Here is a 56,903-nt window from a genome sequence, read left to right as displayed (position 1 = left end):
TCAGGGACTTCATCGTGTTCCTTTCTTCGGCAACGCGGGTCGCCGGAGGGGGCTTTGTGTCGTCGTGCTCAACGATCCTCGGCCGGTGCGGAAACCGGGGGACCACGGATTGACGAGTCGTCATATGAGATCCAACGGGCGCCGGCGCCACCGGTGCCGGCGGAACGATGACCGCGGGCGTCGAGGTTTCCGATCCGCACGAGCGGCGCGGCAAGCCTCCGACGTCCCCTTTTCACCTGTACGGCTCTGACCCGTCCGACGAGGCGGCGGAGCGGTACCGCCCGGGTGCCGCCCACCGAGGACCGGTTTCACGATTCCAACACAGTTGTCGGTGTTGATTGAGTTTCGGCAAATTTGTCCGGCCGGTGGCTAGAGTTGCGCCGACGCACCCCCAGAAGCGGATGCATCGCACTCGTCGTGCTGCCTGCTCCATCCCGGCGGTCCTGCTCGTCGTCGCCGTCCTCGGGCGAGGCTCCGACATCGACGGCACTGCCGGCCGAGGACGTCGTCTTCACCCATCCGGTCACCGCCACCCGTTCCGAAAGGCTCCGACGGTCATGCGCCAATCCCTGGGCCATTTGCTTCGCCCTGCCACGGTGGGCGTCCTCGCTCTTGTCGCGCTGTGGGCACCCTGCGGCTCCCCTGCCGCCGCTCCGGCCGCGCCGCCCGCGCCGGAAGCGAGCAGTCTCGCGTTCGATCAGCGGTATCACGCGCTCCAGCACGGCGGCATCGTGCGCGCGGCCAACTCCTCCGCCACCTGCCGCACGGCCCGGGGGTCCTCGTGCGCCGACGTGCAGGCGGGCGCGCAAGCGGTGAACGGCGACTTCGACATGTTCTACGTCGACGTCGACCGCGACCCGAACACCTACAACTCCTCCCGCGCGGAGGTCCGCCTGCCCACCGGCTCGCAGGTGACGTACGCACGCCTGTACTGGGGCGGCAACCTGCGCGTGGGCGAACAGAAGCCCGCGCAGGACAACGGGCGGGTCCTGATCGCCGAACCCGGCGGGGACTACAAGGAGCTCCTCGCGGACACCGTCGTCGGACACGACGTGGCGGACGGCGCGGACGCCTTCCAGGCCTCGGCGGACGTCACCGGGCTGGTGCGGGACAGCGGGCCGGGTCTCTACACCGTGGCCGATGTCAACGTGGCCGCCGGCCGGTCGGCGGCCGGCGCGTGGGGCGGCTGGACCCTGGTGGTGGCGTACGAGAACCCGGCGGAGCCGCTGCGACATCTCTCGCTCTGGGACGGCTTCGCGCCGCTGAAGTCCCGCACGGGGCCCGAGGTCCGGCTCAGCGGCCTGGACCTCGCCGCGGGCGCGGAGGGCCAGGTGGGGCTGGTGGCGTACAACGGCGACCGCGGCACCACGGGCGACTCGCTCACCGTGACCACCGGCACGCCCGCTTCCACCGCGACGCTCTCCGACTCCGCCAACCCCGCCGGCGACGTCCTGAACTCCACCATCAGCGGGCCCGCCGGGGCGGCCCCGACGCGGGTGCCGGCACATTCCAACACCCTCGGCTACGACTCCGACGTGTTCACCCTCGGACGCGGTCTGCTGCACGCCGGCGACCGGGTGGGCCTCCTTCTCTCGTCCCAGCGGGACGCGGCCTGGGCCGGCGTGCTCTTCACCGCCGTCGACGCCCGGCGATGAGCACGCCGCCCACCGTCCCGGGTGCCGTCACGAACGAGGAATCCGGACGCACGGACCTGTTCCCCTCCGGCCGCCGGCTGCGGGTACTGCACCTCACCCAGCCGGTGGAAGGCGGGGTCGCGCGCGTGGTGACGGATCTGGTCCGTACACAGGTGGCGGACGGCCTGGACGTCACCGCGGTCTGCCCCGACAGCGCGCTCGCCCTCCACCTGCGGGCGCTCGGCGCGCAGGTACGGGACTGGCGGTCGACGCGGTCGCCCGGCCCGTCGCTCGTGCGGGAGGTACGGCACCTCGCACGGGTGATCGACGAGGTGCGCCCCGATCTGGTGCACGCGCACAGCGCGAAGGCCGGGCTCGCCGGGCGGCTCGCGGTGCGCGGGCGGATTCCGACGGTCTTCCAGCCGCACGCCTGGTCGTTCGAGGCGGTGGGCGGGGTCACCGCGGCGCTCGCGCTCGGGTGGGAGCGATGGGGGGCACGCTGGGCCACGCGGGTGGTGTGCGTGAGTGAGGCGGAACGGGCGACCGGCGTGCACGCCGGGATTTCCGGACGGTGGACCGTCGTCCCCAACGGCATCGATCCCGAACGCTTCTGCCCGGCCGGCACCGGCACCGCGCGGGCCGGGCTCGCCCCGCTCGCAGCCCTCCACCCCGCGGCGCCGATCGTGGTCTGTGTGGGGCGGCTCTGCCGGCAGAAGGGACAGGACGTCCTGCTGCGGGCGTGGGACGCCGTCGTGCGGCGGGTGCCCGCCGCACGCCTCGTCCTGGTGGGCGACGGGCCGGACCACGACCGGCTGCGCGCCCGGGCCCCGGAGTCCGTGTTGTTCGCGGGAGCCGTCACCGACGCCTCTCCCTGGTACCAGGCCGCCGACCTCGTCGTCCTGCCGTCCCGCTGGGAGGGCATGGCCCTCGCCCCGCTGGAGGCGATGGCCTGCGGGCGTCCCGTGGTGGTCACGGACGTCGACGGCGCTCGCGAGAGCCTGCCGTCGTCCTTCGCCTCCCGTTGTCTGGTACCGCCGGAGAGCCCGGAGGCTCTGGCCGGGGCCCTGTCCGGGCTGCTGCTCGACCCGCCGCTGCGTGAGTCGCTCGGCGACCTGGGCCGTCAGCACGTGCTGTCCGTCCACGACGTACGGCACACCGCCGAGCAGGTCGCCGACGTCTACCGCGACCTGCTCGGCACCTGGCCCTCCAGGGGGAGGGCACGTCCGTTCCGGACCGTCGAGCGTGGCGAGACCCGCGGCGCCGAGCAGGGGCAGCCGCTCGACGCGGGCTGCTGTGCCGAAGCGGCGAACCGGACCGCGCAGCGCGTCGAGCTCACCAAGCACAGGGAGATCATCCGCTCGTGAACGCCGAACGCACCATGACCTCCCCCGGCGTACCGCCGGGGAACCACGGCTCCTCGTCCCTCTCCGTCATGCCGCCGCGCGACACCGCCGACGGTCCGCGGCTGTCCGGCCCGCGTCCTTCGGCGCGGCCGCCTTCGCCCGTACCGCTGCTTCTCGCGGATGCCGCCGCGGCCCTGCTGGGCGTGCTGACGCTGTCCGGCGCCCAGCGGCACTTCCCGCTCGTCGCCCTGCTGATCGCCGCGTCGCTGCTGCTGCGCCCCCGCGGCGACCGGCCGCCGGGGCAGGGGCAGGGGCAGGGACTGCTGGAGGAACTGCCCGCCGTGTGCGGCCGGGTCGCGGTGGCCTGGCTGGCGTCCGCGGCACTCTGGGCGGCGTACCGGCCGGAGCACGCGTTGTCCGCCGGCACCGTGCTGACGGGCCTCGTCCTGCAGTCGGCGGCCGGCTGTGCGCTGCGCGCGGCCGTGCACGGGCGGCGGCGCGCCGCGCTGCGGCGCCATCCGCACGCGGCGCTCGTCGTCGGCCCGGCGGCGACCGCGCAACGCGTGGCCGCCGCCCTGCTGCGCCACCCGCGGTGCGGTGTGCGGCCGGTGGGGGTCGTCGCCGAGCAGCCGGACGGCATCGAGGGCCTGCCGGTGCTGCGCACCGGTGAGGAGGTCGAGCGGGCGGTCATCCAGAACGGGGTGCGGTCCGTGCTGGCCGTTCACCCCTCCGTACACGCCGGACAGGGCCCGCTGCTGCGCGCGCTGGCCGAGGCCGGCTGCGTGGTCCGGGAGGTCGACGCCGACTCCCCGCCGTACCCGGCGAAGGAACGGCTGGCCGGTTTCCCGTGCCGTCTCCTGGACCTGTCGCCGGCGCGCCGCGGCAGTGCGGGCAAGCGCATGCTCGACATCCTCGTGTCGGGGACGCTGCTGCTGCTGGCCGGTCCGCTGCTGCTGGTGTGCGCGCTGACGCTGCGGATCAGTGACGGGCCGGGCGTGGTGTTCCGGCAGGAGCGCATCGGCAGGGGCGGAGAGCCGTTCACGCTGCTGAAGTTCCGTACGCACCGGCCGGTCGACGAGCACGAGTCGGCGACCCGGTGGAGCGTGGCCAACGAGAACGAGATGCGCCGGTTCTGCCGCATGCTGCGGCGCACCTCGCTCGACGAGCTGCTCCAGTTGTGGAACGTGCTCCGCGGCGACATGAGCCTGGTCGGGCCGCGCCCCGAACGCCCTTACTTCGTCTCCCAGTTCAGCCGGACCTACCCGGGTTACGCGGCCCGCCACCGGATGCGGGCCGGCGTCACCGGCCTCGCCCAGGTCCACGGCCTGCGCGGCGACACCTCGATCGAGGACCGCTGCCGGTTCGACAACGCCTACATCGACGACTGGTCGCTGTGGCAGGACATCTGCATCCTGCTGCGCACCGCGGTCACGCTGGTCCGTCCGACGGGGAGCTGACCGACGTGAGTCTCGCCCCCGCACCGCTCCCGTTCCCGCTCCCCCGCCGGGCCGCCGGGCTGGTGCCGGTGCTGCCCCTGGTGGCGCTGCCCGCCCTGCTGGCCCTGCCGGTGACGCACGGCGGAGCGGGGCCCGCGGATGTGGTCTCCGGGCTGGTGGTGGTGTACTGCGTGATCCGCCTGCTGCGTGAGCGGCGGCGGCCGCTGTCGCCCGCCGCGGCCGTGGTGCTGGGCCTGCCGGTCGTGGGGCTCGCGCTCGCCGCGATGGGGGCGTCCTCGCCGGAGGCCGGGTTCACCGGCCTGGGCCGCTATCTGCAGATCTTCGTGCTTGTCCCGGCGGCCGTACTGATCCTGGTCCGCGACCGCACCGACTTCCGGGTGCTGGCCTGGTCGTTCGTGGGACTCGCGCTGTGGCAGGGAGCCGTCGGCGTGCATCAGTACGTCACCGGGACCGGCGCCTCCTACCAGGGCGAGGGCGTCCGGGCGGTCGGCACCTTCGGCGCCCATGACGTGATGGGCATGGCGACGGCGGTCTCCCTCGGCCTGGTGTGCGCGGTCGGGATCGCGCTGGGCCGGACAGTCGGGTGGCAGCGGATGACGGCCACCGGCTGCGCCGTGGCCCTGCTGCTGCCGCTCGCCCTCTCCTTCAGCCGGGGTGCCTGGATCGCGACCGCCCTGACGTGCGCCGTGCAGTTGGTGCTGACCGGGCTGCGGCGCACGCTGAAGGTGGCCCTGGCCGTGGCAGCCGCGGGCGTGGTTCTGATCGGCGGGTTCGGCATCGGCACGGCCCAGTTGCAGGAGCGGATCGACAGCATCGCGCAGGTCGGCGACGCCCCCGATCAGTCGGTCGTGGACCGGTACGCCCTGTGGGCGTCCGCGGGCGGCATGTGGCGCGAGCAGCCGCTGACGGGTGTGGGCCTGAAGGGCTTCCCCGAGTACCGCGACGGGCACGCCACCCTGGCGCTGTCCTCGGGCAGTGACATCGAGGGCGCGGGGACGGAGTACCGGAAGCAGCAGCTGCTCTCGCCGCACAACATGTACCTGCTGGTGCTGAGCGAGCAGGGCCTGATCGGGCTGCTCGCCCTCGCCGGCGGCTGGCTGGCGCTGCTGGTGGGCGGGGGCCGGAGGCTGCTGCGCGTGCGCGGCCGCGGACGCGCACGCGGCGACGGGCCGGGACTCGACCATGGGCCGGAACCCGACCATGGGCCGGAACCCGGCCGTGGGCCGGGACTCGACTGTGGGCTCGTCGCCTGCGGGCTGCTGCTCTGGCTGCTGACCGACTTCGTGTACGGCGACATCGGCGGCCCCTCGACGATGCTGATCGCCCTGAGCCTGGGGCTCGCGACGTGGTGGGCACTGGCCGGCGGCGAGCGTCGGGACGTCGTGTCGCGGGGCACGGCAGCGGAACGTGTCGAGGGGGTCGCCGCGCGATGACGGTGGTGCCCTCGCAGACCCCCGCCCCCGACACCGACGGGGACACCGACGGGGCGGCGTCCGTGCCCGCGGCGCGTGCCGTCACGCCCGCCGGGGCCGGGCCCGGCCCGGCCCCGGCCCCGGCCTCGACTTCCCGGAAGTTCCTCGCCCGTGCCGCGCTCGTCACGGCGGCGCTGTCCATCGCCGGCTCCCTGCTCGGCCTGGTACGCGACCAGTCGCTGGCGCGGCTGTTCGGTGCCGGCAGCGACACGGACGCCTTCCTGGTCGCGTGGACCGTGCCGGAGATCGCCGCCACGCTGCTGATCGAGGACGGGCTGGCGATCGCGCTGATCCCGGCGTTCAGCATGGCGCTGGCCCGGCGTGCCCGGGGCGAACCGGGCGACCCGGTCCGTGCCCTGGTCGCCGCCACGCTGCCCCGGTTGTGCCTCGCCTTCGCCGCGACGGCCGCCCTGGTCGCCGCCGCGGCCCCTTTCCTGGTCCAGGTCCTGGCACCGGGCCTGCCCGACCCCGGGCTGGCCGTCGACTGCACCCGGCTCACGGCGATCAGCCTGCTGGCCTTCGGGATCGCCGGTTACTGCAGCGCCGCCCTGCGGGCCCACCGCCGCTTCGCCGCGCCCGGGGCGATCTACGTCGCGTACAACACCGGCATCATCGCCGCGATGTTCCTGCTCGGCCGCACATGGGGCGTGCGTGCCGCGGCGGTCGGGGTCGCGGTGGGCGGCTGTCTGATGGTGCTGGTGCAACTGCCGTCGCTGTGGCGGCAGCTGGCGTCCCGCACGCCGGCTGTCGAAAGGACGGCGGGCGACGCGCAGGAGCGGCCGGTACGGCTCGCCCTGATCGCCGCTGTGCTCCTCTTCGCGCTGTGCCGCCAGTCGCAGGTCCTCGTCGAACGCTTCCTCGCCTCCTCCCTGCCCTCCGGGGCCATCTCGCACCTGAACTACGCGCAGAAGGTCGCCCAGATCCCGATGACACTGTCGCTGATGGTGTGCACCGTCACCTTCCCCGTGGTGGCGCGGGCGCTGGCGGACGGGGACACCGAACGCGCGCGCGACCGCGTGGAGCGGGATCTGGTGCTGTCCTCCTGTGTGGTGCTGACCGGCATGGGCGCGGTGATCGCCTGCGCCCCGCAGATGATCGAACTTCTCTTCCAGCGCGGCGCGTTCACCGCGGGCGACACCGGGGCGACCTCGGCCGTCATGCGCGTGTACGCCCTCGGGCTGCTGGGGCAGACCCTGGTGGGGACGCTGGTCCGCTCGTACTTCTCGGCGGGCCGGCCCAGCTGGTATCCCCTCGCGGTGATGGGCGCCGGCATCACCGCCACGTCGGTGCTCGGCGCCGTCGCCGTGCGTCCCTGGGGGGTGGCGGGGATCGCCGCCGCCAACGCGTTCGGCATCACCGTCACGGCCGTCCTGCTGCTGACCGGTCTGCGAGCGTCCCGGCGCGGCAGCCCCTACGGGGTCTCCCTCCGGGTTCGGCCGGTCCTGGCCGAGTTGAGCAGGCCGGTGCTCGCCGCGGTCGTCGCCACCGCCGTCGGGTCGTTCGCCGCGAGCCGGTTCGCGTCCCCGGTGGCGGGTCTCGCGGCCGGCGCCCTGAGCGTGACCGGCGTCTTCGCCGCGCTCTGTCTGGCCCTGGGTGTCCAGGGCTCCGCATCCGCAGTGCGCTCCGTGCGCACCGTCACACGAAGGCTCACCCATGGCCGCTCCCATTGATTCCGCCGGCTCCGTCGATTCCGTCGACTCCGCCGGTTCCTTCGACACCGGCAGACTCCCCGCCGCGCCCCCGGGCCCTGTCCCGTGGGTGGCGATGTACCACTCGGTGGGCGACTGCTCGGACGATCCGTACCGCATCACGGTCACACCCGAGCGGCTCGAGGGGCAGCTGGCCTGGCTGCGCCGGCGGGGGCTGCGGGGCGTGTCCGTGGCCGACCTGCTCGCCGCCCGCGCCCGGGGGGAGGGGCGGCGCCTGGTCGGGCTGACGTTCGACGACGGGTACGCCGACTTCGTCACCGAGGCCCTGCCGCTGTTGCGCCGCTGGGACTGCGGCGCCACGCTCTTCGTCCTGCCCGGGCGGCTCGGCGGCGACAACGCCTGGGACCCGCTCGGCCCGCGCAAGCCGCTGCTGACCGCGGCCGGCATCCGGCACGCGGCGGCCGAGGGCGTGGAGATCGGCTCGCACGGGCTGACCCACGTCGATCTCACCCGGGCGGACGACCTCGTCCTCGAGGCCGAGGTGGCCGAGAGCCGCGATCGGCTCGCGGAGTTGACCGGCACCCGGGTCGACGGCTTCTGCTATCCGTACGGCACGGTCGACGTCCGCGCCGTACGGGCCGTGCGGGAGGCGGGCTACGCCTACGCCTGTGCCATCGACCCCGGCCCGCTGACCGGCCCGCACGCCCTGCCGCGCGTGCACATCGGTCAGAACGACACGGCGTGGCGCCTGGGTCTCAAGTACCGGCTGCACCGGCTGCGCCGGCGCCCGGTGGGGGGCCGGTGAGATGAGGGCTCTGCACATCATCACCGGCCTCGGTGTGGGCGGGGCCGAGCAGCAGTTGCGGCTGCTGCTGCGTCATCTGCCCGTCGACTGCGACGTCGTGACGCTCACCAACCCCGGTGCGGTCGCCGAGGGCCTCACCGCCGACGGTGTCCGCGTCACGCATCTGGGCATGGGCGGCAACCGTGACGTGACCGCGCTCCCGCGGCTGGTCCGGCTGATCCGCTCGGGCGGCTACGACCTGGTGCACACGCACCTGTACCGGGCCTGCGTCTACGGCCGGCTCGCCGCGCGCGTCGCCGGGGTCCGCGCGGTCGTCGCCACCGAACACTCCCTGGGCGACTCGCAGATGGAGGGCCGCAGGCTGACGGCGGGGGTGCGCGCGCTGTACGTCTCCAGCGAGCGGCTCGGTTCGGCGACGGTCGCCGTGTCCCCGGCGGTGGCCGACCGGCTGGAGCGCTGGGGCGTGCCCGCTCCCCGTATCGAGGTCGTCCCGAACGGCATCGACCTGGAACGCTTCCGTTTCGAGGCGGAGCGGCGCGCGCGTACCCGCCGCCGTCTCGGCCTGCCCCAGGGCGCTTTCGTCGTGGGCGGCGTCGGCCGGCTCACCCCCGGGAAGCGGTTCGACGTCCTGGTCCGGGCGCTCGCCCGGCTCCCGGACGACCACTGGCTGCTGCTGGTGGGCGGCGGCCCCGAGGAGCACGCCCTGCGCCGTACGGCCCGGGAGGCCAAGGTGGCCGACCGGGTCCTGTTCACCGGCGAGTGTCCCTATGTCGCGGACGGCTCCCCGGGCCCCGACCTGCCGTCGCTCACCTCGGCGATGGACGTGCTGGCGTCCCCGTCCCTGGAGGAGGCCTTCGGCCTGGCGGTCGTGGAGGCGCTGGCGTCGGGCCTGCCCGTGGTCTACGCCTCCTGTCCGGCGATCGAGGACCTGCCGCCACAGGCCTCGGCCGGCGCCCGGCGGGTGCGGGGCGGCCCCGAGGCGTACGCGCGGGCGATCGCCGAGGCCCGGGCGGCGGGCCCGCTGCCACGCACCGCCCCCAAGGCCGCGCACCGCTACAGCATCACCCGCAGCGCCGACCGTCTCATGGACGTGTACGCAACAGCCGTTTCCCGTTCTTCGTCGTCCCTCTCCTCTTCTCCGGGAGCAAGCTCCTCATGACCGACACTCCGACCCCCCGGCTCCGTCTGTTCCTGGCCCGTGCCAGGAGGTTGCCGGCCTGGTCCGTGATCGCGGCCGGCACCCTCGCCGGCTGCCTGTCCGGCGGCGCGTACGGCCTTCTCACCCCCACCACATACACGGCCACCAGCTACGTCGTCGCCGTACCGACCGTGAACTCCACCCCGGAGTCCGCCCGCGGTTTCGCGCAGGCGTACGGACGGGTGGCCACGCAGCTCGCGCTGCTCGGGGACGCGCAGGTGTGGGCGGGCGTGCCGGTGCGGACCCTGCAGGACAGCGTGCGCACGGCGACCTCGCCGGACGCGCCGATGGTCGCCGTCTCGGCCACCTCCTCACGCCCCGACCTCGCCGTCGACATGGCCAACGCGGTCTCCCGCGCGCTGACGCAGCACGCGGAGAAGGCCGGAAACAGCACCCAGGTCCGGCTCGTGCAGTTCTCGCGCGCGGTGAAGCCGAGCAGCCCGACGTCCGCCTCCCCGGCGTTGACCGCTCTGGTGGGGGCGAGTGCGGGCGGGCTGCTGGGCGGTCTGGCGCTGCTGGCCCGGCCGCGACGGACCGGTGGGGACGGGGACGACGCCCCCGTCCCCACCGCCTCGGTGCCCGCCCCCGCCGCCGCTGTGCGCGGACAGCGGTGACGGCGGCGAATCCCGCCGGGCCGGTGACGGCCGCGACGGGCGCGCGCTCACCAGTCGGAGCGGAGGCAGAACTTCCCGCCGAGCCAGAACTCCACCCTGCTGCCCAGATCCAGCGGCGAGCACTTCTTCGGGGGCGACGGCGCGGTGGGGACGGGTGGCACGGGCGTGAGCACCGGGGGGGCCGGGGGCACCACGACCTCGCGGCCGGAGAGGACGGACCGGTAGTGGCGGGAGGAGGCCTGGTTCTGGTCGCACCGCCACACACCGTGCGGGCAGTAGTCGGTCAGCGTGTTGTACAGCGGCTTGTGCTTGTCCATCCAGGCGAGCATGCGCCGCATGTACTCGGGATTGTCGCCGTTGCGGAAAAGCCCCCATTCGGGATAGGAGACGGGTTTGCCGTGGGCTTTCGCGAAATCCACGTGCGCCTGGAGTCCGTAGGGCTCCCGGACCTGTTCGTCGAAAGGCATTCCGGCCGGCTGGTCGTAGGAGTCCATGCCGATGATGTCGACCGTGTCGTCCCCCGGGTAGCACTGCGTCCAGGGAACGGCGTCCCGGCCGCGGCTCGGCGTGAAGTCGAACCGGAACTTCTGGCCCGGCACCGCGCGCATGGTGGTGACGATCCTGTTCCAGTACGTCTTCCAGGACTCCGGGTCCGGTCCGCACCGATGGGTGTAGGTGACGCCGTTCATCTCCCAGCCGAGCACGAGGATCGTGTCCGGCACCTTCAGCCGGACCAGCCGTTCGGCCAGCGCGCGGAAGTGGTGGTCGAACTCCCCGGCCGCGCCCCGCCGCAGCAGTTCCCGGACCTCGTGGTCCGGGACACCCTCCTCGTTGCGCTCCTGCAGGGGCACGTTGAGGACGAACATCCGGTCGTCCTTCTCGTTGCGCCAGCGCGCCCACGACTCGAGGAAGCGGATGTCGCCCTCGATGTCGCTCCAGTCGTTGCCGGGCAGATAGGTGTGGCCGACACGGAGTTCGGCGCCGCCCAGCCAGCGGCTGAACTGCTCCATGTGGGCCACGCCCCGCTCGTCGGAGCCGAGGAAGACACCGAAGGGCGGGCCCTGCGTACCCGGCACCGGAACGGCCGGCGGCCTGACGGCCGGCACCGGGACCGACGGGGCGGCGACCGACAGGACGGTGACCGACGGCGCCAGGACCGGCGGCACGGGGACGGGCCGTTGTGCGAGGGCCGGGAAAGTGACCGCGGACGCCGTCGGATCCGGCGCCGGAACGCGAGGGGCGCCGGTGCCCGCCGCCGCCGCCGGACCGGACACCAGGGCTGCCGACACGGCCATCGCCACCGCGCCCACGACCAGTCCGCGGGCCCGGACACGTTCGTGCTGTGGGGCCATTCCTGCTCCTGTCTTCGCTCTCGTTCCCGGCCTTTTGAGGTTCTGACCTTCCGAGCTTCCGACCTTCCGTCTCCGGAATCGTTATTGACGAACAGTCATCCGAAAGTCAGTCACAGGAATTCCCATGGTGCCACTGGCACTGCGACTTTCGAGTGCCGAGCTCGCCTGTGCGGGTGAGTGAATTCAAAAAGAAAGAGACAATTCGTGCCACTGCTCGACACCCGTGTCCCCGCCGTGATTCTGCGGGTCGACCGGAATCCCTTCCATCACGGAACGCTGGGGGCCGTGCGTTCGCTGGGCAGGGCGGGAGTGGAGGTGCATGTCGTCGCCGACGAGTCCCGAAGCCCCGTGCGCAGCTCCCGCTATGTGCACCGGCTGCATACGCCGCCGCCGACCGGAGCGTCCGCGGACGACATCCTCGCCGTGCTGCGCCGTGTCGCCGACCGGATCGCGCGTCCTGCCGTCCTGGTTCCGATGGACGACGCGAGCGCGATCGCCGCGGGACGCCTGCGGGACGCTCTCGCCCCCTCCTACCTGCTGCCGGCGATGCCGGGCACGCTGCCCGAACGCGTCGCCGACAAGGCGGAACTGGCTGCCGTGTGCGCGTCGGCGGACCTTCCGCACCCGGAGACGCTCGTCCCCGACAGCCCGGAGCGGGCCGCCGCCGACGCGACGCGGCTCGGGCTCCCGGTGGTGGCGAAGTGGAGCCGGCCCTGGCTGCTGCCGGCCGGCAGCGGGCTGCGCAGCACCCTGCTGGTGCGCTCCGCGCGGCAGGCCCGGGAGCTGCACCTGCGCAGCGAGGAGGCGGGCAGCCCGCTCCTGCTGCAGGCGTATCTGCCGCCGGGCCCGGACCGGGACTGGTTCTTCCACGGCTACGCCGACCACTCGGGTGCCGTGCGCGCCGGCGGACCGGGCGTCAAGCGGCTGGCCTGGCCGCGGGGCGCGGGACTGACCGCGGTGGGCAACTGGGCGCCCAACCCGCGGGTGCGGGCCCTGGCCGAGCGGCTCACCGGTGAACTGGACTACCGCGGCGTCTTCGACCTCGACTTCCGCCGCTGCCACGCGACGGGCCGTTACCACCTGCTCGACTTCAACCCGCGCCCCGGCGCCCAGTTCCGGCTCTTCGAGGACACGGCCGGACTGGACGTCGTACGCGCCCTGCACCTGGACCTGACGGGCCGTCCGCTGCCGGACGGGGACCCGGTGGCCGGACGGGCTTTCGTGGTGGAGAACTACGCACCGCTCGCCGTGCTGCGTGCGGCGCCGGGCGGACGCGAACTGGCCTGGTACGCCCCGGACGACCGGGGTCCCGGACGGGCGATGTGGTCCCTGTGGGCCCGTCATGTGTCCGGCCGGCTGCGGGAGCGGCTGGGCGGCGGCCCGGTCGCGCCGGCGTCCCCCGTGGTCCACCGGGCGGCCTCCCCCTCCCTGACCGACAATGAGAAAGCGAGCAGTTGATGATGTATGACCTCCTGGTGGTCGGCGCCGGCCCGTACGGCCTGTCGATCGCCTCTCACGCCGCGGCCGCCGGGCTGCGTCTGCGCGTGTTCGGCCGGCCCATGGCGTCCTGGCGGGACCACATGCCCGGCGGCATGTTCCTGAAGTCGGAGCCCTGGGCGTCCAACCTTTCGGATCCGGGCGGGCGGTGGACCCTGGCCGCGTACTGCGAGGAACAGGGGCTGACGGCACGTCACGCCGAGCCGATTCCGGTGGAGGAGTTCGCGTCGTACGGCCTGTGGTTCGCGCGCCACGCCGTGCCGGACGTGGACGAGCGCATGGTGACCCGGGTGTCGTCGGGTCCCCACGGCTTCACGGTGGTGACCGCGGACGGTCAGGCGCTGCAGACGCGGACGGTGGCGCTGGCGGTCGGAGTGATGCCGTTCATCGAGGTCCCGGCGGCCCTGCGCGGACTGCACCCGTCCCTGGTGACGCACAGCAGCCACCACAACAGCCTCGACCAGTTCCTCGGCAAGGACGTCACGGTGATCGGCGGCGGCCAGGCGGCCCTGGAGACCGCGGCGCTGCTCGCCGAACAGGGCACGCGCGTACGGGTGCTGGCGCGGTCCGAGCGGCTGGTGTGGAACGACGTGCCGCCGCCCTGGGAGCGCCCCTGGTGGCAGTCGGTCCGCTCCCCGCACAGCGGTCTGGGCCCCGGCTGGCGGAACTGGTTCTACTCGGAGCGTCCCGGCCTCTTCCGGCGGCTGCCGCAGCAGACCCGGACCCGTATCACGGGGACGGCGCTGGGTCCGGCGGGGGCCTGGTGGGTGCGGGACCGGGTGGAGCGCACGGTGGATCTGATGCCGGGCCACGAGGTCACCGCGGCCTGTGCGGTGCCGGGCGGGGTGCGGCTGGACACGATGAACCGCGAGGGCACCACGGGCGCTCTGGAGACCGAGCACGTCATCGCGGCCACGGGGTTCCGGGCGCAGCGCGACCGGCTCGGCCTGCTCTGTGCCGAACTGCGCGGGGCGCTGGCGGTCCTGCCCGACGGCTCCCCGGCGGCCGGGCGCGGCTTCGAGTCGTCCCACCCCGGCCTGTTCCTCGCGGGCCTGGTGACCTCCTCCGGTTTCGGTCCGGCCATGCGCTTCGTCCACGGCGCGACGTTCACGGCGCCCACCCTCGTCCGGGGGGTGCGCCGACGGCTCGGCGGGACTCCGCTGCGCGGGGCGACGGTCCCCGTCCCCTCGGGCGGCAGCCGAACCGAGTCCCCGGCGTCGGTGAGCGGCTGACACGCCGTCCCGCGGGACCCTTACGGGCCGCTGACGGCGAACCGGCCGTCAGCGGCCCGTCCCATTCCCGTCCCATTCCCGTCCCGTACAGCACGGTGCCCCCGGACCGGTCCGGGCCCCTCGAAGGGTGGCCCGGACCGGTCCGGGGGCGTGCGCGGCCGGCAGGGTCGCGGGCACCGGCCGGACGGGGTCCGGCACCCGGGAACCGCTATCGGCGGGCGGCTGCCCGCCCGCGGCGGTACAGCAGCGCCCCGCCCACGAGGAGGGCCGCGCCGGCGCCCGAGGCCAGCAGCGCGTTGTCGCTGCCGGTCTCGGCCAGGTGGGGCGGCTCTTCGCCGGTGGCCGGGGGCGGCGTGTACGTCACGGGCGTGGAAGGCGGGGTGTACGTACGGACGGGCGGGGACGACGGGGTCTCGTCCTCGGGCTCGTAACCGGGCTTCTGCGGCTCGTCCGGCGTGTATCCGTTGCCGCAGTCGTTGTCGTAGGCGGAATTGAGCAGCCCGAGCACACCGATGGAGTTGCCGCACACGTTCACCGGCGCGTGGACCGGGACCTGGACGAGGTTCCCGGACAGCACGCCGGGAGAACCCTCGGCGACTCCCTCCGCGTACGCGCCACCGCCGTCGGAGCGGCCCTGCGAGGTGCTGGACGCGCGGTTCTCGGACCTGTCGTCGTGGTGCGAGCCGTTGACGCATGTGTTGCCGGACGCCTCGTTGAGCGCCCCGACCACGTCGACGGTGTTGCCGCACACGTTCACCGGCGCGTGGACCGGTGCCTGGACGTTGTTCCCGGACAGCACGCCGGGGGAGTTCTTGGCGACTCCCTCCGCGTGCGCGCCACCGCCGCCGGAGTCGCCGTACGAAGGGGTGGCCGCGCGCTGATCGGACCTGTCGCCGTGGTGCGAACCGTTGACGCACGTGTTGCCGGACGCCTCGTTGAGTGCGGAGACCGCACCGATGGTGTTGCCGCACGCGTTCACCGGCACCTCGATGGGTGCCTGGACGTTGTTGCCGGACAGCACGCCGGGGGAGTTCGTGGCTGCCCCCTCCGCGTACGTGTCGGCGAGGGCGGGGGCGCCGTACAGGGAGAGGAGGCCCGTGGCGGCGGCCGCCGCGAACGCTCCCCTGCTCAGGGTCTGTCGCAATGTCGTGGTCTTCCTGCTTGAAGAGGTGGAAAGCCGGCCCGGGCACGGAGATCGACGTCCGAAGTCGGCCATGGCGGAGCCGAGAGGCCGGTGCGTCGGACGCCACAGCGTGCTACGCGTCGAGAAGAACACCCGGAGGTCCGACGGCGGCAGACTCGACGCCGGCAGCGGCTCCCGTGTTCGCCCTCGACTCACAGGCGGGAAGGCCTGCGGGACAAACCCGTGTACCGCGGACGGAGCAGCACAGCGCGTTCCTTTCTCGTGGCGTCGCGTGCCCTACTGCTTCAGTAACCCGGCATACGGGAAACGGTTGCGCAGGTTCACCCGGTTGGCCCCTTCGCGGGCCGTCCGCCCCGTCAGGAGTACAGCTTCTCGATCTCCCGTGCGTACGCCGCCTGTGCCGCCCGGCGTTTGACCTTCAGGGACGGGGTCAGCAGTCCGTTCTCCTCGGTGAACTCGCCGTCGACGAGGGTGAAGGCGCGGATCGACTCGGCGCGGGAGACGGCCTCGTTGGCGTAGTCGACGGCCTTCTGGACGTCGGCGCGCATCCGGGGGTCGTCGGTCACCTCGGACAGGGGCGTGTCGGCGGGCAGCTTGCGCACCGCGAGCCAGTGCCCGACCGTCTCCGGGTCGAGGGTGACGAGCGCGGCGACGTAGGGGCGGTTGTCGCCGACGACCAGGCACTGGCCGACGGGCGGGCGGCTGCGCAGACGGTCCTCCAGGACGGCCGGGGAGACGTTCTTGCCGCCGGAGGTGACGAGGATGTCCTTCTTGCGTCCGGTGATGGTGAGACAGCCGTCGTCGTCGAGGGAGCCGAGGTCGTCGAGGGAGCCGAGGTCGCCGGTGGCGAACCAGCCGTCGGTGAGCACCTCGTCGGTGGCGGCCGGGTCGTTGCGGTAGGCCCCGAAGGCGATGCCGCCCTTGACGAGGACCTCGCCGTCGTCGGCGATACGGACGGTGGTGCCGGGGATCGGCAGGCCGACCGTGCCGGGGCGGGGGTCGAGCGGCGGGACGAGGGTGGCGGCGGCGGTCGTCTCGGTCAGGCCGTAGCCCTCGTAGACGAGGATTCCGGCCGCGTAGAAGAAGAGGTTGAGGTCGCGCTCGAGCGGGGAGCCGCCGCTGATGGCGTAGCGCACCCGGCCGCCGAGTTCCTTGCGGACCCGCCGGTAGACCAGCAGGTCGTACAGCGCCCAGGCGGCGTACAGACGCGGGCCCGGTCCCTTGCCGCGGCCCAGGAACCGGTCGAGGTGGGCGGCGCCGAAGCGGACGGCGACGCGGTGGGCGCGTTCGAAGGAAGCGCCGCGCCCGAGCTTCTCGGCGGTGGCGCGGCCGGTGTCGTGGATCTTCTCGAAGAGTTAGGGGACGCCGACGAGGAAGGTCGGACGGAACCGCTTGAGGGCGGGGCGCAGTTCGGCGGGTCTGATGCTCGGCCGGTGGCCGACCTCGATGCGGCCGATCAGGCAGGCGATCTGCAGGGTGCGGCCGAGGATGTGGGCGAGCGGGAGGAAGAGCAGCGTCGAGGCGGTCCGGTCGGTGACCTCCTTGAAGACGGGGTGGAGGAGTTCGACGGTGTTTCCGGCCTCGGCAAGCAGGTTGGCGTGGGTGAGGACACAGCCCTTGGGGCGCCCGGTGGTGCCGGAGGTGTAGCAGATCGTCGCGGTGGTGTCGGGGGTGAGGGCGGTGCGGCGTGCGGTGATCTCCCCGTCGGGGACGTTCGGGCCGAGGGCGATGAGGTCGGCGAGGGCGCCCGCGTCGAGCTCCCAGGTGCGCGGCGGTTCGGGGAGGGCCGCGGTGGCCGCGGTGACGGTGGCGGTGTTCTGCGGGGTCTCCGTGACGACGAAGCGGGTGCCGGAGTCGCGGACGATCCATTCGACCTGGTCCGCGGAGGAGGTGGGGTAGACCGGGACGCTCTGGCCGCCGGCGGACCAGATCGCGAAGTCCAGCAGCGCCCATTCGTAGCGGGTGCGGGACATCACCGCGACCCGGTCGCCGGGACCAGGCCCCTGGCGACGGCGGTGACCTCCTGGGCGAAGGCCGCCGCCGTGACCGGGTGCCAGGTGCCGTGCCGCTCGCGGCGCAGGACGACGTCGTCCGGGGCCTCGGCCGCGTTGGTGAACGGGATGTCGGCGGTGCTGCCGGCGGTCGGCCGCGATGCGAGGGGCTCCGTACGGACCTCGCGCACGACGCCGTGCTCGTCCCTGGTGGTCCCGGTTCTGGTGCGGGCGGCCAGGTCGGTACGTCGTTTCGCGCGTTTCAGATCCTTGCGTACACCCATGACGGCTCCCGGTCGCGGCCGATGCGGTCGTACTGGCGCCGCCCCATTCACTTACTCCAAAGTAAACTTACCCGTGCGTAATGACGAGTCAACGGGGCGGGCCCCTCAGCGCGGACGGTCGGTTCAGCGCGGACGGTCGGTTCAGGACAGGCGGTCGGTTCAGGACAGGCGGTCGGCGGTGCGGATCGCTTCGGCCAGGTCGTGGATGTCCCTGTCCTCGGTGCGGTCCGCCAGGCCGGCCGCGTGGCCGGCGAGTTCGCCGAGGCCGGGGGCGCCGGGCAGGGCGCGGTGGCGTCGGCCGTCCGGGCGCAGGGCGTCGGCGAAGTAGGCGGCGGTCGCGGTGACGGCGAGGCCCCGGCCGCCGGTCCAGACGGAGTCGCCGAGGTCGTCGGCCTCCAGGGTGCCGCTCTCCTCGTGCGGGGCGCGGGAGGTGGGGTCGAGCCAGCGGACGGTGGCCGTGGCGAGGTGGCCGTCGGAGGCGCCGGACCGGGTGCGCACCGCGTACAGGGCGGTGACGGTGTGGCCGGGGCCGACCTCGCCGCCGTCGACGTCGTCGTCGCGGAAGTCCTCGTCGGCGACCCGGCGGTTCTCGTAGCCGACGAGGCGGAACTCGGCGACCGCCTCGGGGTCGAAGGCGACCTGGGCCTTCGCGTCCCTGGCCATCAGTTCGATGTTGCGGGGCAGTTGTTCACAGAAGACCTCGCGGCCCTCCTCCTCGTCGGACACGTACACCGTGTGGCCGTCGCCCTTGTCGGCGAGGCGTTCCATGAGGGCGTCCCCGTAGTCGCTGCCGACGCCGACGCCGAAGAGGGTGATGCCGTGCTCGCGGCGGGACTCCCCGATGCGTTCGAGAATCGTGTCGGCGTCGGTGTCGCCGGTGTTGGCGAGCGCGTCGGAGACCAGGACGACCCGGTTGGTGGCGCCCTCGCGCAGCCCTTCGACGGCGGTTTCGTAGCCGGTCTCGACGCCCGCGCCGAGGTTGGTGGACTGCGCGGGCTCCAGGACCTCGATGGCGTCGTGGATCTCGCCCCGGTTGCCGTCGAGGCGGGTCATCGGCAGAACGGTCTCGGCCTCGTCGCTGAAGGTGACGATCGCCACGGAGTCCTCGTCGCGCAGCCGGTCCGTCATGGTGGCGAGGGATTCCCGGGCGAGGTCGAGGCGGCCCGGTTCGGCCATGGAGCCGGAGACGTCGATGACGAAGGTGAGCGCGGCGGGCGGGCGGTCCCCGTCCGTCCCGGCGGACCGGGTGGCGAGGCCCACGCGGACCAGGGACCAGTCGTCCTCGTCGGTGCGGTCACCGTCGACGCGGGCGCCGTCGACGGTGACCGTGAAGCCGTTGCCGTCCGGGCGTTCGTAGTCCTGCCGGAAGCTGTTGACGAACTCCTCGGGCCGGATCGTCGACGGGTCGGGCAGCCGGCCCTCGGAGAGGGTACGGCGGGCGTAGCCGTAGGAGGCGGTGTCGACGTCGAGGGCGAAGGTGGACAGGTGGTCGGGGTCGGGGGCGATGTCCCGCCGTCCGTCCTGCTCCCCCTCGCGCTGCCGGTCCGCGCCGCGGGTGCCGTCGGGCGCGGGGAGCGGAGCCGCGTCGCTGTTCCCGCCGCCCCCGGTCCCTCCTCCGGGCCCGCCCTCGCCCTCGTACGAGGAGTCGGAGGTCTTGCCGCCGTTCCCGCTCCCGCCGCCGCACGCGGTGAGCAGCAGACCGCTCGCCGCCGTGAGCGCGACCAGCGCGGCGCGGAGGCGGCGTGCCCGGGCGCCCTTCCTTCGTGTCGTCCTCGTCCCGTTCGATGTCCGGTCCGTCGTCCGCTTCATCGTCCGTTCCCCCTGCTGCCGTTGGCGTCGACTTCTCGACTGTGACGCCGGGGCGGGGCGGAACGTGCGCTACGGGGCGTTGCGGATGGGTCTCGAAGCGGGCACGGAACCCGCCCGCCGAGACCGGTGGGTGACGCTCCGTTGACCTGAGCCTGACCCGGGACCCGCCGTCACGACACCACGTCCTTGCGGGCGAAGCCGCGGAAGGCCAGCGCGAACAGTACGAGCGCGTACGTCACCGAGACCGCGGTGCCCTGGATCATGCCGGACCACTGCGGGGTCGGCTGGACCGCGTCGGCCCAGGCGAACTGCCAGTGCGCGGGCAGGAAGTGACGCCAGTCGCCGAGGGCGGTCACCTGGTCCAGGACGTTGCCGACGATGGTCAGGCCGACCGCGCCGCCGACGGCGCCCAGCGGGGCGTCGGTGCGGGTCGACAGCCAGAACGCGAGTCCGGCGGTGACCAGCTGGGACACGAAGAGGTAGCCCACGACCACCACGAGCCGCTGGGCCGCCGTGGCGGGGTCGAGCGAGCCGCCGGTGGGGATCTGCAGCGGGCCCCAGCCGTAGGCGGCCGTGCCGACGGCGAGCGCGACCACCGGCAGCAGCACCATCGCGGCGAGGCTGAGCCCCAGGCCGACGACGAGCTTGGACCACAGCAGCCGCATCCTCGGCACCGGGGCGGCGAGGAGGTAGCGCAGCGAGGACCAGCCGGCCTCCGAGGCGACCGTGTCCCCGCAGAACAGGGCGACGGGGATGACGAGGAGGAAGCCGGCCGAGACGAACAGGTTCACGGCGGCGAAGTTGGCGCCGGACGCGGTGGCCGTGTCCATCAGGGTCACCCGGCCCTCGCGGCCCTCCGGCTCGCCTCCGATGGCGAAGGCGACGGCCAGCACGAACGGCAGGGCGGCCAGGATCGCGCCCATGACGAGGGTACGGCGGCGCTTCAGCTGCCGGGCCAGTTCGACCCGCAGCGGCAGTGTGCGGCCCGCGCGGTAGCCGTCGGCCGTCTCCACCGGTTCCGCCGGCTGTCCGGGGCCGGTGGTTCCAGTGGTCCCGGCGGGCCCGCCGGCCCCGGTCCGTTCGTCGAGCGCGCTCATGCGGGACCTCCGATCATCGTGAGGAAGGCGTCTTCGAGGCGGCGGTGCGGGCCGACCGACGCCACCGGCACGTCCAGCCGTACCAGTTCGGCGACCAGGCGCGCGGCGGTGCCGTCGGCGTCGAGGCGGACCAGCAGCCCGTCGTCGGTGGGGACCGCCGAGGCGACGCCCGGCAGGGCGGCCACCTTCCCGGCGAGCGGCTCGTCCACGGGGGACCCGGTGCCGACGAGCAGGGTGTCGCCGGAGCCGACGATCTCGTGCACCGGCCCGGCCTGGACCAGCTGTCCTCGGTCCATGACGACGAGGTGGGTGCAGGACTGTTCGACCTCGGAGAGCAGATGGCTGGAGACGATCACCGTGCGTCCGGCGGCCGCGTACCGGATCATCACCTCGCGCATCTCGCGGATCTGGGGCGGGTCCAGGCCGTTGGTCGGTTCGTCCAGGATGAGCAGGTCCGGCAGGCCGAGCATGGCCTGGGCGATGGCGAGGCGCTGGCGCATGCCCTGGGAGTAGGTGCGCACCGCGCGGGCGAGGGCGTCGCCGAGGCCCGCGATCTCCAGGGCCTCCTCCATGCGGGAGTCCTCCGCCGGGCGGCCGGTGGCCTGCCAGTACAGTTCCAGGTTCTCCCGGCCGGACAGGTGCGGGAGGAAGCCCGCGCCCTCGACGAAGGCGCCGACCCGGGAGAGCACCGGCGCGCCGGGGCGGATGGCGTGGCCGAAGACGCGGATCTCGCCGTCGTCGGGCTTGATCAGGCCCATCAGCATCCGCAGGGTGGTGGTCTTGCCCGCGCCGTTCGGTCCGAGCAGGCCGAGGACCTGGCCCTTCTCCACGCGGAACGACAGGTCCCGTACGGCGTACCGGTCGGCGGACCGGGCGTAGCGCTTGCTGAGGCCGGTGATCTGCAGAGGTACGCCGGCGAGTCCGGGGTCGGGGGGCGTGGCCGTCGCGCGGCGGCGGCCGGTGAACACCAGGGCGAGGGCGGCGACGGCTCCGGCGAGCGGCAGCCACCACACCCAGGAGGGCAGCGGTGCCGCGGCGGTGGCGACCTCGGGTGCGGTGGGCACGGTGAGGTCGCCCTTCAGGGAGACCGTGTACGTCGCCGGGGCGGCCGGGGAGGCGTAGCCGAGGTCGGTGGAGGCGAGGACGAGCCGCAGGCGGTGTCCCTGCCGGACCTCGTGGTCGACGGCCGGGAACGTGACGGTGACGTCCTTGCCCGCCTTGGCGTCCTCGACCCGGACCGGCGTGACCAGCTGGGAGGGCAGTACCTGCTGCCGTCCGTCCGGGCCGACGTCGTACACCTTGCCGAAGAGGACGGCGTCGTCACCGGTCGACTTCACGTGGACGGTGGCGGTCGGCGAGCCGGTGACCCGCAGGTCGCCGGTGACCGGGGCGGACTCGAAGCGGGCGTGCTGGCCGGGGAAGTCCAGGGAGACGCCGACGCCGAGGGACGACAGCTGGGAGAGGCCGCCGGCACCGCCGAGGCCGGGCAGCGCGGAGACGGCGGGCGGACTGGCGCCGGCCGGGTTGGCGAAGCTCTGCTCGCGTCCGGCGAGCGGGAAGTCCTTCCCGCCGCCGGTCAGGCCCAGGTAGCGGTCCGCGCTCGCGCCGCTCAGCACGGCCCGCCCGTCGGTGGAGTCGACGCCTCCGGTGCGGGTGACGCGGAAGGCGGGGCCGGTGTCGGCGCCCTTGTCGTCCTTCAGGTACCGGTCGAACCAGGCCCGGGTGCGGGCGCGGACGCGGTCCGTCTCCGGTTCCCCGCCGTCGTGCCCGCCGGCGATCCAGTCGACGTCGACCGGGGCGCCGTTCGCGCGGATCGCCTTCGCGGCGGCGTCGGCGTGGCCGAGCGGGAAGAGGGAGTCGGACTGGCCCTGCATCAGCAGGGTCGGCACGTCGATGCGGTCGGCGACGGCGGACGGGGACCGTTCCTTCAGGAGCGCGACGGCCTCGGCGTCCGGGGTGCCGGACTCGGCGACCCGCTCGTACATCCGGCACAGCGCGGGCTCGAACTTCTCGCAGCCACCGCCGGAGTTGACGAAGATGCCCGCCCACAGCTTCTTGAACACGCCATTCGGGAACAGTGCTTCGGAGAGGTCGAAGTAGGTGATCGCCGGGGCGATGGCGTCCACCCGGTCGTCGTGCCCGGCGGTGAGCAGCGCGATGGCACCGCCGTAGGAGGCGCCGGCCATGCCGAGGCGCGGGTCGCCGTCCTTGTCCAGCTCGACCTCGGGCTGTTCGGCGAGCCAGTCGATGAGCCGGGAGACGTCGGCTACCTCGCCCTTCGGGTCGTTCAGCCCGATCTTCCCGGTGGACTTCCCGAAGCTGCGCGCGGACCAGGTGAGTACGGCGTACCCCTCGCGCGCGAGGTCCTCGGCCTGCTTCCGCACGTCGCTCTTGCTGCCGCCGAAGCCGTGCCCGAGCAGGACGGCGGGCCGGCGGCCGTCCGGTCCGGCGGTGAAGTACGAGGTGTCGATGCGCACTCCGTCGCCGGTCGCCACTGTCCGGTCGGCGCGGTCGACCGCGGGCACGTCGTCCGAGGCGGCGGCGGTCCAGGTACCGGCACCGGCGAGCACGACGACGGCGGCAGCGGCGGCCGCGATTCGTCGCGACCGGAGCCGTCGTGCCCCGGGCAGTCGAAGATCCATGCGTCAACCGTACGGGGTCCGTCCGTGGGTCCGACGCCGCCCGTGGGCCGAACCCGGGGACCTCCCAGCGGCGTACGCGGGGGCTCGCGCGTACTGCGTCCGTGGTAGCGGCGGGACGGCACCGGCCGGGAGCACGAGGCGATGCAGCCCTCCGGCCCGTCCGCCGACACCACGCGCGACGGCACACCAGGACGAACGGGCTGCCGGTGCGGTGCGGCAGGCCGACGGGCCGTCACGCACACCATGGGCCTTCGGACCACACCTTCCGGGTTGAAGCCCTCAGGTCAAAACCTCCGGCGCGGGGCCGTGGCGGACGGGGAGTCGTCGCACGCACTTCGCTCCTGCCAAAGCAAAGCGGCCGTCCGCGCCGGAGGTGGTCGGTGTCGGGGCCGTCAGGGGCGCCCCGGAGCGGGGACGGCGGTCGTCCCACGCGGCTCCCCTCGGTTCTAGCCGTGGAGGCGAAGCCCTGTCAATGCTTTGTCCAGACATAAGGATGAGATCTTGACCTTACGTCCCCGGAACAGGCGAACCGTCCAGGGGGAAACAGCGGGCCGACGCTCGGCCGGACGGTGCCTTCACGGCCGCCGGCCGGGCCGCGGGACGACGGGCGACCCGGGCGGATCGAGGGTTCCGGCGGGGCGGGTCAACACGGCCCACCGAAGGAGCGGCGCGCACCTTTGCTTCACTTGCGTCACAAATATCCCGCTCGTGTCACGCATGTCCCATGTGCATGGGCTTTCCGTCACGCCCGGCGCACAACGGCGCTCCACCCCCGTAAGGCGTCGTTCACGGGGCAGAACGCTGGTGATCGCCAGCGCAGCACCCGGCTCCCCCTGACGGCCGACACCTGGCCGCCTCCGTGGTGCTCGCGGGGAGGTACGACGCATGACCGACCGACGCCTGTGGTCCTACAAGGACATCGCGGCGCACATCAAGGTGCAGCCGGACACCGTCCGTTCGTACCGCAAACACGGCCTCCTACCTCCGCCCGACCACGTGGAGAACGGAAAGCCGTACTGGTACGCGGACACGGTGCGCCGCTGGGTGGCCGCCCGGCCGGGCAACCGGCCACGCCCCTGAACCCCGTCCACCCCGGACACGACGGACAACGGCTGTGCCCCACCTGCGTGGTGGGGCACAGCCGTTCAGTCGTTCCCGTCGTTCGGTCGCACCAGTCGTCCCCGTCACTCGGTCCGGTCATACGGTCGTCCGGACCGGCTCGATTGAGGATTGGGGCTCGGGCTCCGCTTTCCGGCTCCGTCTTCCGTCTTCCGTCTTCCGTCTTCCGTCTTCCGTCTTCCGTCTTCCGCCCCACCGGGTACACGGCAGCCGGCACCGATGCCATCGCCCGTGAGGCGGGCGTTTCCCCCGGCACGCCGCACCAGCCCTTCCCGAACAAGGAAGCGATCGCGGTCGAGCTGAGCGACCCCTGATGCGCGGGATGGGAGAGATCTCCGGGGAGGCCCTCGGCCCGCCGCTCCTGGATTCATACCCCCTAGGGGTATAATCTGGAAGCGGAGGCCCCGGCCCCGTGGGCCCCCTCGACCCCATACGCCTCGACGAGGAGCAAGACATGACCGTCCGGACCGACACCCAGGGCTCCGTCACCGCCGTCTACAAGGTGAGCGGCATGAGCTGCGGCCACTGCGAAGGCGCCGTCTCCGGCGAGATCTCCGAGCTCCCCGGGGTCGACTCGGTGAAGGCCGTCGCCACCACCGGCGAGGTCACCGTCGTCTCCGCGGCCCCGCTCGACGAGGAGGCCGTCCGCGCAGCCGTCGACGAGGCCGGCTTCGAGCTCGTCGGCCCCGCCTGACGCCGCCGGCGGCTCTTCCCGGCGCCAGGACGACACGCCCGAACCCGCCGGGGACACCGCGACCGCTCCGGGGCCCCTCCGGAGTCCCGGATCTGCCTGGAGTACGGACATGACCCGCACCACCGCCACCGGAACACCGATACCCGCCGACCCGGCGGGCCCGGACACCCCGACGGCCCCCACGACCTCGGAGGCCCCGCCCGCCTCCGAGGTCGAGCTGCTCATCGGCGGGATGACCTGCGCCTCCTGCGCGGCCCGCGTCGAGAAGAAGCTCAACCGCATGGACGGCGTGACCGCCACGGTGAACTACGCGACGGAGAAGGCCCGGATCGCCTACCCCGCCGGCACCGGGGTCGCCGATCTCATCGCCACCGTGGTGAAGACCGGCTACACCGCCGAGGAACCCGCTCCCCCACCGTCCCCCGCATCCGTACAGGAGTCCGCACCGGACGGGCCCGGCGGGCAGGACACCGCGCCGGCGGACCCCGGGCTCACCGCCCTGCGCGACCGGCTGACGGTCTCCGCCGTGCTCGCCCTTCCCGTCGTGCTGCTCGCGATGATCCCGCCGCTGCAGTTCGACAACTGGCAGTGGCTCTCGCTCACCCTCGCCGCCCCCGTCGTCGTCTGGGGTGCGCTGCCCTTCCACCGGGCCGCCTGGACCAACCTGCGGCACGGCGCGGCCACCATGGACACCCTGGTCTCCGTCGGCACGCTCGCCGCGTTCGGCTGGTCGCTGTGGGCGCTGTTCCTCGGTGACGCGGGCATGCCCGGCATGCGGCACCCCTTCGAGCTGACCGTCTCCCGTACCGACGGCGCCTCCATGATCTATCTGGAGGTCGCCGCCGGCGTCACCGTCTTCATCCTCCTCGGCCGCTACCTCGAGGCCCGCTCCAAGCGCCGTGCGGGCGCCGCGCTGCGGGCCCTGATGGAACTGGGCGCCAAGGACGTCGCCGTGCTCCGCGACGAGGGCGGCGGCCGGGTGCGCGAGGTGCGCGTCCCGGCGGAGCAACTGGCGGCCGGTGACCGGTTCGTCGTACGCCCCGGGGAGAAGATCGCCACCGACGGGACCGTGGTCGAGGGCTCCTCCGCCGTGGACGCGTCGATGCTGACCGGCGAATCGGTGCCGGTGGACGTCACCGTCGGCGACGCCGTCACCGGTGCCACGGTCAACGCGGGCGGCCGGCTCGTCGTCGAGGCCACCCGCGTCGGCGCCGACACCCGGCTCGCGCGGATGGCACGGGCCGTGGAGGACGCGCAGAACGGCAAGGCCGAGGTGCAGCGGCTGGCGGACCGGATCTCCGGGGTCTTCGTCCCCGTGGTGCTGTTCATCGCCGTCGGCACCTTCGGCGGATGGCTCGGCGTCACCGGCGACACCGTCGCCGCCTTCACCGCGTCCGTCGCAGTGCTGATCATCGCCTGCCCGTGCGCTCTCGGGCTGGCCACCCCGACCGCGCTCATGGTGGGTACCGGACGCGGCGCGCAGCTCGGCATCCTCATCAAGGGCCCCGAGGTCCTGGAGTCCACCCGCCGCGTGGACACCGTCGTCCTCGACAAGACCGGCACGGTCACCACCGGCCGGATGACCCTGCAGCGGGTCCACACCGCCGACGGCACCGACGAGAAGCAGCTGCTGCGGCTCGCCGGTGCCCTGGAGCACGCCTCCGAGCACCCGATCGCCCGCGCGATCGCCGCCGGCGCCGAGGAACGGGCGGGGGCGCTGCCTTCGGCCGAGAGCTTCGAGAACGTTCCGGGGCGGGGCGTACGCGGGCGCGTGGACGGCCATGAGGTGGTCGTGGGGCGGCTCGGCGGGGGTCCGGCGGGCGAGGAGGCGGGCCCCGGGCTGCCGCCGGAGCTGGAGCGGGCCCGGGACGAGGCCGAGAAGGGTGGACTCACGGCCGTCGTGGTCGGCTGGGACGGCACCGCACGCGGGGTCCTCGCCGTCGCGGACGCGGTCAAGGAGACCAGCGCGGAGGCCGTCCGGGACCTGCGCGCCCTCGGACTCACCCCCGTCCTGCTCACCGGCGACAACCGCACCGTCGCCGAGGCGGTGGGCCGGACCGTCGGCATCGACCGGGTGATCGCCGAGGTCCTGCCCGAGGACAAGGCCGCCGTCGTCCGGCAACTGCAGGAGGAGGGACGGTCAGTCGCCATGGTCGGTGACGGCGTCAACGACGCCGCCGCCCTCGCCACCGCCGATCTGGGCCTGGCCATGGGCACCGGCACCGACGCGGCGATCGAGGCCGGCGACCTGACCCTCGTCCGCGGTGATCTGCGGGTGGCGGCGGACGCCATCCGGCTGTCCCGTCGCACCCTCACGACCATCAAGGGCAACCTCGTCTGGGCCTTCGGCTACAACGTCGCCGCGCTGCCGCTGGCCGCGGCCGGCCTGCTCAACCCGATGATCGCGGGAGCCGCCATGGCCTTCTCCTCCGTCTTCGTCGTCACCAACAGCCTGCGGCTGCGCTCGTTTCATTGAGGTCTCGACTGGGATGACCCACTGGAGTCCGGTACGACATTTCACATAAGCTCTTCACAAGGCTCCCGCATCTTCCTTACTCTTGGGGCGCGTCGGTAATTCAGGGCCCTTGCGCACCTAACGGACAAATGCAAGAGACGCAGATCACAGTGACGTGAACGTAACCATCGAAGGGGTTCGAAGGTCTAAGTTGGCGATGTCGGGAAGCGTCTTGGGGGGCGCGACCTGGCATCTGGGGATGTCTTGGGGGACTTTCCCGGAGTTGCGTTGCCGGGGCACGTACGCCGGAGAGCTTTGAGCGGCCCTCCCGAGCGTGCGCGTCCCGGCAGACCGCACGAGCGCGGTGAGTTCCGCTCATCGCGCTCAAAGACAGCGATTCAGGCGCTGATCTTCACAGACGCCCGGCCGGATCCCGTGGGGGGAATCCGCACCGGGACATGGGAAGGCGCCCTGACGTCGGCCCGTGGGGGGACCGGCGCAGGGCGCCTTCTTCTTTTTTGGGGCTCGGTTCGCCGCAAGGCACCGTCGGCCCGCCACCTGCCTGCCTGCCGCACGAGACGGAACGACGGACGGCACGCCCCGAAGGGCGTGCCGTCCGTCGTCGTCATGTGCGTGCCGCGTCCGGTCAGCGCTCCTCGACCGGGATGAAGTCGCGCTCCACCACGCCCGTGTAGATCTGGCGGGGGCGGCCGATGCGGGAGCCCGGCTCCTTGATCATCTCGTGCCACTGGGCGATCCAGCCCGGCAGCCGGCCGAGGGCGAACAGGACCGTGAACATCTCGGTCGGGAAGCCCATGGCCCGGTAGATCAGGCCGGTGTAGAAGTCCACGTTCGGGTAGAGGCTGCGCGAGACGAAGTAGTCGTCGGAGAGCGCGTGCTCCTCCAGCTTGAGCGCGATGTCCAGCAGCTCGTCGGACTTGCCGAGGGCGGACAGCACATCGTGCGCGGCAGACTTGATGATCTTGGCGCGCGGGTCGAAGTTCTTGTAGACCCGGTGGCCGAAGCCCATCAGGCGGACGCCGTCCTCCTTGTTCTTCACCTTGCGGATGAAGGAGTCGACGTCGCCGCCGTCGGCCTGGATGCCCTCGAGCATCTCCAGCACCGACTGGTTGGCGCCACCGTGCAGCGGGCCCCACAGGGCGGAGATGCCGGCGGAGATCGAGGCGAACATGTTCGCCTGCGAGGAGCCGACCAGGCGCACCGTCGAGGTCGAGCAGTTCTGCTCGTGGTCCGCGTGCAGGATGAGCAGCTTGTCCAGGGCCGAGACGACGACCGGGTCGAGCTCGTAGTCCTGGGCCGGGACGGAGAAGGTCATGCGCAGGAAGTTCTCGACGTAGCCGAGGTCGTTGCGCGGGAAGACGAACGGGTGCCCGATCGACTTCTTGTACGCGTAGGCCGCGATCGTCGGAAGCTTGGCGAGCAGCCGGATGGTGGAGAGGTGGCGCTGGCGCTCGTCGAACGGGTTGTGGCTGTCCTGGTAGAACGTCGACAGCGCCGAGACGACCGACGACAGCATCGCCATCGGGTGGGCGTCGCGCGGGAAGCCCTTGTAGAAGTTCTTGACGTCCTCGTGCAGCAGGGTGTGCTGCGTGATCTCGCCCCGGAACGCGCTGAGCTCGTCAACAGTCGGCAGCTCGCCGTTGATCAGCAGGTAGGCGACCTCCGGGAAGGAGGAGCGCTCGGCCAGCTGCTCGATGGGGTACCCGCGGTAACGGAGGATGCCTCCCTCACCGTCCAGGTACGTGATCGCGGATTTGTATGCGGCGGTGTTGCCGTAACCGCTGTCCAGCGTCACCAGGCCGGTCTGGGATCGAAGCTTCCCGATGTCGAAGCCCTTGTCACCGACCGTACTGCCGATCACCGGGTAGGTGTACTCGTCGTCGCCGTACCGCAGTACTACAGAGTTGTCGCTCACGTCATCCCTCACCGACGTAGTGCCTCACCTTCGAGGTGCCCTGACTGTCTCTACCATCCCCCACTTGGCTCAGGAGAGTGCACTCGGGGTCGACCATCGGGCCTATTGGCGGCACTGAGTGCCGCCAACTTGCCCATCCTGCCTCCTGTGTTCCCCTTCCGGAAGGCCTCTGTGACGTTCCCGACTCATTTGATCGATCATTTTTCTTTCGGGAAAGGGACGAAGGGCGGCAACAACGACGGTTCAGGCGCCCGCGAGCCGGAAGTCGAGCGCCGTACAGCGCCGGCCGGCCGAGACCGTGCGCACCGCCTGCCCGATCGCCCTGCGGGAACCGACGAGGACGACCAGCCGCTTCGCCCGGGTGACCGCCGTGTAGAGCAGGTTCCGCTGGAGCATCATCCAGGCGCCGGTGGTCACGGGGATGACGACGGCCGGGTACTCGCTGCCCTGGGAACGGTGGATGGTCACCGCGTAGGCGTGGGCGAGCTCGTCCAGTTCGTCGAACTCGTACGGCACCTCCTCGTCCTCGTCCGTCAGCACCGTCAGCTTCTGGTCGACCGGGTCGAGCGAGGTGACCACGCCGACAGTGCCGTTGAAGACCCCGTTCTCACCCTTCTCGTAATTGTTGCGGATTTGGGTGACTTTGTCCCCGACGCGGAAGACCCGGCCGCCGAACCGCTTCTCGGGTAGGTCGGGCCGGCCGGGGGTGACGGCCTGCTGGAGCAGTCCGTTCAGCGTGCCGGCGCCGGCCGGGCCCCGGTGCATGGGGGCGAGGACCTGCACGTCCCGGCGCGGGTCGAGCCCGAACTTCGCCGGGATGCGGCGCGCGGCGACGTCCACGGTGAGCCGGCCCGCCTCCTCCGTGTCGTCCTCGACGAAGAGGAAGAAGTCCTTCATGCCGTCGGTGAGCGGGTGCTGTCCGGCGTTGATCCGGTGCGCGTTGGTCACCACGCCCGACTGCTGGGCCTGGCGGAAGACGCGGGTGAGGCGGACGGCGGGGACGGGACTGCCGTCGGCCAGCAGGTCCCGGAGCACCTCGCCCGCGCCGACGCTGGGGAGCTGGTCGACGTCGCCGACGAAGAGCAGGTGGGCACCGGGAGCCACCGCCTTGACCAGCTTGTTGGCCAGCAGCAGATCGAGCATGGACGCCTCGTCGACCACCACCAGGTCGGCGTCCAGCGGCCGGTCCCGGTCGTAGGCGGCGTCACCACCGGGCTTGAGCTCCAGCAGGCGGTGGACGGTGGAGGCCTCGGTGCCGGTCAGCTCCGCGAGGCGTTTGGCGGCGCGCCCGGTCGGCGCGGCGAGCACCACCTTGGCCTTCTTCGCGCGGGCCAGCTCCACGATGGACCTCACCGTGAAGGACTTGCCGCAGCCGGGGCCGCCGGTGAGGACGGCGACCTTCTCGGTGAGCGCCAGTTTGACGGCGGCCTCCTGCTCGGGGGCGAGGTCGGCGCCCGTACGCCCCTTCAACCAGGTCAGCGCCTTGTCCCAGGCGACGTCCCGGAAGCCGGGCATCCGGTCCTCACCGGTGCGCAGGAGGCGCAGCAGCTGGGCGGAGAGGGCCAGTTCGGCGCGGTGGAAGGGCACCAGGTAGACGGCGGTGACGGGGTCACCGCCCTGCGGGTCGGGGACCTTCTCCCGTACGACTCCGGGGTCCTCGCCCTCCTCCGGCTCGGCGGCCAGCTCGGCGAGGCACTCGATGACGAGCCCGGTGTCCACCTGGAGCAGCTTCACCGCGTCGGCGATCAGCTTCTCCTCGGGGAGATAGCAGTGGCCCTGGTCGGTGGCCTGCGACAGCGCGTACTGCAGACCGGCCTTGACCCGGTCCGGGCTGTCGTGCGGGATGCCGACGGACTGGGCGATCTTGTCGGCGGTGAGGAAGCCGATGCCCCAGACGTCGGACGCCAGCCGGTAGGGCTGGTTCTTCACGACGGAGATCGAGGCGTCCCCGTACTTCTTGTAGATCCGCACCGCGATCGACGTCGACACCTCGACGGTCTGGAGGAAGAGCATGACCTCCTTGATCGCCTTCTGCTCCTCCCAGGCGTCGGCGATCTTCTTCGTCCGCTTGGGTCCGAGGCCGGGGACCTCGATGAGCCGCTTGGGCTCCTCCTCGATGACGGTCAGGGTGTCCAGGCCGAAGTGCTGGGTGATGCGGTCGGCGAAGACCGGCCCGATGCCCTTGACCAGCCCGGATCCGAGGTAGCGCCGGATGCCCTGGACGGTGGCCGGGAGCAGGGTCGTGTAGTTCTCGACGTGGAACTGCTTCCCGTACTGCGGGTGCGACCCCCATCGCCCCTCCATCCGCAGCGACTCGCCCACCTGCGCCCCGAGCAGCGCCCCGACGACCGTGAGCAGGTCGGCGGCGCCCCTGCCGGTGTCGACGCGGGCGACCGTGTAGCCGTTCTCCTCGTTGGAGTACGTGATGCGCTCAAGGACGCCTTCGAGGGTGGCGAGTCGCCGTTCACCGGGGGCCGCCGCGGACTGGTTGGACATGGGTCCGACGGTACCGGTGAGGTGTGACAGGGCGCCGGGGCGTTCGGTTTCAGCGCCGGGAATCCGCTGTGAGCGCTTGGAGGAAGGGGCGAAGGCCCCCGGCGGGACGGCGGACGGAGGCCGGGAGGGCGGCCGGTCGAGCACTGTTCCCGGGTGAGCCGAGACTCGAAGGGACATCCTCAGGGGAGGCGGTGGCCCATCTTCGCCGACTGCCGGTTGTGGCCCTTCGTGTCCCACCACTCCTCCAGCAGCGCATGCACGAGGTGCACGAGCTGCCGAAGCCGTTCGGCGTCCGGGGCGGGTGAGGCGAGGACGTCCGCGAAGGAACTGTCCTCCCAGGGCAGCGTGACCGCCCAGCGTTCGCCCTCTCGCCCGGGGCGTTCCACCGTGAGCCGGTACGCCAGCACGGCGGCGCCGCCCGGGCGGTGCTCCACCGACAGATCGTCGATGTCGAACCTCATGTCGGCGTCACCGGTCGTGTACGAACGGGCGAGCGCTTGCTCGGCCGGCGTCTGAGCCACCATGCTCGCTCCCTTCCTTATCCTGGACATGAGTTTGAGATTCGACCCAGGATTCAGCACTTGGCGACGGCCCTGCTGGTCTGGTCGACCTTTTACGCCGTCAGCAGATCGGCCTTCCCGGCAGGAGTGCCGATGACGGTGCGGAACTTCTCGATGCGAGGACCGGACTTCGTGTACGTGGAGTACCCACCGCGGCCGTTGGGGTCTCCCGACCAGATGGCCGCGCTGATCTTCTTGTCCATGCTCGTGTTCCAGCCGTGACGTGCCTTGATGTGCTTCCGACCCCACGTCTTGGTGCCGCAGCGCAGTGTGCAGAACTGCGGGCCGCGGTAGTACTTGCGGACGATGTGGTTCTTGCCGTTGTTCTTGCAGGTGGCGGTGATGCTGTCGGCGGCGATCCCGACGGCCGTGCCGCCGGGATCGGACGCGGCGGACGCAGAACCGGTCGGTATCAGCAGGACCGACGCGGTGATCGCGGCGGTCAGCGTCGTGTCGACGGCGCAGGAAGCAGTGCGACGCATACTTCCCCCTTGTCAAGGGCCTCCGTGGTCAGCGGAGGCCCGGTGTTGCGACCTTGTTCCAGGCCGCGTTCACTTCAACACGTTGCGTTACGGGCCGACAAGGGGGATTTCAGCCCTGCTGGATCTTGGCAGCTCCAAGAGCCTTACGAGAGGAGCAAATCGCGAAAGCTGCGACGTGTCACTTGTACTCGGTACTCGACAGCGTTCTTCGGGCGTTCAGGTGGTGGCACGTCATACCCGGGTCGCCGCTGTGGCGGTGGGCATCTTGAGGTCACTCGGCGACGCCGACCTGCCGGGACACGACCGGTCGGACGGACGCCTTTCCGTGACCGCCCGGGTCGGCGGGTCGGATGCGGCCGCACGGATGCGATGCCGGGGCAGACGCCCGTGCCCCGGACGTGACACACCGTCCCAAAAGCGTGAGCACTTTGGCCACCACTGTCCTGATGACGCCCATTTGAGCGCTCTGGTGACACTTTCCCGCCGACTGCTCACGCTTTTCGGCACGGAACCCGTCCCCGGCCCCGCAGCGCCGGGACCGGGAGACCCTCTGCACCGCCCGACGGGACACCATCTGTCCAAGGGGCCGGGGCGGGTAGGCTCTCGCGGACGAACTCGAGCAGATGGCGGAGCCGCGCGTGATGCGAGATCTCTACAACGTTCGGTTGCGGCCCACCGAGGCCGAGGTCGGCGTCGCGCCGTTGACCGACGAGGAGGAGCAGCGCTTCCGGGCCGTGCTCTTCAGCGAACTGGGTAACAAGATCGCCGACCAGGGCTACGCGCGCTTCCCGGCGTACACGCCCGAGGACCGCCGTCGGCTGGTGGACGTCGCCCAGCGCCTCACCGCGCACTGGGGGCAGCAGGTGTTCGTCGAGGCCGAGGACCTCACCCGCCTGAGGCTCCATCTCGCGGGCCACGAGGCACGTCCGCAGACACGGCCGACGCCCTCCTGAGGCCCCACGCCGGCAACGGCTCCGCGTACGTGTCACAACTGCTTCGCCGACTCCTTGAGGTTTCGAGGAAGGGGGTGAAGGCGGCGGTGGGGAAGGTGAGGGTGGCTCGGGTGGGGATCTTAGAGTCGCGTATGGCTATCCGGGTGGGACTGTGCGCAATCTCCACGCACGAGTCGCCATCGCCCGGACCGGAATAGGACGACTTCTTCCAGTTGCCTGAGGTTTCCATGAAGCGCCTCACAGCTCCTTCGCCAACTTGTGAATGAAGTGGGCGGCGGCCGGCCCGCCGGTCGAGGCGGTGGCGAGCGGTGCGTTCCGGCCGGATCCCGGCCTTGAAGATCCCGTTCACCCGCCCCGGGAACTCTTCACGGGCTTCACGCCGGTGCTCCGGCGGTGGTCAGGAACCCGCGCATGTACCCGGCCACGGTGTCCAGGTGGCTTTCGAGCAGGAAGTGTCCGCCTCCGGGAACCAGGTGGATCTCCGCGTCCGGCAGGTCCCTCGCGAAGGCGCGCGCTCCGTCCGGGCCGAAGATCTCGTCGCCCGCTCCCCAGACCGCGAGGAGGGGAACCCGGTGTTCCCTGAAGTAGGCGTGCACCTGGGGGTAGAGGGGCGGATTGCCGGCGTAGTCGCGGAACAGGGCGAGCTGCACGAGGTCGTTGCCCGGCCGGTTGACCTCGCGGTGGTCGGTGGCCCAGGTGTCGGGATCGACCAGCTCGGGCCGGTCCACTCCGTGCAGGTACTGCCAGCGGATGGCGTCGAGCGAGAGGGCGGCACGGACGGCGGGTTCGGTCCGGGGGCCCGGATCCTCGCCGTACGCCCATACGGGCTTCCAGAAATCCGGTACGAAGCCGTCCTCGTAGGCGTTGCCGTTCTGCGTGATCACCGCGGTGATCGCGTCCGGGGTGCGCAGGGCCAGCCGCCAGCCGATGGGGGCGCCGTAGTCCTGGACGTACACGGCGTAGCGGGTGACGCCGAGCTGGGCCAGAAGGGCTTCGGTGATGTCGGTCAGGGAGTCGAAGGTGTAGGTGAACGCGTCCACGGGCGGGGCGTCGGAGTTGCCGAAGCCGAGGTGGTCGGGGGCGATGACGTGGAATCGGTCGGCCAGCGCCGGAATGAGGTGGCGGAACATGCGTGAACTGGAGGGGAATCCGTGCAGGAGCACGAGCGTGGGTGCCTCGCGGGGCCCCGCCTCGCGGTAGAAGACGCGATGTCCCCGCACCGTCGCGTACTGGTGGCGAATCTCAACCATGGCTAACCCCTTCAACGCCTTTTGATGGTTATCACTCGACGTCCAGTAGACCGCCCTTGGAGTAACCTGTCAAGCGACTTGATGGAGTTAGCCGGGAAGGTGAGGGCCGTGCTGGACGACCAAGCCCTGATGCAGGCGTTGAACAGCACCCCTGTCACGGAGGGCCGACGCCAGGACCTGTGGGACGACGACCACGAGGTGGACAGGTGGGCGCGGGAACACGGAGGCCTCGGCGGCGACGAGGAGCGCCGGTGGCTGCGCACCGCCCGGGACGCGCTCCAGGCGGTGGAGTCGGGCACGTCGGAGGAACCCCGTCTGCGCCGGGTCCTCGCGGGCGTTCACCAAGTCCCGCGGCCCAGCGCGGCGGGCGTCGAGTGGCACCTGGAGGTGCCGCCGGAGCGCAGGCTCGCCGTGGAACTCGTGCTCGCGTGGGCGGACGTCAAGGAACGCCTGCCCGGCCGTCTGCGGCCGTGCGAGAACACCGAATGCCGTCTCTTCCTCCTGGACCGCAGTCGCGCCAACACCGCACGGTGGTGCTCGATGAAGACCTGCGGGAACCGGCTCAAAGCCCGCCGGCACCAGGCCCGGGTACGGGAGACCCCGAGCCCCGAGTAGAGCGCCGGCGAGTCGGCACCCGCACGCCGGCCGGGCGTTCGCGGCAGCCGGCGAATTCGCCTGGTGATGTGTCCGCACGGGTTCGCCGGGTTGGGTCAGGTTGCGGTTTCGACGAGGCTTCCGCCCCAGGCGCGGGCGGCACGGATGCGGTCCTTGGCCTGGGCCCGCAGCCGGTGACGGGGCTCGAGCTCGGCGATCGGCCGGCCTGAAGCGCTGGTGGCGAAACAGGTCAGCCGCATGCCCTTGGGCCGGCCGTCCAGGACATCGCCGGTGAGTTCGGCGACCCAGGCGCCGGCGCGGATCTCGTCGTCCGCCTCGACGGCCACCGTCCACCCCGGGCCGTGAACGGCACAGACCGAGGCGAGCGAGGACCGCACGCGGCAGTCCGGCCTGCCCGTGTCGCCGTCGTGCGTACCCGTCCCCCTGGACCGGGCCGGGGCGGCCGGCCGGAGGGCTACTGCCACCGGCAGATGATCGACGACGTCGATCCGGCCCACCGGGCGCTTCGGATCAGGGCGGAGACCACGAAGACCCGATGCGAGCGCGTGGTTCCCTGCTCCGCGCCGACCGGCATGCTGCTGTCCAGCTGCCTCACGCACCGGAGCTGATGATCCTGACGTACTGGGCGACGGAGGCCGCGCAGCGGCTCGGCCGCTGGGGCCCGTCAGGGGCCGTGGCCCGCTTCAGGACACCAGGCCCTGACGGTAGGCGTAGACGACTGCCTGGACGCGGTCGCGGAGGCCGAGCTTCGTGAGGATGCGGGAGACGAAGGTCTTGACCGTCTCCCGGCTGATCACGAGGGCCGCGGCGATCTCGTTGTTGGAGAGGCCGTCCGCGATGAGGCGCAGGACCTCCAGTTCGCGGGGAGTCAGCGGGACGTCTGGCCCGTTGTCCTCGGTGGGGCGGATCCGGACGGCGTACCGGCCGACGAGCTGGCGTGTCACCTCGGGGTCCAGCAGTGCGGCGCCCGCCGCCACGGTCCGGATTCCGTGCAGCAGTTGGGCCGGTGGCGCGTCCTTGAGGAGGAAGCCGCTCGCGCCGGCACGGAGCGCCTCGTAGACGTATTCGTCGAGGTTGAACGTCGTCACCACGAGCACCTTGACGGGGTGCGGTACGCCGGCGCCGGCCAGGAGACGGGTGGCCGATATGCCGTCGAGCACCGGCATGCGGATGTCCATCACCACGACGTCCGGGCGGAGTTGTCCGACGAGATCGACGGCGGTTCGCCCGTCCCCGCACTCGGCCGCGACCTCGAGATCGGGCTGGGCATCGATGATCGTCGCCAGTCCGGTGCGGATCAGTACCTGGTCGTCGCAGATCAGGACGCGGATGGGCGCGGTCACGACGGGCTCCCGGCGGGTATGTGGGCGCGGACGACGAAGCCGCCGTCCTTCTGTTCCTCCGCGCTGAAGTCGCCGCCGAGGACGTCGACCCGTTCACGGAGACCGGCCAGGCCGCGCCCGCTCCCGGAGAGTCCGGGGGTCTTCGAGCCGGAGCCGTCCGTGCCGACCTCCACGGTGATCTCTCCTGAGCCGTGGCGCACCCGGACGGAAGTGCGGCTGCCGTGGGCGTACTTGAGGGCGTTCGTCAGGGACTCCTGCACTACCCGGTAGGCCACGAGGTCGGCGCTGCCGGTCGACTCGGCCGGTGTGCCCTCTTCGGTGAACTCCACGGGCTGACCGGCCCGCCGTGTCTGTTCGACGAGGGTGAGGAGCCGGCCGGCGGGTGGGGTCCTGGGCTCGGTGCTGGGCTCGGTGCTGTGGTCGGTGCTGTGGTCGGTGCCGTGGTCGGGGTTGAGCAGGTCGAGCAAGTGCCGCAGATCCGTGATGGCCCGGCGGCCGGTGTCGGTGACGGCTGTCAGGCTCTGGTCGAGGCGATCGGGGACGGCGGTCAGATAGCGGGCCGCCTCGGCCTGTACGACCATCGCCGTCACGTGGTGGGTCACCACGTCGTGGAGTTCGCGGGCGATGCGGGCGCGTTCGGCGGCGCGAGTGTCCTCGGCGACGCGGCGGCGGCGCTCGGCCTCCAGGACCCGGGTGTGACGAACCCATGACCCGACGCCCCAGGCGAGTGCCAAGGCCAGGTAGAACGTCACGAACTCGACGGGCGGTTCGCCGGGGCCGAGCCGGTGGAGCGCGACCGCCAGCGGGACGTAGGCCACGGAGGCGGCGATCGCGGTTGCCCGCCTGTGGTGTTCCAGGTGGGAGGCCACGCTCAACAGCGTGACGGGCAGCGCGATGCCGGCGAGTGAGTGGTAGCCGCGGAGCTGGTCGAGGGCGAAGCCGATCGACACCACGGCGAAGCAGAGGACGGGCCACCGCCGGCGTCCGGCGAGCGGGAGGCACTGGAGGGCGATCGCCGCGAGGGCCAGGGCGTCGAAGGGACGGGTCGGCAGGCCGCCGAGCTCCGTGCCGTTGTCGTGGTAGACCAGCGAGGCGGCGAACAGGACCGCTGCGAGCGGGACATACCAGACTGCGGCGCCCGACCGGCGCCACAGTTCCTGGATCCGCGGAAGTCCGGTCACCGGGGCAGTGTAGTGGGGGTGGCGGCGATCCGGTCGGCGCGCCGACGGGGCACCAGGTTGCCGCGCTTGCGGGCCAGCCACATGAACCCGATCGTCACCAGCACGCCGAACAGCACCGCGTACACACTGCCTTCCGGTCCGAAGTCGCCGCCGGTGACCCACTTCGGACCCGACATCACGGTGTCCAGCAGTCCCTGCGGGGTGTCGTTGCCGGAGACCTCGGCGCTGAAGATGCCGGCCTGGACGAAGTTCCAGGCGAAGTGGAGGCCGATCGGCACCCACAGCGTGCGGGTCGCGGCGTAGGCGGCGGCGAGCATGCCGCCGGCCTCGATCGCGATGGCGAGGGCGCCCCACAGGTCGGCGTTGGGGTTCAGCAGGTGCGAGAGGCCGAACAGCATTCCGGTCAGCGTCAGTGCGATCCAGGTGCCGGTGCGCTCCTCGATGATCCTGAACAGAATCCCCCGGAAGATCAGTTCCTCCGTCACGGAGGCGGCCGCCATGAATCCGACCAGTCCCACGGCGCCGGACACCGAGCCCAGGCCGTTGATCTCGTAGTGCGCGTTGACGTAGATGTTCGTGATCACGGCTCCGAACATCGCGACGCCGATCAGCATCCCCCGGCCGATCGCGGCCCCGGCACCCTTACGGGCCACTTCGGTGGCCGGGCGGTGCTCGGTCCTGCCGACCACCCATCCGTAGACGAGTACGGCGAGCACGGAGACCAGGAGTCCCAGAACGAGCTGGAGCCAGGGGTGGTTCTCCACGGCGGCGACCACCTGATAGCCGATCACGGCGACCACCACGACCGCCGACAACTGCCAGACGAACCTCATGAACGCTCCTCCTCCGGGTCCGCGGCCGGGGCGCCGCGACGCCTCGAACGCTACGGATCCGGCGTCCGCGAATCGTCACCTCACGGTGGACACTTGCGCGTAGCTCGCGTGGGGGACAAGCGCTCCGACGGGCCGTTCGATTCGGGTGCCGGCGCACCCGGGTGCCGGGAGGACCGCCCGCGTCGCCGCAGCGGGGCCGTCGCCCACATCGTCAGGCCGACCAGGGAAAGGATCACCGCACCTCCGACGACGGTGGGGACTGCCACCATGAGAAAAAAGGTGAGCAGAAACTCCGCTCCCGCCGGCTCCTCGCCCATCGTGCTCCCGCCCTGCGCCATGAACACCACGACGCCGGCCGGCGGCGACCGGTTCCGGCCCGTCACGGAAGGACGCCGGCGGCACCCCACACCCCGGTCACGATTTGATTTCGGCCACCTGCATCCCTTGTTTCCCCCCGTGTAATCGTTTCCAATCCATGGTGCACAGCGATGTAATCGATTCCACGAGGAGGTGGAGGCGATGGCGGGCATCAAGGACGTCGCCGCCGACGCGGGCGTGTCCGTCGCGACGGTCTCACGGGTCCTGAACGACCATCCGTCGGTCAGCGCGGCCGCGCGCCGGCAGGTGCTGGCCGCCGTCGAGAGGCTGGGCTACCGTCCGAACGCCGTCGCCCGGTCGCTGCGCACCCACCAGACCCGCACCCTCGGTCTGGTGATCAGCGACGTGATGAACCCGTACTTCACCGAGCTGGCCCGCTCCGTCGAGGAGGAGGCCCGCGCGCTGGGCTACAGCGTCATCATCGGCAACGCCGACGAGCGGCCCGACCTCCAGGACCACCACGTCACGACCCTGCTGGACCGCCGTATCGACGGACTGCTGCTCTCCCCCACCGACGGCGGCTCGCCGCGGATGCTGGACGCCGCCCGCGCGGGGACGCCGATGGTCTTCGTCGACCGCTGGATCCCCGGCGTGGACGTGCCCGTGGTCCGGTCGGACGGGCGGAGTGCCGTACGGGACCTGGTGGCGCACCTGTACGGGCTCGGGCACCGGCGGCTCGCGATCATCGCGGGGCCGGCCGCCACCACGACCGGACGCGAGCGCGTCGACGCCTTCCGTGAGGCGCTCCGCGCGTACGGGCTGCCCCTCCCCGACGGCTACATCGGCCAGGGCGACTTCCAGGCCGACAGCGGCCGCCGGGTCACCGAGGGCTTCCTCGACCTGCCCGAGCCGCCCGAGGTCGTCTTCGCCGCCGACAACCTGATGGCGCTCGGCGCGCTGGACGCCGTACGCGCGCGGGGGCTGCGGGTTCCCGAGGACATCGGGCTCGCCGCGTTCGACGACATCCCCTGGTTCGTGCACACCGATCCGCCGGTCACCGCGATCGCCCAGCCCACGGGCGACCTCGGGCGGGCCGCCGTGCGCGCGCTGGTCGACCGGATCGAGGGGCGGCCCGGTGAGTCCGTCACCCTCCCCGCCCGGCTCGTCGTGCGCCGCTCATGCGGCGAACCGGCCCACGGACCGCCGGCACCCGGAGCCCCGGCAGCCGAACCCCCGGCACCCACCCAGTCCCCCGTACAAAGGAGTACGTCGTGAGCAACCCGGACGAGTTGCTGCGCATCGAGGGCATCCGCAAGACCTTCCCCGGCGTGGTCGCCCTCGACAGTGTCGACTTCGACCTGCGCCGCGGCGAGGTGCACGTGCTGCTCGGTGAGAACGGCGCGGGCAAGAGCACCCTCATCAAGATGCTGTCCGGCGCCTACACGCCCGACGAGGGCCGCATCCTGGTCGGCGGCAAGGAGGTGCGCATCCACGGTGCGCAGGACTCCGAGCGCCTCGGGATCGCCACCATCTACCAGGAGTTCAACCTCGTACCCGATCTGACGGTCGCCGAGAACATCTTCCTGGGGCGGCAGCCGCGCCGCTTCGGGATGATCGACCGCAAGAGGATGGAGGCCGACGCCGCCGTCCTCCTGGAGCGGGTCGGCGTCAACGTGTCGCCCTCCGCGCGGGTCCGCGAACTCGGCATCGCACGCCTGCAGATGGTCGAGATCGCCAAGGCGCTGAGCCTGGACACGCGGGTGCTGATCATGGACGAGCCGACCGCCGTGCTGACCTCCGAGGAGGTCGACAAGCTGTTCTCCATCGTGCGCAGGCTGCGCGAGGACGGCGTGGGCATCGTGTTCATCACGCACCACCTGGAGGAGATCGCCGCCCTCGGCGACCGGGTCACGGTCATCCGGGACGGCCGGAGCGTCGGTCAGGTCCCGGCCGGCACGCCCGAGGACGAACTCGTCCGCCTCATGGTGGGCCGGTCCATCGAGCAGCAGTACCCGCGCCGGCGGCCCGACGCCGGTGACACCCTGCTCCGGGTCGAGGGGCTCACCCGCGACGGCGTCTTCCACGACGTGAGCTTCCAGGTGCACGCCGGTGAGGTCGTCGGCATCGCCGGACTGGTGGGCGCCGGCCGGACCGAGGTCGTCCGCGCGGTGTTCGGCGCCGACCCGTACGACAGCGGGACCGTGACGGTCTCGGGCAGCGCGCTGCGCGCGCACGACGTCAACGCGGCGATGACGGCCGGAATGGGGCTCGTCCCCGAGGACCGCAAGGGCCAGGGCCTCGTCCTGGACGCCTCCGTCGAGGAGAACCTGGGCCTGGTGACGCTGCGCTCGGCCACCCGCGCGGGCCTCGTCGACCTCAAGGGCCAGCACACCGCGGCGGCCCGGATCGCCGAGCAGCTCGGGGTGCGGATGGCGGGCCTCGGCCAGCACGTGCGCACCCTCTCCGGCGGCAACCAGCAGAAGGTCGTCATCGGCAAGTGGCTGCTCGCCGACACCAAGGTGCTGATCCTCGACGAGCCGACGCGCGGGATCGACGTCGGCGCCAAGGTCGAGATCTACCAGCTGATCAACGAACTCACCGCGGCGGGCGCCGCCGTGCTGATGATCTCCAGTGACCTGCCCGAGGTGCTCGGCATGAGCGACCGGGTGCTGGTGATGGCCCAGGGCCGCATCGCGGGCGAACTGCCGGCCGAGGGCGCCACGCAGGACGCCGTGATGGCCCTCGCGGTCGGCACCGGCACCGGCACCGGCGCGGGCACCGACAGCAAGACCCGCAGCAAGAACGACGGCACCACCGACCGGACCGAACCCACCGGCCAGACCGACAAGGAGGGCCCCCGTGGCCACTGACACGCTCAAGAGCACCGGGGGCAAGGGCTCCGCCTCGGGCGGCCTGCGCCGCCTCCTGCTCGACAACGGGGCGCTCACCGCGCTCATCGTCCTCGTCATCGCCATGTCGGCGCTGTCCGGCGACTTCCTGACGGCCGACAACCTGCTCAACATCGGCGTGCAGGCGGCGGTCGTCGCGATCCTCGCCTTCGGTGTCACCTTCGTGATCGTCTCCGCGGGCATCGACCTGTCGGTCGGTTCGGTCGCCGCCCTGTCGGCCACCGTCCTCGCCTGGAGCGCCACCTCCGAGGGCGTCCCGGTGGTCCTCGCGGTGCTGCTGGCCATCGCCACCGGCATCGCGTGCGGCCTGGTCAACGGCATCCTGGTGTCGTACGGCAAGCTGCCGTCGTTCATCGCGACGCTCGCCATGCTGTCGGTGGCCCGCGGTCTGTCCCTGGTGATCTCCCAGGGCTCCCCGATCCCATTCCCCGACTCCGTCTCGCACCTCGGCGACACCCTCGGCGGCTGGCTGCCGGTGCCGGTGCTCGTGATGATCGTCATGGGCCTGATCACGGCGTTCATCCTCGGCCGCACGTACATCGGCCGTTCCATGTACGCCATCGGCGGCAACGAGGAGGCGGCCCGGCTGTCCGGGCTGCGGGTGAAGAGGCAGAAGCTCGCCATCTACGCGCTGTCCGGACTGTTCGCCGCCGCCGCGGGCATCGTGCTCGCCTCCCGGCTGTCCTCCGCCCAGCCGCAGGCCGCGCAGGGCTACGAACTCGACGCGATCGCCGCCGTCGTCATCGGCGGCGCCTCCCTCGCGGGCGGCACCGGCAAGGCGTCCGGGACGCTGATCGGCGCGCTGATCCTGGCGGTGCTCCGCAACGGCCTCAACCTCCTCTCCGTGTCCGCGTTCTGGCAGCAGGTCGTGATCGGCGTGGTCATCGCGCTGGCCGTGCTCCTGGACACCCTGCGCCGCAAGGCGGGGTCGACCCCGACCGCGTCCGGTGCGGCGGGCGGGGGCGACCGGAAGAAGCAGGCGGCGACCTATCTGCTCGCCGCGGTGGTCGCGGCGGCGATCGTCGGCGCGCTGTCCTTCCTGCACAACGGCTCCTCGGAGGGGAAGGCGCAGAAGGTCGGCCTGTCCGTGTCGACCCTCAACAACCCGTTCTTCGTGCAGATCAGGGACGGTGCTCAGGCGGAGGCGAAGAAGCAGGGCCTCGACCTGACCGTCACCGACGCGCAGAACGACGCCTCCCAGCAGGCCAACCAGCTGCAGAACTTCACCAGCGGCAGCCTCGACGCGATCATCGTCAACCCGGTGGACTCGGACGCGGCGGGGCCCGCGGTGCGCTCCGCCAACGAGGCGGACATCCCGGTCGTCGCCGTGGACCGCGGCGTCAACAAGGCCGAGACGTCCGCGCTGGTCGCCTCCGACAACGTGGCCGGCGGCCGGCAGGGCGCCGAGGCGCTCGCCGAGAAGCTGGGCGGCAAGGGCACCATCGTCATCCTTCAGGGCCAGGCGGGCACCTCCGCCAGCCGGGAGCGCGGCTCCGGCTTCGCCGAGGGGCTGAAGAAGTACCCGGGCATCAAGGTCGTCGCCAAGCAGCCCGCGGACTTCGACCGCACCAAGGGCCTCGACGTGATGACCAACCTGCTCCAGGCCCACCCCGACATCGACGGTGTGTTCGCCGAGAACGACGAGATGGCGCTCGGCGCGATCAAGGCACTCGGCTCCAAGGCCGGAAAGTCGGTCCAGGTCGTCGGCTTCGACGGCACGCCGGACGGCCTCAAGGCGGTCGAGCAGGGCACGCTGTACGCGTCCGTCGCGCAGCAGCCGCGCGAACTGGGCAGGATCGCAGTGGACAACGCGCTGCGCGCCGCCGAGGGCAAGAAGATCGACGAGACGGTGATGGTTCCGGTGAAGGTGGTCACGAAGGAGAACGTGGCCGAGTTCAGCGGCTGACACCGACGAGCGATCAGGACCGGGGGCGGTCGGTCATCCCGACCGGCCGCCCCCGGACAACCGTCCCCGGACGACCGCGCGACGACCGTATGACGACATGACGACCATGTGGGGAGCCATTCCATGTACGACTACGACCTGCTGGTCGTGGGGTCGGCCAACGCCGACCTGGTGATCGGCGTCGAGCGCCGGCCGGACGCCGGGGAGACGGTGCTCGGCTCCGACCTGGTCGTCCACCCGGGCGGCAAGGGCGCCAACCAGGCGGTCGCCGCCGCCCGGCTCGGCGCCCGGACGGCCCTGCTGGCCCGGGTCGGCGACGACGCGCACGGGCGGCTGCTGCTGGACTCGCAGCGGGCGGCCGGGGTCGACACGGTCGGCGTCCTGGTGGGCGGGGCGCCGACCGGCGTCGCGCTGATCACGGTGGACCCGTCCGGGGACAACAGCATCGTCGTCTCGCCGGGCGCCAACGGCCGGCTCACCCCCGGTGACGTACGGACCGCCGGGAGCCTCTTCCAGGCCGCCAAGGTGGTCTCCACTCAGTTGGAGATCCCGCTGGAGACGGTGGTGGAGGTGGCGCGTTCGCTGGCGCCGGACAGCAGGTTCGTGCTGAACCCGTCGCCGCCGCAGCGCCTGCCGGACGAGGTGCTGGCGGTCTGCGACCCGCTGATCGTCAACGAGCACGAGGCGAAGGTGATCCTCGGCGAGGGAGCACGTCCCGGCGAGGAGCCCGAGGACTGGGCGCGGCTGCTGCTCGCGAAGGGCCCCCGTTCGGTGGTGGTGACGCTGGGCGGCGAGGGCTCGCTGGTGGCCTCGGCCGACGGGATCTCCCGTATCCCCCCGGTGAAGGTGCGGGCCGTGGACACCACGGGGGCGGGCGACTCGTTCACCGCGGCGCTGGCCTGGCGGCTGGGGCTGGGCGAGTCCCTGGCCGAGGCGGCGGCGTACGCGGCCCGGGTGGGTGCGGTGACGGTCACCAGGGAGGGCGCGCAGGTGTCCTTCCCGACGGCCGAAGAGGTCGCGGCGCTGTGAGGAAGGACGGAATCCTGAACCGGCACCTGTGCGCCGCACTGGCCGAACTGGGCCACACGGACCGGGTGCTGGTGTGCGACGCGGGCATGCCGATCCCGGACGGGCCGCGCGTGGTGGACCTGGCGTTCCGGGCCGGAGTGCCGTCCTTCGCGGAGGTCCTGGAGGGGCTGCTGGCCGAGCTGGTGATCGAGGGCGCGACGGCCGCCACCGAGATCCGGCAGGCCAACCCGGCCGCCGCGGAGCTGCTGGCGGGCCACTTCCCCGCCCTAGACCTGGTCCCCCACGAACACCTCAAGGAGCTGACCGCCGGCGCCCGGCTCGTCGTCCGTACGGGCGAGGCCCGCCCGTACGCGAACGTGCTGCTGCGGTGCGGGGTGTTCTTCTGAGAGCCGGGGTCTCTCCGGGAGCGGAGTGTTCTTCCGGGAGCGGGCCCTGCCGTGCGTGGGGAAACTCCGACACGGAGAAAATTCGAGGGGGTCCGGTACGTGACCGGGCCCCCTCGATTCCCTCCCCCTGGTCCCTCCCCCGTCAGAACCTCTCGGATACCCCCCGGGTCCCCCCGCAGAAGTCCTGACAGCAAGTACGACCCGCGGGGTGCGGGGAGGGTTGCACGGTCTTAGCGAAAAACTTTCCCGGCCCTCAGCCGGGTGCGGGGGCGGAGGCGGAGGCGGGGGCGGATGCGGGGCTGGAGGTTCGCGGCACCGTCGTCGTGCCCGAGTCGTAGGGCATTGCCCCAAACATGTCCGGATCACGTCACATCGTGCTCAACGACGTTGCATCCGCGACGCGTTGTGCGACAGCATGTTCGAACAGGTTTGTGATGCGTACGTGACGCACGGGGGTGACACACGTGAAGTTCGACATGAGGTCCACGACCCTGTCGGATCTGGGCAAGAACACGGTCGGTTCGAGCACCGACCTGGGCACGTTGATCCGCATGCTCATCCAGGCGGCCGAGCCGCTGGAGGGCAAGTTCAACGGATCCGGAAAGGTTGCCTTCGACTCGTTCAAGACGCGTGCGGACGAGATCACCGCCGCCCTGAACGGCTCGCTCGGCGCGATCCTCGAAGGCCAGGGCGGTATGGACACCGCGTTCGGCACCGGTGACGTGGAACAGCAGGACAACGCCCAGAAGAACATGGGCGCGGCGAACTTCGACGCGGCCCGCTTCGGCGCGCGCTAGACCGCCGGCCGGGGCAGAGAACGACAATCACAGGGGGTTTTGACGATGGGCCAGAATCTGGACCGCCGCTCCTACGACACCGGCGCGTCGAGCGAGGTGCAGGGTGGCCTGCAGGGCATCGTCGGCCAGTTGGAGCGTGTACTGGCCGACCGCGACAAGGCCGTGAAGGCCGCCATGGCCGACTTCCAGGCCGACGGGGTCTCCGAGGAGTACCACGGCAAGGAACTGCGCTGGAACCGTGCGGCCGACGAGGTGCGCAGCATCATCCAGCTGGTCCGCACCACCCTCGAGGACAACGACGGGACGGCCCAGGCGACGATGGCGAAGGCGCGGGCGGCGGTCGACAACATCGGCTGACGCCGGCACGCCGGTGGGACGACGCCATACGGGGATACGGGGATACGGGGAATCCACATGACGGGGTGGGACATCTCGCCGTCCGGCGTGCAGCGCGTTCTCACGCGGACGGCGGAGGCGGCCGAGGGCCTCTCGGACACCGGGAAGGCCCTCCAGGAGACGCTGCCGAGCGCGGCGAAGTCCGCCGGCACGATCCAGCAGGGCGGCGTGGAGCGGAGCGGGGTCCAGGGCCCGGTCGCGGCGGCGCTGGGCGAGTTCTTCACCGCCTACCAGGAAAAGCTGATGTACGTCGCGGTGCGCACGTCGAACTCCCTCGACGGAGCGGCCACCGCGACCAACGCGTACGTCAAGGGCGACCTGGACATGGCCGCGCAGGCCCAGGCGAACGCGCTGAAGGAACCGAAGATCGACCTGCCGGGGGCGGGCGGGCAGCAGGGGGGCACGTGAGCGCGGACCTGATCGACCCGCAGAAGATCCCGCAGTTCACCGGCGACCTGGAGCAACTGGGCACGGACCACATGCTCCTGACGGGGGAAGCCCTCGTCTTCCGCCAGTCGGGCTCGGACGTCCACACCCGCTTCCAGGGGCTGTCGGCGTGCTACACGGCGCCGGAAGCGGAGCAGTTGTTCGCCACGACCGCGCCGGTGGCGGCCAAGGCGGACGAGTTCGCCGACGATCTGGAGAAGGCCGCGGCGGCCCTCAGCTCGTACGAGACGGAGATCCAGCCGCTCGTGGCCAGGCTGAAGAGCCTCAAGCGGCGTGCGGAAACCTTCCGGCACCAGATAGCGGGGGACGACGACTGGCGCGAGGACGACGACAACGTCCAGCTCAACAACGACCTGGTGTACGACGTCAACGCCACCGCGGAGGCCTTCTGGCTGGCGGAGATCGCCTGCCACAACGCGATCACCGCGCTGGTGGGCGGCTCGACGCTGATTCTCGAGGACGGTGCGGAGAAGCGCCTGGTGAAGCGCGGCACCAGCACCTACGGCTTCACCGCCGACCTGCTGAACCAGTCCGAGGAACTGCCCTGGGGCAGGACCGTGGAGAAGGAGCGGCACGGACTCGACTGGCTGGGCCACCAGGTGTGGGAGTTCGGCAAGGGATTCGTCGTCGACGGAGTGTGGGGCACGATCCAGGGCCTCGGCACCCTCGTCGGCTTCGACGGCTGGGACGCGGCGGGCGAGGCATGGAAAGGGCTCGGCAAGCTCGCGACCGGCGTACTCGTCACCGCGGTGCCCGTCGTCGGCGTCGCCTACTGGGCGATGCCCGAGGACAAGCTGCCCTCCTACCTGCGCGACTCCCGCAACGCGGTCAAGGAGACGGGCAAGGCGCTGGTCGCCTGGGACCAGTGGGGCGAGAACCCCGCACGCGCGAGCGGCGCGGTCACCTTCAACGTCCTGACCACGGTGTTCACCGGAGGCGCCGGAGCGGCGGCGAAAAGCGGCGCGGTGGCCCGCACGGTCGGCGCGCTCGGCAAGACGGCCCGACTGGTCGACCCCATGACGTACCTCGGCAAGGCGGCGACGTTCGGCACGGTCAAGGTCGCCGACCTGTTCGCCGGCCTGCGGGGCGTGCAGGCGGGCGCCTACACCGACATCCTCTCCGGCGCGGGGCGCGTCCAGCCCGACGGCAGCGTGGTCCGGGTCGCCGACGACACGCCGGTCATCCGCGACAACGTCGTGGAGTGGCCCGACGGAACCCGGCTGAACCTGGACGACGGCTCGGTCGTCCGCGCGGACGGGACGGCGGCCCCGGCCAAGGTGGAACTGTCGGCGGTGGACCGGGAGTTGCTGGAGCGGAGCCTGCCGCACGAGGAGGGTGCACTCGTCGGGGCGGGCGACCGGGCAGGCACACACGCCGCCGGGGGCACGGCGGCCCACGTCGGCGGCGACGCGACGGGGCGGGTCAGCGGGAACACGGCGGCGACCGCGCACGTCGGTGAGCACGCCGGGGCGCGCGGCACGGACACGGTGCCCGCACGCGACACGGGCGGACATGCGGCGGGCGGCGACCACGGGCACGCGGGCGGCGACGGGACCGGCGGTGGCCGAGTTCCCGCCCAGTACGGCGGGACCGGGGGCGGCAATGGAGGCGCAGACGGCCCGGGCGGATCACCGTCCGGCAGCCGCGATCCACTGGATGTCGAACGCGAGATCATGCGCCGACAGGTCGAACGGGCCAACAACGACCCCGAGTGGTTCAAGAAGCACTACCGCGAGAACGGATACCGTTGCGACACGACCTCCGAGGGCGGATACGGCCAGGCCGTACCCCAGATCACGCGCAACCCGTTCGCGCCGCCCAAATGGATCGCGGCCAGTGACATGCCTCCGGCGATCAAGGAAAGCTATGTGCGTCCGGATCCCATCGAGGGCAAGCCGGCGGATCTCCCCGACGAGACTCGGGACTACCTGAACGAACAGGCCGCCAAGCGGGACACGGCCGTCAAAGCCGACAACGCGGCGGAGGACGCCCTCAAAGCCGCAGAGAGGGCCTACGCCGCCAACCCCACGGACGAGCTGGCCGCCGCGAGGGATCTCGCCGACAGGACACACTCACCGATCCATGGCGACGCGAACCGGCAGAGCGAACTGCTCGGCGAGCACGCCGCCGAGCGCCATGCGATACCCGAGCACTACAAGGGTGCGATGCGTCTGGACGACGGGGCGTTCGGCAACAACCGGTTCGACCAGGTGTACCGAACGACAGACGGCCGGTACGTCGTTGTCGAGGCGAAGGGGTCCACGACGGCCTCTCTCGGAGTACGCAAGGGGCACAGCAATCGACTGGTGACACAGGGGACGAAGGAGTACTTTGAAACAATCCTGAAGGAAATGGAAAAGAGGGCTAATAGAAACGAAAGAAAGGGAATGAAATCTGGAGATGCAGATCTACTCAAATCAGCAAAGGCGGAACGCAAGCTAGCCGACGACCTGAATAAGGCACTCGAAAAAAAGCAAGTAGACTACGTCCTCGTAAAGGCTAAGCCCGACGGCATCAAGTACGCCGGATATGAAATGCTGCAGTTCAACATAACGAAATGAGGAAATTGTACGTGGTGACGATTATTTCACGTCCTGAAATGGAGGGCAGCCACTCAATTCCGGACGCATTCCGCGAAAAACTGAACACTCGCACGCTCGCGAAGATCAAAGACCTCGAGGAGTACCCGGATAGCTTCGGGTTGACCTTCAGTAGCGCACTGAGTACGGCTAAGCTGCAGACCCTCGATGATCCCGCCGCCGACAAGTTGGAGACGTGGGAGGCCTGGGTCATGGCTATGCAAGTCGGGTCTGCCCTGTTCGCCTCGGCTACCGCTCCGGAGGGCTCGACCGTCGAGTGCATGATCGGCCATGAGGTACGGACGATCCCCGCCGTGGGGATCACGCATTTCGTGGACGCCGGTACCTGGCTGGAGGCCTTCTGGCTGGCCGTCGTCTGCCGGGACCAGGCGCGCATGACGCAGCTGTGCGAGGTGCCGATCGAGACGCTGCGCGCCTCCGGCGCCGTGTTCGAGGAGTACATCTACCACTGGGTCGACACCCTCCAGACGTACTGGCTGGAGCGGCCCGGCCTCGGAGACAAGCTCGTCGCCGCGTTCGACGGGACCGACCCGGACCGGCTGCGGTTCCTCGACCGCGAGACGATGCTCAAGGTCCTGTATCCGCCGATCAACCTCTTTTACCGCTTCATCGGACAGGACCCCGACCAGTTCAACGAGGCCCTGATCCAGGCACTCCAACTCCACAGGGAATACTGGAACGCCGACCCCGACCGTGAGGAATCCGGCGAGGGCGACATCCCCCTCGCGACCCTCGCCCTCACCTGCCTCGCCCACGACGCCGGCCGACCCATCGAGGTCGAATCGGAGTACCTGCCCGAGCACCTGCTCAAGCGCAGCTGGCTGGGCGAATTCCCCACGTGAGACAGGTGACCGGCATGACCGCTCACCCGCCTCCATACGGTGACGGCTGCGGGTGACCCTACTGCTGGAAGGACAGCGGCAACGACGGGCCGTGGACGAGCAAGGGGGCTCCACACATCATCGCGGAGCGACTGCGTCGGGTACGGGCAGCGAAAGGTCCACCCGCCCGCTGGAATACTGCTTGACCGCCTCAGAAGGGCAGAGCTCTGCACGTGAACGACGAGCTCGAAACCTTCATACGTATGGTGCTTGACGCTGTGCAGGGCGTCGAAGGTGACCACGGTGCCGTCCAGATCCAGCGAGGTTCAGTGATCACGAGTGTTCCGCGCCATGACTTCCGCACGGACAACGCGGCCGAGGCCATGGCGCCGCTCGTTGATGGGACACGCCGGGTTCTCGACCGACTGGAAAGGTCGGAGATGTCCCGCCATCGGGCGCTGAGCAGCACCCTGACCATGGCGAAGTGGCGCTGCCTGACGGATCCCGAAGCAGCCGGACTTGAGACGTGGGAGGCCTGGGTCACCGCCATGCAGGTCGGCTGCGCCCTGTTCGACTCTGCCACAGCCGCCGAGGGGCCCGTACCGTGCCGCATCGGAAGCGCGGGCGAGGTGAAGAACCTGCCTGCGACGGGGCCGACGCCTTACACGCATGCGGGGACGTGGCTCACATCGGTCTATCTGGCGACGATCTGCCGCGAGAACGATCGTCTCGATCGCCTGATGCAGGTACCTGTGTCGTTCCTTCGCGCCTCTGTTCCCGAGGGCGCGGTTTTCGACGATCATGTCTACGACTGGGTGGAGGCTCTCCAGAGCTACTGGGCCGGTCGGGCACCGGAAATGTGGGACAAACTGGTATCAGCGGTCAAAGGCGCCGATCCCGAGCGGGAGGGCGTCACGGACAAGGAAATGATGCTGAAGATCCTTCATCCGCCGCTCGAACTCTTCCATCGCTTCCAGCTACGGGAAATTGACCAGTTCAACAGTGCACTGGTTGACGCCGTCACCGGGCACAAGCAGTACTGGGCCGGCGACGCGGCGCGCGCCCTGAGCGGTGACGGCCTGGTGGCCCTCGCTCCCCTCGCGTTGGCCTGTACGGCTTACGACAACGAATTCCCGGTCGAGGTCGAGTCCGGGTACTTGCCCAAGCATCTGCTGAGGCGTTCATGGGTCGGCGAGTTCGAGACATGATCCGCGTTCTCCGCGAGGCAGACGGCCGCAGATCGTGACAGCTCAGGGTTACGACAACCAGCTCCTCGATCCCGTAGCCGTGCGTCGACGGCGGTTGCGGACGCGTTGCTCTCCGGTGTGCAGCGGGAGTGCGTGCGCGTGCCCGGTGTGCGCGGCGGGCTGCCCGCCCCGGTCGGCACCGCGGTCCCGGTGATGCGGCTGGACGCGCACCATGTGGTCGAGCTCCGCGATGCACGGGCCACACGCGTACACGTCTCCACCAGGTGCAGCACTGAGCGGGAGAGCCGGTCGAGCCTGGTCACCTTTAGCGTGTCGCCCTCGCGCATTAGCTGCATGACGAGATCGAGCTTGGGGCGGGAGGCTTTTGCGCCGCTGGCGACGTCGATGTGGATGTTGTCGCGGTCGACGCCGTTGCGGAGAAGCGCGTCGATCTGGTGGTCGGGGTTCTGGTCGGCCGTCGAAGTGCGGCAGTAGCCAAGGAGCATGCCGGAAACTACCCTGCCGACCGTCCACCGACGTTGATTTCCGACGCGAGTTGTCGACAGTGCCCACCTGTGGGTTCTTGATCACTTGAGGGCGCCATCGTTTGCCGACGCTTTCGGGCCCGGCCTCGACTGCTGATCCGGGGTGTCCCGTATCGCGTTTCCGTCGGACCCGCGCATCCGGCAGCAGCAGACGTCCAGCGCTGAGCAGTCAGCGCCAGCCCACCAAGATCATCGCTTGGCGGACTGGCGCATCTGCGCCGTGCCCCGCTTCAGATGCAGATCACGATCTTTCCGCGTGTGCGTCCGCGCTCGGCGTGCGCGTGGGCGTCGGCGATCCGCTCCAGGGGGTAGGTCTGGTCGATACGGGGTGTGTAACGGCCTTGCCGGCCCAGCTTCGCGGCCGCGGACAGGAGGGTGGAGTCGTTCTCCGCGTTGACCACATGCGTGCCCAGGCGCTGCCCGCCTGCGTGGTCGGCGACCGTCGCGACGCGTGTCGGGTCGCCCGTGATCGCGACGAGGTCGTCCAGGGATCCGGAGGCCGCGGTGTCGAGCGCGATGTCGACGCCGTGCGGAGCGAGAGCGGAGAGGCGCTGCGCGAGGCCGGGGCCGTAGGTGGTGGGAACGGCGCCGAGAGAGGTGAGGAACTCGTGGTTGCGTTCGCTGGCTGTCCCGATCACGGTGGCACCTTGTGCCACAGCGATCTCGACTGCCGCGCTGCCCACGCCTCCGGCGGCTCCTTCGACGAGAAGGGTGCGTCCCGCGAGGGAGCCGAGCGCGTTCAGGCCACGCATCGCGGTCACGGACGCGAGGCCGGCGCCCGCGGCCTGCTCATCGTTCCACGTGTCGGGGGCGTGGGCCCAGGCGGAGAGGATGACCAGTTCTGCGGTTGCGCCGGTGACACCGCCCAGCCCGAAGACGCGGTCGCCGATGCTCACCCCCTGCACTCCGTCACCGATTTCGTCGACCACGCCGGCGGCGTCGCGCCCGGGGATGGCGGGTAGCTCCAAGGGAATCAGCTGGTGCAGGGTGCCAGCGCGCAGCTTCCAGTCGATGGGATTGACGCTGGCCGCCGCGACGCGGACACGGATCTCACCAAGTCCGGGGTGGGGGTCGGGGGCCTGCTCGATCACCAGGCTCTCCGCTCCGCCGTATTCATGGAAGCGGGCTGCACGCATAATGTCCTGCCTTACCTTTATAGGTCGAAATGATGGTGTTCATTCGACGCCCGTTACTGCAAATCTGACATTGACTTGAGGTGCGGCAAGCCGACTGCCTTCCGGCCAGAGGAGGACGGTGAGGATCGGTGAGGTTGTCGAGCAGTCGGGCAGCCACCCGCCCCGACAACCACGATCCTGCCCATCGTCGGAATACCTCCCGTTGAGTCGACGCTCCGGAAGATATCCAGAAGGTCGGTCACCAGCTGGATACCAAGACCTGAGACGGGAGACCCTCAATGACACAACGGCCACCGCTGCCATCCGACTTGTTCGACGAGCTGTGCCCGTCCTCGCTGCTGCCTTTCCGCTTCGGTGACAAATGGGCACCCATGGTCCTTCGTTGCCTGGACGACGGCCCGCGCAGATACTCCGAACTCCGCGTACCACTGAGTCGCGTCACCCCGAAGTCGCTCACCCAGTCGCTCCGCGGCTTGGAGCGGAACGGGTTCGTGTCACGCACCGTGCACGCCGACCCGAAACTGCGGGTGGAGTACGCGCTGACACCGCTGGGCCGCAGCATGCTGGAGCCGCTGGCCGCCGCGTGCCGATGGGCGGCCGAGCACTGGGACGAGCTACTCGACGCCCGCGAGGGCGGCATCTCCTCCATCGGCTGACTCGAACCTGCGTTGACGCGTGCCGCACCGGACGAGCCGCACCTCTGTGTTGACTCGGGGAATCGCCAACAGCGGTGTCCGCAGCACCGGGGAGCTGCTGTCCACCGTGAAGTTCATGGTGCAGACCCTCGCCGCCGGTGAGCTCCAGCGTGAGTTGACTTACGACGGGCTGAGGGCGGCCGAGGCCAAGGGCAACTAGGGTGGCCGCCGCCCGGCCGTAGTGGCGGGGAAGGTGGACGCCGTGCGCACCGCGTATCCGGAAGGCCGCTCCATCGCCGCCCTCGCCCGCGACCACGACGTCAGCCGCGGCGCCATCCGAACCGCCGTCGCCGACCTCCTGCCCGAGTACACGGCCGCTGCTCCGGACGCCCCGGCCCCAGAGCTGTCGGTCGCCCTCGACATGCCCGGCAAGGTCGCCGACTTCCTCCGCGCGGCCGACCTGGAGCCCGCCGAGCGTGCCACGCTCGACCAGGGCGTCACCGTACAGCGCGGCCAGGGCTACACCCTGCGCGTCACCGCCGTGCCCACGATCCACTGCCGGCTCCTCGACGGCAGCCCAGGAACCTCGGCGGTCCCGCGGGCGACACCCCGTAGCGGGTCACCCGGGCTCCAAGATCACCCCGTGGCGGGTTTCTGGCGTATCTGGGTCACACCCCCGAAGGGGGCCGGAATCCACGGACCTCACGGCAGAACTGCCCCGGCCCTCCAGGGCAGAGGACTGATCATCGCCGTTTGCGGCTGGGTTGGGTCGGGCCGGGGCGCGGTACTGGCCTTGCGACCAGCCCGTTTCCCCGACCCGCCCGCCGCACCCGCCGTGCGTGTCTCCACGCAACGGGCGCTCCACGTGCCTTGGCCGGTGGTCAGCCGCTGATGTTGGCGGCTGCCGGTCGTGGTGTCCACGGGGTCGGGATATTGCTGCCGCGGTAGCGGTAGCGGATCACTTTGACGCTGGATGCGCCGGTGAACTCGACTCCGTCGCAGATGAGCTTCCAACTGCCCGGTCGGCAGAACCGGCGGCGCAGTTCCCTCCAGCTGAGTCGGGAGTGCTTGTGGAAGATCCAGCGGACGATGCGATGCCACGCGTGGTCATCGACCGTGCTGAACACCGCCTTCGACACCCCGTGCCGGAAGTAGTTCGCCCACCCGCGCAAGGTGCGGTTGAGGCTGGCCAGCAGCTCGTCCACGTCCCTGTGCAGGTCTGATCTGCGTGTTCTGTCTTTCACCTTGTCCTTGATCGATTGGATCGCCTTCTTGGACGGCTTGGTGTAGACGTAGTGCTTCTGCGTTCCCCGCTTCCGCTGCCTGCGGATGTGGAAGCCGAGGAAGTCGAAGCCCTCATCGATATGGACCACCTGGGTCTTCTCCGGTGCCAGCCGCAGCCCCAACGGGGCGAGCACGCCGGCCACCTCCTCGCGCAGGCCCTCGGCATGGCGGCGTTCCCCGGAGACCATCAGAACGAAGTCGTCCGCGAAACGAATCAGCCGCCAGTTGCCCAGTCCGTGCTTCCTGCGCGTGACCCGCCGCTTGTAGCTGCCCATCTCCTGCTGCCACTGCCGGGCGAAGTACTCGTCCAGCGCGGACAGCGCGATGTTGGCCAGCAGCGGGGAGAGGATCCCGCCTTGCGGGGTCCCGGTCAGCGTCTCCTCCCGGTCCCCGGAGGTCGTCATGACCCCGGATTTCAGGAACGCCTTCACCAGCGTGCAGACGCGCTTGTCCTTGATCCTCGCCCGCAGGCGGTCCATCAGGGCCGTGTGATCGATCTCGTCGAAGCACGCCTTGATGTCTGCCTCCAGGACCCAGTGGAACTTGTTGGCCCCGGAAGACAGGTGGTGGATCTCGGCAATCGCATCATGCGCCCGCCGGTTGGGGCGGAACCCGTACGAGCACGGCAGAAAGTCCGCCTCGAAGATGGGTTCGAGCACTGCCTTGAGGCTGGCCTGGACCACCCGGTCGGCGACCGTGGGGATCCCCAGCGCGCGGAGCTTGCCGCTCGCCTTCGGGATCATCACCTGTCGCACTTCGACCGGCTCGAACGCGCCCGACTTCAGCGCGTCCCTGATGTGTTCCAGGAACGCCTCGACCCCGATCCAGGTCTCGATCAGGGCCACCGTGGCCCGGTCGATTCCTGGGGTCCTCGCCCCGGTGTTGGTGGCCACGCGTTCCCACGCGTGCACCAGAAACGCCGGGTCGTATACGAGGTTGAACAGGTCACCGAACCGTCGGGAGTCGTCTTCTCCCGCCCATCGGCGCAACTTGATCTGCATCTCCCGTACCGCGAAATGAGCCGAGTCAGGACCCGGCCACCTCACGGCGCCGGTATTCACCGGCGCTTCTTCGGGCATTGCACTCCTCTCCTTGCTTGGCACACTGCCGTCCTTCCCCCTGTGCCGGGCTCTCCCCGGCTCCGAGTACTACGACGGCTCCGCCCCGCTCGCCCCATCGGCAGGCATCGTGCCTATCCCTGTTGTCCGGCCTGGCTGGCCGGGTCGCGGGGAGTGGACACAAGCGGTTCCCACGTTCACTGCTGTTCGGTTGACGGGTTAGCGGTGGTCCGTTGTGATCGGGTCGGAGCCTATGGCGGTAGGTAGAGGTTGATGCCGTAGCCGCCGGCCAGGCTGGTGGTGAGCCGGTCG

47 protein-coding genes and 5 pseudogenes (1 of these 52 running past the window's edge) are annotated in these 56,903 nt (G+C 71.2%); 30 read left to right on the top strand and 22 right to left on the bottom strand.

What is annotated here, in order from left to right:
* A protein-coding gene (locus ACFYQA_RS05575; RefSeq protein ID WP_388911930.1) for a hypothetical protein crosses the window boundary here: on the bottom strand, positions 1–13 show its 5' end (the start). The gene continues 260 nt to the left of window position 1, outside the view; the window shows 13 of its 273 coding nt (coding positions 1–13); the start codon lies at positions 11–13; its stop codon lies beyond the left edge, outside the window.
* Between the two features lie 544 nt (positions 14–557).
* On the opposite strand from ACFYQA_RS05575, the gene ACFYQA_RS05570 reads away from it, so the two are divergent.
* From ACFYQA_RS05570 to ACFYQA_RS05535, 8 genes are read left to right on the top strand one after another with little or no spacing between them, the layout of a single operon-like run.
* The gene (locus ACFYQA_RS05570) at positions 558–1,655 is read left to right on the top strand and encodes a DUF3344 domain-containing protein (protein WP_388911927.1); all 1,098 of its coding nucleotides are present in this window, start codon (positions 558–560) and stop codon (positions 1,653–1,655) included.
* Complete coding sequence (locus tag ACFYQA_RS05565) at positions 1,652–2,998, top strand: glycosyltransferase (RefSeq protein ID WP_388911925.1); 1,347 nt, start codon at positions 1,652–1,654, stop codon at positions 2,996–2,998. The genes ACFYQA_RS05570 and ACFYQA_RS05565 overlap by 4 nt, the downstream gene beginning before the upstream one ends.
* Complete coding sequence (locus ACFYQA_RS05560; protein ID WP_388911922.1) at positions 2,995–4,434, top strand: exopolysaccharide biosynthesis polyprenyl glycosylphosphotransferase; 1,440 nt, start codon at positions 2,995–2,997, stop codon at positions 4,432–4,434. Before ACFYQA_RS05565 ends, ACFYQA_RS05560 begins: the two co-directional genes overlap by 4 nt.
* On the top strand, positions 4,431–5,867 hold the full coding sequence (locus ACFYQA_RS05555) for an O-antigen ligase family protein (protein WP_388912381.1): 1,437 nt from the start codon (positions 4,431–4,433) through the stop codon (positions 5,865–5,867). Before ACFYQA_RS05560 ends, ACFYQA_RS05555 begins: the two co-directional genes overlap by 4 nt.
* Positions 5,864–7,576: a murein biosynthesis integral membrane protein MurJ gene (murJ, locus tag ACFYQA_RS05550; RefSeq protein WP_388911919.1), complete on the top strand. Its 1,713-nt coding sequence runs from the start codon at positions 5,864–5,866 to the stop codon at positions 7,574–7,576. Before ACFYQA_RS05555 ends, murJ begins: the two co-directional genes overlap by 4 nt.
* Positions 7,560–8,360: a polysaccharide deacetylase family protein gene (locus tag ACFYQA_RS05545; protein WP_388911916.1), complete on the top strand. Its 801-nt coding sequence runs from the start codon at positions 7,560–7,562 to the stop codon at positions 8,358–8,360. Before murJ ends, ACFYQA_RS05545 begins: the two co-directional genes overlap by 17 nt.
* Position 8,361: 1 nt before the next feature.
* Positions 8,362–9,519 carry a glycosyltransferase gene (locus ACFYQA_RS05540; protein WP_388911913.1) on the top strand — a complete coding sequence of 386 codons (1,158 nt, stop codon included), beginning with the start codon at positions 8,362–8,364 and terminating at the stop codon, positions 9,517–9,519.
* Positions 9,516–10,172, top strand: a complete 657-nt coding sequence (locus ACFYQA_RS05535) for a lipopolysaccharide biosynthesis protein (protein WP_388911910.1) — start codon at positions 9,516–9,518, stop codon at positions 10,170–10,172. Before ACFYQA_RS05540 ends, ACFYQA_RS05535 begins: the two co-directional genes overlap by 4 nt.
* 47 nt (positions 10,173–10,219) lie before the next feature.
* Here ACFYQA_RS05535 and ACFYQA_RS05530 read toward each other — a convergent pair whose 3' ends face one another.
* Positions 10,220–11,524: a glycosyl hydrolase gene (locus ACFYQA_RS05530; RefSeq protein ID WP_388911907.1), complete on the bottom strand. Its 1,305-nt coding sequence runs from the start codon at positions 11,522–11,524 to the stop codon at positions 10,220–10,222.
* A gap of 204 nt (positions 11,525–11,728) precedes the next feature.
* On the opposite strand from ACFYQA_RS05530, the gene ACFYQA_RS05525 reads away from it, so the two are divergent.
* Complete coding sequence (locus ACFYQA_RS05525; RefSeq protein ID WP_388911904.1) at positions 11,729–12,982, top strand: ATP-grasp domain-containing protein; 1,254 nt, start codon at positions 11,729–11,731, stop codon at positions 12,980–12,982.
* Between the two features lie 2 nt (positions 12,983–12,984).
* On the top strand, positions 12,985–14,253 hold the full coding sequence (locus ACFYQA_RS05520; RefSeq protein ID WP_388912378.1) for an FAD-dependent oxidoreductase: 1,269 nt from the start codon (positions 12,985–12,987) through the stop codon (positions 14,251–14,253).
* A 208-nt stretch (positions 14,254–14,461) separates the two neighbouring features.
* On the opposite strand, the gene ACFYQA_RS05515 is transcribed toward ACFYQA_RS05520, so the two are convergent.
* The 6 genes and pseudogenes from ACFYQA_RS05515 to ACFYQA_RS05490 all read right to left on the bottom strand — a co-directional run.
* A complete protein-coding gene (locus ACFYQA_RS05515) occupies positions 14,462–15,397 on the bottom strand; it encodes a chaplin (RefSeq protein WP_388911901.1) in 936 nt (311 codons plus the stop codon).
* Between the two features lie 356 nt (positions 15,398–15,753).
* Positions 15,754–17,672: pseudogene (locus ACFYQA_RS05510) on the bottom strand (AMP-dependent synthetase/ligase).
* 159 nt (positions 17,673–17,831) lie between these two features.
* A complete protein-coding gene (locus ACFYQA_RS05505) occupies positions 17,832–19,481 on the bottom strand; it encodes a von Willebrand factor type A domain-containing protein (protein WP_388911898.1) in 1,650 nt (549 codons plus the stop codon).
* Positions 19,482–19,651: 170 nt separating this feature from the next.
* On the bottom strand, positions 19,652–20,578 hold the full coding sequence (locus ACFYQA_RS05500; RefSeq protein WP_388911895.1) for an ABC transporter permease: 927 nt from the start codon (positions 20,576–20,578) through the stop codon (positions 19,652–19,654).
* Positions 20,575–23,220, bottom strand: coding sequence for an alpha/beta fold hydrolase (locus ACFYQA_RS05495; protein ID WP_388911892.1), 2,646 nt, complete (start codon positions 23,218–23,220; stop codon positions 20,575–20,577). Before ACFYQA_RS05495 ends, ACFYQA_RS05500 begins: the two co-directional genes overlap by 4 nt.
* Before the next feature lie 288 nt (positions 23,221–23,508).
* A pseudogene (locus ACFYQA_RS05490) lies at positions 23,509–23,595 on the bottom strand (5-deoxy-glucuronate isomerase); the annotation flags it as partial.
* Positions 23,596–24,105: 510 nt separating this feature from the next.
* Here ACFYQA_RS05490 and ACFYQA_RS05485 point away from each other — a divergent pair.
* The 4 genes and pseudogenes from ACFYQA_RS05485 (at position 24,106) to ACFYQA_RS05470 (ending at position 27,509) form a co-directional block, all read left to right on the top strand.
* The gene (locus tag ACFYQA_RS05485; protein ID WP_386394876.1) at positions 24,106–24,300 is read left to right on the top strand and encodes a helix-turn-helix transcriptional regulator; all 195 of its coding nucleotides are present in this window, start codon (positions 24,106–24,108) and stop codon (positions 24,298–24,300) included.
* 221 nt (positions 24,301–24,521) lie between these two features.
* Positions 24,522–24,647, top strand: a pseudogene (locus ACFYQA_RS05480) (TetR/AcrR family transcriptional regulator); the annotation flags it as partial.
* A 146-nt stretch (positions 24,648–24,793) separates the two neighbouring features.
* Complete coding sequence (locus ACFYQA_RS05475; protein WP_386394875.1) at positions 24,794–25,033, top strand: heavy-metal-associated domain-containing protein; 240 nt, start codon at positions 24,794–24,796, stop codon at positions 25,031–25,033.
* A gap of 109 nt (positions 25,034–25,142) precedes the next feature.
* Entirely contained in the window at positions 25,143–27,509 is a 2,367-nt protein-coding gene (locus ACFYQA_RS05470; protein WP_388911887.1) for a heavy metal translocating P-type ATPase, read from the top strand.
* A 625-nt stretch (positions 27,510–28,134) separates the two neighbouring features.
* On the opposite strand, the gene ACFYQA_RS05465 is transcribed toward ACFYQA_RS05470, so the two are convergent.
* From ACFYQA_RS05465 to ACFYQA_RS05450, 4 genes are all read right to left on the bottom strand, one after another.
* Positions 28,135–29,424: a citrate synthase gene (locus ACFYQA_RS05465; protein WP_388911884.1), complete on the bottom strand. Its 1,290-nt coding sequence runs from the start codon at positions 29,422–29,424 to the stop codon at positions 28,135–28,137.
* Between the two features lie 243 nt (positions 29,425–29,667).
* Positions 29,668–31,920, bottom strand: coding sequence for an ATP-dependent RecD-like DNA helicase (locus ACFYQA_RS05460; RefSeq protein ID WP_388911881.1), 2,253 nt, complete (start codon positions 31,918–31,920; stop codon positions 29,668–29,670).
* A gap of 179 nt (positions 31,921–32,099) precedes the next feature.
* Positions 32,100–32,444 (bottom strand): hypothetical protein, encoded by a 345-nt coding sequence (locus tag ACFYQA_RS05455; RefSeq protein ID WP_388911878.1) that lies wholly within the window; start codon positions 32,442–32,444, stop codon positions 32,100–32,102.
* A gap of 89 nt (positions 32,445–32,533) precedes the next feature.
* Positions 32,534–32,962, bottom strand: coding sequence for a hypothetical protein (locus ACFYQA_RS05450; protein WP_388911875.1), 429 nt, complete (start codon positions 32,960–32,962; stop codon positions 32,534–32,536).
* Between the two features lie 641 nt (positions 32,963–33,603).
* Between ACFYQA_RS05450 and ACFYQA_RS05445 the strand changes: the two genes are divergently transcribed.
* Positions 33,604–33,915, top strand: a complete 312-nt coding sequence (locus ACFYQA_RS05445) for a hypothetical protein (RefSeq protein ID WP_388911872.1) — start codon at positions 33,604–33,606, stop codon at positions 33,913–33,915.
* Between the two features lie 49 nt (positions 33,916–33,964).
* Here the strand turns inward: ACFYQA_RS05445 and ACFYQA_RS05440 are convergent.
* Together ACFYQA_RS05440 and ACFYQA_RS05435 are read right to left on the bottom strand one after the other, a co-directional pair.
* Positions 33,965–34,144: pseudogene (locus tag ACFYQA_RS05440) on the bottom strand (DUF397 domain-containing protein); the annotation flags it as partial.
* Positions 34,145–34,289: 145 nt separating this feature from the next.
* Entirely contained in the window at positions 34,290–35,165 is an 876-nt protein-coding gene (locus tag ACFYQA_RS05435) for an alpha/beta fold hydrolase (RefSeq protein ID WP_388911870.1), read from the bottom strand.
* A 108-nt stretch (positions 35,166–35,273) separates the two neighbouring features.
* Between ACFYQA_RS05435 and ACFYQA_RS05430 the strand changes: the two genes are divergently transcribed.
* Entirely contained in the window at positions 35,274–35,780 is a 507-nt protein-coding gene (locus ACFYQA_RS05430; RefSeq protein ID WP_388911867.1) for a CGNR zinc finger domain-containing protein, read from the top strand.
* Between the two features lie 122 nt (positions 35,781–35,902).
* Here ACFYQA_RS05430 and ACFYQA_RS05425 read toward each other — a convergent pair.
* The 5 genes and pseudogenes from ACFYQA_RS05425 to ACFYQA_RS05405 form a co-directional block, all read right to left on the bottom strand.
* A pseudogene (locus ACFYQA_RS05425) lies at positions 35,903–36,112 on the bottom strand (IS1380 family transposase); the annotation flags it as partial.
* Between the two features lie 122 nt (positions 36,113–36,234).
* A complete protein-coding gene (locus ACFYQA_RS05420) occupies positions 36,235–36,375 on the bottom strand; it encodes a hypothetical protein (protein ID WP_388911864.1) in 141 nt (46 codons plus the stop codon).
* A gap of 88 nt (positions 36,376–36,463) precedes the next feature.
* Positions 36,464–37,123 (bottom strand): response regulator, encoded by a 660-nt coding sequence (locus ACFYQA_RS05415; RefSeq protein ID WP_388911861.1) that lies wholly within the window; start codon positions 37,121–37,123, stop codon positions 36,464–36,466.
* Positions 37,120–38,304 (bottom strand): sensor histidine kinase, encoded by a 1,185-nt coding sequence (locus ACFYQA_RS05410; protein ID WP_388911858.1) that lies wholly within the window; start codon positions 38,302–38,304, stop codon positions 37,120–37,122. The genes ACFYQA_RS05415 and ACFYQA_RS05410 overlap by 4 nt, the downstream gene beginning before the upstream one ends.
* A complete protein-coding gene (locus tag ACFYQA_RS05405; RefSeq protein WP_388911855.1) occupies positions 38,301–39,137 on the bottom strand; it encodes a CPBP family intramembrane glutamic endopeptidase in 837 nt (278 codons plus the stop codon). Before ACFYQA_RS05405 ends, ACFYQA_RS05410 begins: the two co-directional genes overlap by 4 nt.
* Before the next feature lie 519 nt (positions 39,138–39,656).
* Between ACFYQA_RS05405 and ACFYQA_RS05400 the strand changes: the two genes are divergently transcribed.
* The 11 genes from ACFYQA_RS05400 to ACFYQA_RS05350 all read left to right on the top strand — a co-directional run bounded on the left by ACFYQA_RS05400 (position 39,657) and on the right by ACFYQA_RS05350 (position 51,954).
* Positions 39,657–40,730: a LacI family DNA-binding transcriptional regulator gene (locus tag ACFYQA_RS05400; RefSeq protein ID WP_388911852.1), complete on the top strand. Its 1,074-nt coding sequence runs from the start codon at positions 39,657–39,659 to the stop codon at positions 40,728–40,730.
* On the top strand, positions 40,727–42,325 hold the full coding sequence (locus tag ACFYQA_RS05395; RefSeq protein WP_388911849.1) for a sugar ABC transporter ATP-binding protein: 1,599 nt from the start codon (positions 40,727–40,729) through the stop codon (positions 42,323–42,325). The genes ACFYQA_RS05400 and ACFYQA_RS05395 overlap by 4 nt, the downstream gene beginning before the upstream one ends.
* On the top strand, positions 42,315–44,270 hold the full coding sequence (locus ACFYQA_RS05390; protein ID WP_388911847.1) for a substrate-binding domain-containing protein: 1,956 nt from the start codon (positions 42,315–42,317) through the stop codon (positions 44,268–44,270). The genes ACFYQA_RS05395 and ACFYQA_RS05390 overlap by 11 nt, the downstream gene beginning before the upstream one ends.
* A gap of 123 nt (positions 44,271–44,393) precedes the next feature.
* Positions 44,394–45,299 carry a ribokinase gene (locus ACFYQA_RS05385; RefSeq protein WP_388911844.1) on the top strand — a complete coding sequence of 302 codons (906 nt, stop codon included), beginning with the start codon at positions 44,394–44,396 and terminating at the stop codon, positions 45,297–45,299.
* Entirely contained in the window at positions 45,296–45,685 is a 390-nt protein-coding gene (gene rbsD / locus ACFYQA_RS05380) for a D-ribose pyranase (protein WP_388911841.1), read from the top strand. The genes ACFYQA_RS05385 and rbsD overlap by 4 nt, the downstream gene beginning before the upstream one ends.
* Before the next feature lie 464 nt (positions 45,686–46,149).
* Complete coding sequence (locus ACFYQA_RS05375) at positions 46,150–46,482, top strand: hypothetical protein (RefSeq protein WP_388911838.1); 333 nt, start codon at positions 46,150–46,152, stop codon at positions 46,480–46,482.
* 45 nt (positions 46,483–46,527) lie between these two features.
* Positions 46,528–46,839, top strand: coding sequence for a pore-forming ESAT-6 family protein (locus ACFYQA_RS05370; RefSeq protein ID WP_055574214.1), 312 nt, complete (start codon positions 46,528–46,530; stop codon positions 46,837–46,839).
* A gap of 57 nt (positions 46,840–46,896) precedes the next feature.
* Positions 46,897–47,286 (top strand): DUF6507 family protein, encoded by a 390-nt coding sequence (locus ACFYQA_RS05365; protein WP_386394850.1) that lies wholly within the window; start codon positions 46,897–46,899, stop codon positions 47,284–47,286.
* Positions 47,283–49,886, top strand: a complete 2,604-nt coding sequence (locus ACFYQA_RS05360; protein WP_388911834.1) for a hypothetical protein — start codon at positions 47,283–47,285, stop codon at positions 49,884–49,886. Before ACFYQA_RS05365 ends, ACFYQA_RS05360 begins: the two co-directional genes overlap by 4 nt.
* 38 nt (positions 49,887–49,924) lie before the next feature.
* On the top strand, positions 49,925–50,767 hold the full coding sequence (locus ACFYQA_RS05355; RefSeq protein WP_388912375.1) for an immunity 49 family protein: 843 nt from the start codon (positions 49,925–49,927) through the stop codon (positions 50,765–50,767).
* Between the two features lie 212 nt (positions 50,768–50,979).
* A complete protein-coding gene (locus ACFYQA_RS05350) occupies positions 50,980–51,954 on the top strand; it encodes an immunity 49 family protein (RefSeq protein ID WP_388911831.1) in 975 nt (324 codons plus the stop codon).
* Here ACFYQA_RS05350 and ACFYQA_RS05345 read toward each other — a convergent pair.
* Together ACFYQA_RS05345 and ACFYQA_RS05340 are read right to left on the bottom strand one after the other, a co-directional pair.
* A complete protein-coding gene (locus ACFYQA_RS05345; protein ID WP_388911828.1) occupies positions 51,864–52,439 on the bottom strand; it encodes a recombinase family protein in 576 nt (191 codons plus the stop codon). The genes ACFYQA_RS05350 and ACFYQA_RS05345 overlap by 91 nt on opposite strands.
* 269 nt (positions 52,440–52,708) lie before the next feature.
* A complete protein-coding gene (locus ACFYQA_RS05340) occupies positions 52,709–53,614 on the bottom strand; it encodes an NADP-dependent oxidoreductase (protein ID WP_388911825.1) in 906 nt (301 codons plus the stop codon).
* Between the two features lie 278 nt (positions 53,615–53,892).
* Here ACFYQA_RS05340 and ACFYQA_RS05335 point away from each other — a divergent pair, with 278 nt between their 5' ends.
* Genes ACFYQA_RS05335 through ACFYQA_RS05325 form a run of 3 tightly spaced genes read left to right on the top strand, consistent with a single transcriptional unit; the run spans position 53,893 to position 55,141 of the window.
* Positions 53,893–54,270 carry a winged helix-turn-helix transcriptional regulator gene (locus tag ACFYQA_RS05335; RefSeq protein ID WP_388911821.1) on the top strand — a complete coding sequence of 126 codons (378 nt, stop codon included), beginning with the start codon at positions 53,893–53,895 and terminating at the stop codon, positions 54,268–54,270.
* A gap of 46 nt (positions 54,271–54,316) precedes the next feature.
* Positions 54,317–54,469 carry a hypothetical protein gene (locus ACFYQA_RS05330; RefSeq protein WP_388911819.1) on the top strand — a complete coding sequence of 51 codons (153 nt, stop codon included), beginning with the start codon at positions 54,317–54,319 and terminating at the stop codon, positions 54,467–54,469.
* 42 nt (positions 54,470–54,511) lie between these two features.
* On the top strand, positions 54,512–55,141 hold the full coding sequence (locus ACFYQA_RS05325; RefSeq protein ID WP_388911816.1) for a hypothetical protein: 630 nt from the start codon (positions 54,512–54,514) through the stop codon (positions 55,139–55,141).
* Here the strand turns inward: ACFYQA_RS05325 and ltrA are convergent.
* A complete protein-coding gene (gene ltrA / locus ACFYQA_RS05320) occupies positions 55,131–56,534 on the bottom strand; it encodes a group II intron reverse transcriptase/maturase (RefSeq protein WP_388911813.1) in 1,404 nt (467 codons plus the stop codon). The two genes, ACFYQA_RS05325 and ltrA, sit on opposite strands and share 11 nt — an antisense overlap.
* Positions 56,535–56,903: the final 369 nt, after the last annotated feature.

Source organism: Streptomyces sp. NPDC005774, assembly GCF_042871645.1.
GTDB lineage: Bacteria > Actinomycetota > Actinomycetes > Streptomycetales > Streptomycetaceae > Streptomyces > Streptomyces pratens.
Note: the sequence above shows the minus strand (reverse complement) of the source record. Positions and strands in the feature narration are given on the sequence as shown.

What these genes read in the sequence shown, in the direction of transcription:
- ACFYQA_RS05570 (WP_388911927.1), top strand. Translation starts at nt 558, where the DNA reads ATGCGCCAATCCCTGGGCCATTTGCTTCGCCCTGCCACGGTGGGCGTC.
- ACFYQA_RS05565 (WP_388911925.1), top strand. Translation starts at nt 1,652, where the DNA reads ATGAGCACGCCGCCCACCGTCCCGGGTGCCGTCACGAACGAGGAATCC.
- murJ (WP_388911919.1), top strand. Translation starts at nt 5,864, where the DNA reads ATGACGGTGGTGCCCTCGCAGACCCCCGCCCCCGACACCGACGGGGAC.
- ACFYQA_RS05545 (WP_388911916.1), top strand. Translation starts at nt 7,560, where the DNA reads ATGGCCGCTCCCATTGATTCCGCCGGCTCCGTCGATTCCGTCGACTCC.
- ACFYQA_RS05540 (WP_388911913.1), top strand. Translation starts at nt 8,362, where the DNA reads ATGAGGGCTCTGCACATCATCACCGGCCTCGGTGTGGGCGGGGCCGAG.
- ACFYQA_RS05535 (WP_388911910.1), top strand. Translation starts at nt 9,516, where the DNA reads ATGACCGACACTCCGACCCCCCGGCTCCGTCTGTTCCTGGCCCGTGCC.
- ACFYQA_RS05530 (WP_388911907.1), bottom strand. Translation starts at nt 11,524, where the DNA reads ATGGCCCCACAGCACGAACGTGTCCGGGCCCGCGGACTGGTCGTGGGC.
- ACFYQA_RS05520 (WP_388912378.1), top strand. Translation starts at nt 12,985, where the DNA reads ATGTATGACCTCCTGGTGGTCGGCGCCGGCCCGTACGGCCTGTCGATC.
- ACFYQA_RS05505 (WP_388911898.1), bottom strand. Translation starts at nt 19,481, where the DNA reads ATGAAGCGGACGACGGACCGGACATCGAACGGGACGAGGACGACACGA.
- ACFYQA_RS05500 (WP_388911895.1), bottom strand. Translation starts at nt 20,578, where the DNA reads ATGAGCGCGCTCGACGAACGGACCGGGGCCGGCGGGCCCGCCGGGACC.
- ACFYQA_RS05495 (WP_388911892.1), bottom strand. Translation starts at nt 23,220, where the DNA reads ATGGATCTTCGACTGCCCGGGGCACGACGGCTCCGGTCGCGACGAATC.
- ACFYQA_RS05485 (WP_386394876.1), top strand. Translation starts at nt 24,106, where the DNA reads ATGACCGACCGACGCCTGTGGTCCTACAAGGACATCGCGGCGCACATC.
- ACFYQA_RS05475 (WP_386394875.1), top strand. Translation starts at nt 24,794, where the DNA reads ATGACCGTCCGGACCGACACCCAGGGCTCCGTCACCGCCGTCTACAAG.
- ACFYQA_RS05470 (WP_388911887.1), top strand. Translation starts at nt 25,143, where the DNA reads ATGACCCGCACCACCGCCACCGGAACACCGATACCCGCCGACCCGGCG.
- ACFYQA_RS05460 (WP_388911881.1), bottom strand. Translation starts at nt 31,920, where the DNA reads ATGTCCAACCAGTCCGCGGCGGCCCCCGGTGAACGGCGACTCGCCACC.
- ACFYQA_RS05455 (WP_388911878.1), bottom strand. Translation starts at nt 32,444, where the DNA reads ATGGTGGCTCAGACGCCGGCCGAGCAAGCGCTCGCCCGTTCGTACACG.
- ACFYQA_RS05450 (WP_388911875.1), bottom strand. Translation starts at nt 32,962, where the DNA reads ATGCGTCGCACTGCTTCCTGCGCCGTCGACACGACGCTGACCGCCGCG.
- ACFYQA_RS05445 (WP_388911872.1), top strand. Translation starts at nt 33,604, where the DNA reads ATGCGAGATCTCTACAACGTTCGGTTGCGGCCCACCGAGGCCGAGGTC.
- ACFYQA_RS05435 (WP_388911870.1), bottom strand. Translation starts at nt 35,165, where the DNA reads ATGGTTGAGATTCGCCACCAGTACGCGACGGTGCGGGGACATCGCGTC.
- ACFYQA_RS05405 (WP_388911855.1), bottom strand. Translation starts at nt 39,137, where the DNA reads ATGAGGTTCGTCTGGCAGTTGTCGGCGGTCGTGGTGGTCGCCGTGATC.
- ACFYQA_RS05400 (WP_388911852.1), top strand. Translation starts at nt 39,657, where the DNA reads ATGGCGGGCATCAAGGACGTCGCCGCCGACGCGGGCGTGTCCGTCGCG.
- ACFYQA_RS05385 (WP_388911844.1), top strand. Translation starts at nt 44,394, where the DNA reads ATGTACGACTACGACCTGCTGGTCGTGGGGTCGGCCAACGCCGACCTG.
- ACFYQA_RS05370 (WP_055574214.1), top strand. Translation starts at nt 46,528, where the DNA reads ATGGGCCAGAATCTGGACCGCCGCTCCTACGACACCGGCGCGTCGAGC.
- ACFYQA_RS05365 (WP_386394850.1), top strand. Translation starts at nt 46,897, where the DNA reads ATGACGGGGTGGGACATCTCGCCGTCCGGCGTGCAGCGCGTTCTCACG.
- ACFYQA_RS05355 (WP_388912375.1), top strand. Translation starts at nt 49,925, where the DNA reads ATGGAGGGCAGCCACTCAATTCCGGACGCATTCCGCGAAAAACTGAAC.
- ACFYQA_RS05345 (WP_388911828.1), bottom strand. Translation starts at nt 52,439, where the DNA reads ATGCTCCTTGGCTACTGCCGCACTTCGACGGCCGACCAGAACCCCGAC.
- ACFYQA_RS05340 (WP_388911825.1), bottom strand. Translation starts at nt 53,614, where the DNA reads ATGCGTGCAGCCCGCTTCCATGAATACGGCGGAGCGGAGAGCCTGGTG.
- ACFYQA_RS05335 (WP_388911821.1), top strand. Translation starts at nt 53,893, where the DNA reads ATGACACAACGGCCACCGCTGCCATCCGACTTGTTCGACGAGCTGTGC.
- ltrA (WP_388911813.1), bottom strand. Translation starts at nt 56,534, where the DNA reads ATGCAGATCAAGTTGCGCCGATGGGCGGGAGAAGACGACTCCCGACGG.